The sequence below is a fragment of the Albimonas marina genome (genome assembly GCF_029223255.1).
Classification (GTDB): Bacteria; Pseudomonadota; Alphaproteobacteria; order Rhodobacterales; family Rhodobacteraceae; genus Albimonas.
The window spans coordinates 669,501-725,068 of record NZ_JARHUC010000004.1 but is presented as its reverse complement, the minus strand read 5'-3'; the positions used below and the strand labels follow the sequence as shown (position 1 = coordinate 725,068).

General features: G+C 73.5%; 49 protein-coding genes and 2 pseudogenes (1 of these 51 only partly in view). 19 read left to right on the top strand and 32 right to left on the bottom strand.

Features of this window, described 5'->3' with window-relative positions:
* Positions 1 to 304: 304 nt before the first annotated feature.
* Positions 305 to 1,306 carry a helix-turn-helix transcriptional regulator gene (locus P2H44_RS14745; RefSeq protein ID WP_275764556.1) on the bottom strand — a complete coding sequence of 334 codons (1,002 nt, stop codon included), beginning with the start codon at positions 1,304 to 1,306 and terminating at the stop codon, positions 305 to 307.
* Positions 1,307 to 1,440: 134 nt separating this feature from the next.
* Between P2H44_RS14745 and P2H44_RS14740 the strand changes: the two genes are divergently transcribed.
* From P2H44_RS14740 to P2H44_RS14720, 5 genes are all read left to right on the top strand, one after another.
* The gene (locus tag P2H44_RS14740; RefSeq protein WP_275764555.1) at positions 1,441 to 3,393 is read left to right on the top strand and encodes a DUF3604 domain-containing protein; all 1,953 of its coding nucleotides are present in this window, start codon (positions 1,441 to 1,443) and stop codon (positions 3,391 to 3,393) included.
* A gap of 129 nt (positions 3,394 to 3,522) precedes the next feature.
* A complete protein-coding gene (locus P2H44_RS14735; protein WP_275764554.1) occupies positions 3,523 to 4,101 on the top strand; it encodes a hypothetical protein in 579 nt (192 codons plus the stop codon).
* A gap of 153 nt (positions 4,102 to 4,254) precedes the next feature.
* On the top strand, positions 4,255 to 4,989 hold the full coding sequence (locus P2H44_RS14730) for a porin family protein (RefSeq protein WP_275764553.1): 735 nt from the start codon (positions 4,255 to 4,257) through the stop codon (positions 4,987 to 4,989).
* 70 nt (positions 4,990 to 5,059) lie between these two features.
* A complete protein-coding gene (locus P2H44_RS14725; RefSeq protein ID WP_275764552.1) occupies positions 5,060 to 5,860 on the top strand; it encodes a peptidylprolyl isomerase in 801 nt (266 codons plus the stop codon).
* On the top strand, positions 5,857 to 6,861 hold the full coding sequence (locus P2H44_RS14720; protein WP_275764551.1) for a HupE/UreJ family protein: 1,005 nt from the start codon (positions 5,857 to 5,859) through the stop codon (positions 6,859 to 6,861). The genes P2H44_RS14725 and P2H44_RS14720 overlap by 4 nt, the downstream gene beginning before the upstream one ends.
* A 449-nt stretch (positions 6,862 to 7,310) precedes the next feature.
* On the opposite strand, the gene P2H44_RS14715 is transcribed toward P2H44_RS14720, so the two are convergent.
* Complete coding sequence (locus P2H44_RS14715; RefSeq protein ID WP_275764550.1) at positions 7,311 to 9,332, bottom strand: DUF927 domain-containing protein; 2,022 nt, start codon at positions 9,330 to 9,332, stop codon at positions 7,311 to 7,313.
* 221 nt (positions 9,333 to 9,553) lie between these two features.
* On the opposite strand from P2H44_RS14715, the gene P2H44_RS14710 reads away from it, so the two are divergent.
* The 3 genes from P2H44_RS14710 (at position 9,554) to P2H44_RS14700 (ending at position 10,742) form a co-directional block, all read left to right on the top strand.
* Positions 9,554 to 9,682 carry a hypothetical protein gene (locus P2H44_RS14710; protein ID WP_275764549.1) on the top strand — a complete coding sequence of 43 codons (129 nt, stop codon included), beginning with the start codon at positions 9,554 to 9,556 and terminating at the stop codon, positions 9,680 to 9,682.
* Positions 9,683 to 10,158: 476 nt separating this feature from the next.
* Positions 10,159 to 10,392, top strand: coding sequence for a hypothetical protein (locus P2H44_RS14705; RefSeq protein WP_275764548.1), 234 nt, complete (start codon positions 10,159 to 10,161; stop codon positions 10,390 to 10,392).
* 149 nt (positions 10,393 to 10,541) lie between these two features.
* The gene (locus P2H44_RS14700) at positions 10,542 to 10,742 is read left to right on the top strand and encodes a hypothetical protein (RefSeq protein ID WP_275764547.1); all 201 of its coding nucleotides are present in this window, start codon (positions 10,542 to 10,544) and stop codon (positions 10,740 to 10,742) included.
* 468 nt (positions 10,743 to 11,210) lie between these two features.
* Here P2H44_RS14700 and P2H44_RS14695 read toward each other — a convergent pair whose 3' ends face one another.
* The 16 genes and pseudogenes from P2H44_RS14695 to P2H44_RS14620 all read right to left on the bottom strand — a co-directional run bounded on the left by P2H44_RS14695 (position 11,211) and on the right by P2H44_RS14620 (position 29,199).
* The gene (locus tag P2H44_RS14695) at positions 11,211 to 12,155 is read right to left on the bottom strand and encodes a HupE/UreJ family protein (protein ID WP_275764546.1); all 945 of its coding nucleotides are present in this window, start codon (positions 12,153 to 12,155) and stop codon (positions 11,211 to 11,213) included.
* 309 nt (positions 12,156 to 12,464) lie between these two features.
* Positions 12,465 to 12,947 (bottom strand): annotated as a pseudogene (locus tag P2H44_RS25560) (hypothetical protein); the annotation flags it as partial.
* 19 nt (positions 12,948 to 12,966) lie between these two features.
* Entirely contained in the window at positions 12,967 to 13,125 is a 159-nt protein-coding gene (locus tag P2H44_RS14685) for a hypothetical protein (RefSeq protein WP_275764544.1), read from the bottom strand.
* 19 nt (positions 13,126 to 13,144) lie between these two features.
* On the bottom strand, positions 13,145 to 13,675 hold the full coding sequence (locus P2H44_RS14680) for a DUF3604 domain-containing protein (RefSeq protein WP_275764543.1): 531 nt from the start codon (positions 13,673 to 13,675) through the stop codon (positions 13,145 to 13,147).
* A gap of 33 nt (positions 13,676 to 13,708) precedes the next feature.
* Positions 13,709 to 14,311, bottom strand: a pseudogene (locus P2H44_RS14675) (DUF3604 domain-containing protein).
* A 1,055-nt stretch (positions 14,312 to 15,366) separates the two neighbouring features.
* Positions 15,367 to 16,689 carry an HlyD family type I secretion periplasmic adaptor subunit gene (locus P2H44_RS14670; protein ID WP_275764541.1) on the bottom strand — a complete coding sequence of 441 codons (1,323 nt, stop codon included), beginning with the start codon at positions 16,687 to 16,689 and terminating at the stop codon, positions 15,367 to 15,369.
* A complete protein-coding gene (locus P2H44_RS14665; protein ID WP_275764540.1) occupies positions 16,686 to 18,398 on the bottom strand; it encodes an ATP-binding cassette domain-containing protein in 1,713 nt (570 codons plus the stop codon). The genes P2H44_RS14670 and P2H44_RS14665 overlap by 4 nt, the downstream gene beginning before the upstream one ends.
* 242 nt (positions 18,399 to 18,640) lie before the next feature.
* Complete coding sequence (locus P2H44_RS14660; RefSeq protein WP_275764539.1) at positions 18,641 to 20,473, bottom strand: hypothetical protein; 1,833 nt, start codon at positions 20,471 to 20,473, stop codon at positions 18,641 to 18,643.
* A gap of 189 nt (positions 20,474 to 20,662) precedes the next feature.
* A complete protein-coding gene (locus tag P2H44_RS14655; RefSeq protein ID WP_275764537.1) occupies positions 20,663 to 21,406 on the bottom strand; it encodes an anti-sigma factor in 744 nt (247 codons plus the stop codon).
* Positions 21,403 to 21,942: a sigma-70 family RNA polymerase sigma factor gene (locus P2H44_RS14650; RefSeq protein WP_275764535.1), complete on the bottom strand. Its 540-nt coding sequence runs from the start codon at positions 21,940 to 21,942 to the stop codon at positions 21,403 to 21,405. The genes P2H44_RS14655 and P2H44_RS14650 overlap by 4 nt, the downstream gene beginning before the upstream one ends.
* A 150-nt stretch (positions 21,943 to 22,092) precedes the next feature.
* On the bottom strand, positions 22,093 to 23,826 hold the full coding sequence (locus P2H44_RS14645; protein WP_275764534.1) for an SLC13 family permease: 1,734 nt from the start codon (positions 23,824 to 23,826) through the stop codon (positions 22,093 to 22,095).
* Between the two features lie 121 nt (positions 23,827 to 23,947).
* Positions 23,948 to 25,375 carry an FAD/NAD(P)-binding protein gene (locus tag P2H44_RS14640; RefSeq protein WP_275764533.1) on the bottom strand — a complete coding sequence of 476 codons (1,428 nt, stop codon included), beginning with the start codon at positions 25,373 to 25,375 and terminating at the stop codon, positions 23,948 to 23,950.
* Entirely contained in the window at positions 25,368 to 26,450 is a 1,083-nt protein-coding gene (locus P2H44_RS14635) for a sulfate/molybdate ABC transporter ATP-binding protein (protein ID WP_275764532.1), read from the bottom strand. Before P2H44_RS14635 ends, P2H44_RS14640 begins: the two co-directional genes overlap by 8 nt.
* A 12-nt stretch (positions 26,451 to 26,462) precedes the next feature.
* Entirely contained in the window at positions 26,463 to 27,347 is an 885-nt protein-coding gene (gene cysW, locus P2H44_RS14630; protein WP_275764531.1) for a sulfate ABC transporter permease subunit CysW, read from the bottom strand.
* Positions 27,340 to 28,185 (bottom strand): sulfate ABC transporter permease subunit CysT, encoded by an 846-nt coding sequence (cysT, locus tag P2H44_RS14625; RefSeq protein ID WP_275764530.1) that lies wholly within the window; start codon positions 28,183 to 28,185, stop codon positions 27,340 to 27,342. Before cysT ends, cysW begins: the two co-directional genes overlap by 8 nt.
* Before the next feature lie 3 nt (positions 28,186 to 28,188).
* Positions 28,189 to 29,199 carry a sulfate ABC transporter substrate-binding protein gene (locus P2H44_RS14620; protein ID WP_275764529.1) on the bottom strand — a complete coding sequence of 337 codons (1,011 nt, stop codon included), beginning with the start codon at positions 29,197 to 29,199 and terminating at the stop codon, positions 28,189 to 28,191.
* Between the two features lie 179 nt (positions 29,200 to 29,378).
* Here P2H44_RS14620 and P2H44_RS14615 point away from each other — a divergent pair, with 179 nt between their 5' ends.
* The 3 genes from P2H44_RS14615 (at position 29,379) to P2H44_RS14605 (ending at position 30,907) form a co-directional block, all read left to right on the top strand.
* On the top strand, positions 29,379 to 29,825 hold the full coding sequence (locus tag P2H44_RS14615; RefSeq protein WP_275764527.1) for an RrF2 family transcriptional regulator: 447 nt from the start codon (positions 29,379 to 29,381) through the stop codon (positions 29,823 to 29,825).
* A 124-nt stretch (positions 29,826 to 29,949) separates the two neighbouring features.
* A complete protein-coding gene (locus tag P2H44_RS14610) occupies positions 29,950 to 30,291 on the top strand; it encodes a hypothetical protein (protein ID WP_275764525.1) in 342 nt (113 codons plus the stop codon).
* 49 nt (positions 30,292 to 30,340) lie between these two features.
* A complete protein-coding gene (locus P2H44_RS14605) occupies positions 30,341 to 30,907 on the top strand; it encodes a c-type cytochrome (RefSeq protein ID WP_275764524.1) in 567 nt (188 codons plus the stop codon).
* A gap of 77 nt (positions 30,908 to 30,984) precedes the next feature.
* Here P2H44_RS14605 and P2H44_RS14600 read toward each other — a convergent pair whose 3' ends face one another.
* The 6 genes from P2H44_RS14600 to P2H44_RS14575 all read right to left on the bottom strand — a co-directional run bounded on the left by P2H44_RS14600 (position 30,985) and on the right by P2H44_RS14575 (position 38,621).
* Complete coding sequence (locus P2H44_RS14600; RefSeq protein ID WP_275764523.1) at positions 30,985 to 31,674, bottom strand: copper resistance protein B; 690 nt, start codon at positions 31,672 to 31,674, stop codon at positions 30,985 to 30,987.
* A 10-nt stretch (positions 31,675 to 31,684) separates the two neighbouring features.
* Positions 31,685 to 33,568, bottom strand: coding sequence for a copper resistance system multicopper oxidase (locus P2H44_RS14595; RefSeq protein ID WP_275764522.1), 1,884 nt, complete (start codon positions 33,566 to 33,568; stop codon positions 31,685 to 31,687).
* A gap of 56 nt (positions 33,569 to 33,624) precedes the next feature.
* Positions 33,625 to 34,167 (bottom strand): cupredoxin domain-containing protein, encoded by a 543-nt coding sequence (locus P2H44_RS14590; protein WP_275764520.1) that lies wholly within the window; start codon positions 34,165 to 34,167, stop codon positions 33,625 to 33,627.
* A gap of 72 nt (positions 34,168 to 34,239) precedes the next feature.
* A complete protein-coding gene (locus P2H44_RS14585; RefSeq protein WP_275764519.1) occupies positions 34,240 to 34,596 on the bottom strand; it encodes a hypothetical protein in 357 nt (118 codons plus the stop codon).
* Between the two features lie 80 nt (positions 34,597 to 34,676).
* Entirely contained in the window at positions 34,677 to 35,867 is a 1,191-nt protein-coding gene (locus P2H44_RS14580) for an NADH:flavin oxidoreductase/NADH oxidase (RefSeq protein ID WP_275764518.1), read from the bottom strand.
* A 360-nt stretch (positions 35,868 to 36,227) separates the two neighbouring features.
* Positions 36,228 to 38,621, bottom strand: a complete 2,394-nt coding sequence (locus P2H44_RS14575; protein ID WP_275764517.1) for a CaiB/BaiF CoA-transferase family protein — start codon at positions 38,619 to 38,621, stop codon at positions 36,228 to 36,230.
* Between the two features lie 89 nt (positions 38,622 to 38,710).
* On the opposite strand from P2H44_RS14575, the gene P2H44_RS14570 reads away from it, so the two are divergent.
* Positions 38,711 to 39,394, top strand: coding sequence for a TetR/AcrR family transcriptional regulator (locus tag P2H44_RS14570; protein ID WP_275764516.1), 684 nt, complete (start codon positions 38,711 to 38,713; stop codon positions 39,392 to 39,394).
* Between the two features lie 79 nt (positions 39,395 to 39,473).
* On the opposite strand, the gene P2H44_RS14565 is transcribed toward P2H44_RS14570, so the two are convergent.
* The 6 genes from P2H44_RS14565 to fabG all read right to left on the bottom strand — a co-directional run bounded on the left by P2H44_RS14565 (position 39,474) and on the right by fabG (position 46,752).
* Positions 39,474 to 40,265, bottom strand: coding sequence for an ABC transporter permease (locus tag P2H44_RS14565; protein WP_275764515.1), 792 nt, complete (start codon positions 40,263 to 40,265; stop codon positions 39,474 to 39,476).
* Positions 40,265 to 41,185: an ABC transporter permease gene (locus P2H44_RS14560; protein WP_275764513.1), complete on the bottom strand. Its 921-nt coding sequence runs from the start codon at positions 41,183 to 41,185 to the stop codon at positions 40,265 to 40,267. Before P2H44_RS14560 ends, P2H44_RS14565 begins: the two co-directional genes overlap by 1 nt.
* Positions 41,186 to 41,192: 7 nt before the next feature.
* Positions 41,193 to 42,254 carry an ABC transporter ATP-binding protein gene (locus P2H44_RS14555; RefSeq protein ID WP_275764511.1) on the bottom strand — a complete coding sequence of 354 codons (1,062 nt, stop codon included), beginning with the start codon at positions 42,252 to 42,254 and terminating at the stop codon, positions 41,193 to 41,195.
* Between the two features lie 113 nt (positions 42,255 to 42,367).
* Positions 42,368 to 43,630, bottom strand: a complete 1,263-nt coding sequence (locus P2H44_RS14550; RefSeq protein WP_275764510.1) for an ABC transporter substrate-binding protein — start codon at positions 43,628 to 43,630, stop codon at positions 42,368 to 42,370.
* Between the two features lie 149 nt (positions 43,631 to 43,779).
* Positions 43,780 to 45,717: a primary-amine oxidase gene (locus P2H44_RS14545; protein WP_275764509.1), complete on the bottom strand. Its 1,938-nt coding sequence runs from the start codon at positions 45,715 to 45,717 to the stop codon at positions 43,780 to 43,782.
* A gap of 261 nt (positions 45,718 to 45,978) precedes the next feature.
* Positions 45,979 to 46,752: a 3-oxoacyl-ACP reductase FabG gene (gene fabG, locus P2H44_RS14540; protein ID WP_275764508.1), complete on the bottom strand. Its 774-nt coding sequence runs from the start codon at positions 46,750 to 46,752 to the stop codon at positions 45,979 to 45,981.
* Between the two features lie 138 nt (positions 46,753 to 46,890).
* Between fabG and P2H44_RS14535 the strand changes: the two genes are divergently transcribed.
* The 5 genes from P2H44_RS14535 to P2H44_RS14515 all read left to right on the top strand — a co-directional run bounded on the left by P2H44_RS14535 (position 46,891) and on the right by P2H44_RS14515 (position 52,152).
* Entirely contained in the window at positions 46,891 to 47,886 is a 996-nt protein-coding gene (locus P2H44_RS14535; protein WP_275764506.1) for a phosphotransferase enzyme family protein, read from the top strand.
* Positions 47,887 to 47,897: 11 nt separating this feature from the next.
* On the top strand, positions 47,898 to 49,205 hold the full coding sequence (locus tag P2H44_RS14530) for an aspartate aminotransferase family protein (RefSeq protein ID WP_275764504.1): 1,308 nt from the start codon (positions 47,898 to 47,900) through the stop codon (positions 49,203 to 49,205).
* Between the two features lie 21 nt (positions 49,206 to 49,226).
* Positions 49,227 to 50,114: a proline iminopeptidase-family hydrolase gene (locus tag P2H44_RS14525; RefSeq protein WP_275764502.1), complete on the top strand. Its 888-nt coding sequence runs from the start codon at positions 49,227 to 49,229 to the stop codon at positions 50,112 to 50,114.
* Between the two features lie 133 nt (positions 50,115 to 50,247).
* A complete protein-coding gene (locus P2H44_RS14520) occupies positions 50,248 to 51,030 on the top strand; it encodes a helix-turn-helix domain-containing protein (protein ID WP_275764501.1) in 783 nt (260 codons plus the stop codon).
* Between the two features lie 108 nt (positions 51,031 to 51,138).
* Positions 51,139 to 52,152: an alpha/beta fold hydrolase gene (locus P2H44_RS14515; protein WP_275764500.1), complete on the top strand. Its 1,014-nt coding sequence runs from the start codon at positions 51,139 to 51,141 to the stop codon at positions 52,150 to 52,152.
* A 41-nt stretch (positions 52,153 to 52,193) separates the two neighbouring features.
* Here the strand turns inward: P2H44_RS14515 and P2H44_RS14510 are convergent, their stop codons facing one another.
* Entirely contained in the window at positions 52,194 to 52,757 is a 564-nt protein-coding gene (locus tag P2H44_RS14510; protein ID WP_275764499.1) for a hypothetical protein, read from the bottom strand.
* A gap of 307 nt (positions 52,758 to 53,064) precedes the next feature.
* Between P2H44_RS14510 and P2H44_RS14505 the strand changes: the two genes are divergently transcribed.
* Together P2H44_RS14505 and P2H44_RS14500 are read left to right on the top strand one after the other, a co-directional pair.
* Positions 53,065 to 54,135 carry a lytic transglycosylase domain-containing protein gene (locus P2H44_RS14505; RefSeq protein WP_275764497.1) on the top strand — a complete coding sequence of 357 codons (1,071 nt, stop codon included), beginning with the start codon at positions 53,065 to 53,067 and terminating at the stop codon, positions 54,133 to 54,135.
* Between the two features lie 120 nt (positions 54,136 to 54,255).
* On the top strand, positions 54,256 to 55,143 hold the full coding sequence (locus tag P2H44_RS14500; RefSeq protein ID WP_275764495.1) for an enoyl-CoA hydratase-related protein: 888 nt from the start codon (positions 54,256 to 54,258) through the stop codon (positions 55,141 to 55,143).
* 418 nt (positions 55,144 to 55,561) lie between these two features.
* On the opposite strand, the gene P2H44_RS14495 is transcribed toward P2H44_RS14500, so the two are convergent.
* Positions 55,562 to 55,568, bottom strand: the end of a protein-coding gene (locus P2H44_RS14495; protein ID WP_275764493.1) for an AMP-binding protein. 1,661 nt of this gene lie beyond the right edge of the window; 7 of the gene's 1,668 nt are visible here — the last part of the coding sequence; its start codon lies beyond the right edge, outside the window — the gene reads right to left on this strand; the stop codon is at positions 55,562 to 55,564.

The window sequence follows — 55,568 nt, the reverse complement described above, 5'->3', positions numbered from 1 at the left end:
GCATCGAAACGATGCGCTCAGCGATGAGCTCTGCGTGAAGAACTTCGGCAACCACAGCGGCAGTCGCTTCCAGACCCGAGCCCTGCAAAGCCCCCTCCCCGCTTCCTCCTGCGGAGCCATTTACCGGGTCGGTCCGCTTGGCGACTTTATCCTTCCCCCTCTTCGGTGATCCGGCGTCTGGTCGTATAGGCGGGAAGCCGTCGTTCGTCGCGATCGGCACGAACGACCGCTGCGGGCCAGGAGAGACTTGCGTTTCGGCGGCGGGAGAGATGGCTTGCGAACGGGACGCAGCAAGCGCCCGGCGCTATCCCGGGCGCGCGCGGCTCGGCGGTGCGCCGGTCCAGCGGCGGTAGGCGCGGCTGAAGCTGCCCGGGTGGCCGTAGCCGAGTTCGGCGGCGACCTGGGACAGGGCGTGGGCGCCCGTGCCCACCCGGGCGAGACCCGCGGCCTGGCGCGCCTCGTCGAGGATCTCGAAGAAGCTGGCGCCTTCCTCGGCGAGCCGGCGCTGGAAGGTTCGCCGGCTCATGCCCCCGCTGGCGGCCAGGTCGGCGAGCCGGGGCGTCGCGAAGGGAAGCATCGCGCGCACCAGCAGGCGAACGCCGTGCGCCAGCGTGCCGTCGCCGCGCAGGTCCGGCCAGAGGGGATCGGCCGCGACGTCCTGCGGCTGGGGGCCCGGGCGGGGAAGCGGCCGGTCGGCCAGACCCGCGGGCACGTGGATCTCCAGCGCGCCCTCCGGAGCGACCTCGAGGGCCGCGCCGAACCAGGGAGCGAGATGGGCCAGCCCCGCCTCCGGGTGAGGCCGCATGGAGATCCTGAGCCCCTCCAGCGCCCTTGGCGAGGCCAGACGGCACAGCGAGGCCACGATCGAGGCCACGTATTGCTGGACATAGTGGGCCGAGGCGTCGTCGCCGAAGCGGGTCGACCACAGGTCCGACAGGCGAAGCCCCTCCGGCCCGGAGGCGATCACGATCATCTCGTGGGTGCAGTGGCGGTGCATGTTGGCCGACGCACGCTCCAGCCCGTCGCGCAGGCGCGGCGCACCTAGGGCGCAATCGCCGAGCGGTCCGATGTCCTGGATGCCGTGGTCCGCGGCGGCTCGCGCCGGCAAGTCGGCGCCCTCGCGCTCCGACGCCCGCGTCAGCAGGGCGAGGCCGGCCGCCAGCGGGATGGGGGTCGCGGGCGATCCGCGCGGGAGCCAGCCGAGCCCTACGTCCGAGAGCGTCGCGTCGACGGGGCGGTCGTGCCGCTCCATCCAGTCGAGCAGCGGCGACACCGCCCCCGAGCATATCAGCGGAAACGTCGCCATCCCGTCCTCCCGCGCGCGCCTGCCGCCACCCTCGTCGATTTTGGCGCGGGATGCGAAGCGAGTTTCCGCCAAGTAGGTTAACCTCGCGTCGTTTGGCAAGCCGCAGCGTCTTGCGGCAGGGGGGAAGGGCGACGATGAACATCTTCGCGAAAGGCGCCGCGTCCGCGGCGCTGGTCATGCTCGCGGCCGCGCCGGCGGCGGCGCAGGACAATCGGCATGTCGGGATCACCGGGGCCGCATCGGAGGCCAACACCGCCGGCGGGCTCGACCGGCGCGCCTACTCTCCCTATGCCGACAGGAGCTTTCCAACGCGGCCGTTCTTCGGCGACACCCACCTGCACACCTCGTTCTCGATGGATGCGGGGGCCTTCGGAGCGCGCCTGGGCCCACGGGAGGCCTATCGCTTCGCGCGCGGCGAGCAAGTGACCTCGAGCACGGGACAGCCGGTGAAGCTGTCGCGCCCGCTCGACTTCCTGGTCGTCGCCGACCATTCGGACAACATGGGCTTCTTCCCGGCGCTGATGTCGGGCAAGCCGGACCTGCTGGCGGACCCGACCGGGCGGCGCTGGTACGACCTGATCCGCTCGGGCCAGGGCAACACCGCCGCGATGGAGGTGATCGTCGCCTTCTCGCACGACAAGTTCCCCAAGGCGCTGCTCTTCGATCCGGGGTCGCTGGGCTACAAGGACGCCTGGCAGCAGACCATCGACGCGGCCGAGGAGTTCAACGATCCCGGGACCTTCACCGCCTTCATCGGTTACGAGTGGACCTCGAACACCGACGGGAACAACCTGCACCGCAACATCATCTACCGCGACGGCGCGGCCCGCGCGCAGCTGATGCAGCCCTTCACGGTGCTGAAGCCCCAGGGCAGCGACGATCCGGTCGACCTGTGGAAGTGGATGGCCGCCTATGAGGAGAAGACCTCGGGCAGCGTGCTGGCGATCCCCCACAACGGGAACCTGTCCAACGGGATCATGTTCCCGACCGAGCAGGCCTTCGGCAAGGCGCTGGACGCCGAGTACGTGGAGAGCCGCGCCAGGTGGGAGCGGCTCTACGAGGTCAGCCAGACCAAGGGCACCGGCGAGTCCCACCCGATCCTGTCGCCCAACGACGAGTTCGCGGACTTCGAGCTCTGGGACAAGGGCAACCTCGACGGAAGCGTGGCCAAGACGAACGACATGCTGACCCGCGAATATGCGCGCGAGGCGCTCAAGACCGGCCTGGCGCTGGAGAAGCAGCTGGGGACCAACCCCTACAAGTTCGGCATGATCGCCAGCAGCGACGCGCACACCGGCCTCGCCGCGATGGAGGAGGAGAACTTCTTCGGCAAGACCGTGCCGCAGGAGCCGAAGCCGGAGCGGATCTCCGCCACCTTCGTGGCCAACCTCAAGACCGGCGTGCGGATCATGGACTGGGAGGTCGGGGCCTCGGGCTACGCCGCGGTCTGGGCGACCGACAACACCCGCGAGGCGATCTGGGACGCCATGCAGCGGCGCGAGACCTACGCCACCACCGGCCCGCGGATGATCGTGCGCTTCTTCGGCGGCTGGGAGTTCACGGAGGCGGACGCCGAGGACCGGATGCCCGCCTTCATCGGCTACGCGAAGGGCGTGCCGATGGGCGGCGACATGGCGCCCCCGCCCGAGGGCGCGGCCGCCCCCACCTTCCTGGTCGCCGCCCTGCGCGATCCGATCGGCGCCAACCTCGACCGCATCCAGATCGTCAAGGGCTGGATGGACGCCGCCGGGGAGCTGCACGAGACGATCCATGACGTGGCCTGGTCGGGCGATCGCGCGCCGGACGCGACGACGGGCAAGCTGCCCTCCGTCGGCGACACGGTCGACGTGGCCGCCGCGACCTACACCAACACCATCGGCGCCCCGGAACTGATCGCCACCTGGTCCGACCCGGAGTTCGACGCGAGCCAGTCGGCCTTCTACTACGCCCGCGTGATCGAGATCCCGACGCCGCGCTGGACCGCCTACGACGCCGCGCGCTTCGGCGTGACGGGGCCCGAGGGCACGCGCATGAAGATCGTCGAACGCGCCTACACCGCACCGATCTGGTACACCCCGGCGAAGTGAACGCCCCCGGCGCGCGCGCTCTGTGCGCGTCGGTCCCCCCTCCGTCCCCGTCTTCGCCCGAGCGCTCGACCCGCCTCGGCTTCCGCAAGACCGCGCGCCTCGGGCCCGGCCGCCAGGAGATTTTCCAGAATGATCCGCACGACCCGTTCCGCCGGATGGAGCGCCGCCCTGCTGCTGGGGGCCGTCCTGCTGGCCGGCTGCAGCGGCGCGCCCGTGGCGACCGAAGCCCGATCGACCACCGTCTCCGAGAGCGTCGCCTCGGTCGAGTCGATCGATCGCGCGACCCGCCAGGCGGTGCTGGTCGCGGACGACGGCGAGCGCATGGCCGTCACCGTCGACCCCGCCGCGGGACCGCTGGACGAGGTGTCGGCCGGCGATCTGGTGCAGGTGGTGGTGGTGGACCGCGCCGTCGCGCGCCTCGCCTCGCCCGAGGAGATGGACGCGGCCGCGCTTGTCGCCACGGTCGTGGGCCAGCGCGAAGGCCGCCCGGCCCGCGACGGCCTGCTGGCGACCCGGCAGATCGTCGAGGTCGTCGAGGTCACCGCCCCCGGCGACACGGTGCGCTACCGCGACGCCGACGGCGAGGTCCATACGATCACGGTCGAGAAGGCCGAGAACCGCGCCTTCGCCCGCAGCCTCTCGCGCGGGGACGAGGTGGTGATCGACATGGTCGCCACGGTCGCCATCTCCACCATCGGCCAGAACTGAGCCGTCTCCACGCGGGGCGGCGACGGCCGTCGCCCCGCCCCTCCGGCCGCCAGAGCCTTCGGCCGATCAGTATGGGCGATCCCGATGACTCTCTTCCGCATTCCGAATTCCCCGCCCGCATCCCGGCCGCGCCGCCGCGCCTTCGTTGCGGGCTTGGCGCTTCTGGCGACCCTGTTCGGGCCGGGAAGCGCCGCCGCGCAGTCGGACGAATGGACCTACCGCGCCACGGTTTACGGCTGGTTCTCGGCGCTGGACTCCAGCGTGGAGACCCGGCGCGGCAAGGTCGAGACCAGCCTGGACTTCGGCGACGTCTGGGATGCGCTCGACTTCGCCGGCTTCGCGGCCGTCGAGGCCCGCAGGAACCGCTGGAGCCTGCTGGCCGACATCAACTACAGCGCCCTCGGCGGAAGCGAGCCGACGCCCTTCGGCGTGCTGTTCAGCCGGGCGGAGGTCGACACCACGCTGCTGGTCGTCTCGGGCTACGTCGGCTACGCGCTGGTCGACACGCCCTCGATCCGCCTCGATGCGGCGGCCGGGCTGCGCTACATCGACCTCGATTTCGACACGCGCCTGGTCGCGGCGGCCGCCGCGCGCAACCGCGCCTTCTCGTCCTCGGACGGCTGGGTCGACCCGGTGGCGGGCCTGCGCCTTCACGTCCCGCTGACCGAGCGGCTCGGGTTCGACGCCTTCGGCGACGTCGGCGGCTTCGGCATCGGCGGCGCCTCGAGCCCCAGCTGGCAGATCTACGCCGGCCTCGGCTGGCGGGTCGGGGAGTCCTGGTCGCTGCGCGCCGGCTGGCGGTCGATGACCATCGACAAGGAGATCGACGGCCGCGACGTCTCGGTCGGCGTCCATGGCCCGGTCGCGGGGGTCTCCATTGCGTTCTGACGACGACGCGGCCGCCCGCGGGACAGGGCGGAGGGGGGGCGCGATCCTGCGCGCCGTCCTGGGCGAGCCTTTGCTGCACTTCGTCGTGCTCGGAGCCGGGATCTTCGCGCTCTTCGCCGTTCTGGACGACGCCCCGCCCCCGGCGGCGGCCGACCGGCTGGAAGTGACGACCGCCGACGCGGCGCGCCTCGCCGCGACCTTCGAGGCGACCTGGGGCCGCCCTCCTGCAGCCGACGAGCTCGCCGCGCTGGTCGATCGGCACGTCTCCGAAGAGGTGCTGGTGCGCGAGGCCCGCGCCCTGGGGCTCGACCGGGACGACGCGGCCGTGCGCCAGCGCCTGGCCCAGAAGATGCGCTTCGTGCTGGAGAGCGTGGCGGAGCACGAGCCGAGCGACGCCGACCTGCGCGCCCATCTCGCCGAGAATCCCGACCGGTTCCTCCGCCCGCCTCTCATCGCCTTCGAGCAGGTGCGGCTGGACGACGCCGGAGACGCCGACGCCGCCCTTTCCCGCCTGCGCGAGGGAGCCGCGCCCGAGACGCTCGGCGCACGGTCCCTGTTGCCGGCGGCGATGCCGCCCAGTCCGCCGGAGGTCGTCGACCGCACCTTCGGCCCCGATTTCTTCGCCCGGCTGGCGGCGCTGCCCCCGGGCGAATGGCAGGGCCCGGTGCAGAGCGCCTACGGCGTCCATGCCGTCCGCATCGTCGTCTCCACTCCCGGAGGCCTCCCTCCGCTGGACGAGATCCGCGAGGCGGTCGCGCGCGACTGGCGCGCCGCGCTGCGCGAACAGATGGCGCAGGCCCGCATCGAGGCGCTGAAGGCCCGCTACGAGGTCATCCTGCCGGACCTCGACGCGGCGGCGGCGAACCGATGAGACGCCTGCTTTCGATCCTCCTCCTGGCGCTGGGCGCGTTGGCGGCTCTGTCGCCGCTGCCCGCCCAGTCCCACGCGCTGGAGCCCGGCTTTCTGGAGCTGACCCCCCTCGCCGGGCAGGAGTGGCGCGCGACCTGGCGTCGGCCGGAGGTCCAGGGCCGCCCGATGCCCATCGAAGCCCTGCTTCCCGAGGGCTGCGTCCCGCGGCGCGGACCGCCGCCCGTCAGCGACGGGCGGGCCTTCGTTTCGGGCTGGATCGCCCGATGTCCGCACGGCATCGCCGGCGGCGAGATCCGTATCGAGGGGCTCGAGGCGACCCGCACCGATGTTCTGGTCCGCTATATCCTTGCCCCCGGCGGCGCGGTGCAGAGCGATCGGCTGACGCCCGACGCGCCCGCCTTTTCGCCGCCGCCGCCGAGGGGGCCGGCCGCGCTGCTGCTCGACTACGGCCGCCTGGGGTTCGAACACATCCTCGAGGGGTTCGACCACCTGCTGTTCGTCGCCGCGCTTCTGCTGCTGGTGCGACGGCTTCGTCCGCTGGCCGCGGCGATCACGGCCTTCACGCTCGGCCACAGCCTGTCGCTCGCGGCGGCGACGCTGGGCTGGCTGATCGTGCCCGCCCCTCCGGTCGAGGCGTCGATCGCGCTCTCCATCGCGGTGCTGGCGGCGGAGCTCGCCCGTCCGCCCGGCCGCGGCCTGCGGCTGACCGCGCGCCACCCCTGGGCGGTCGCCGCCGCCTTCGGTCTCCTGCACGGTCTGGGCTTCGCGGGCGCCCTGCGCGAGATTGGCCTGCCGCGGGGCGACGTCCCCCTGGCGCTGCTCGGTTTCAACCTCGGCGTAGAACTCGGCCAGCTGGCCTTCATCGCCGCGGTCCTGACCGCCCTGCGCCTCCTGACCCGCCTGGTCCCTCTCCCCGCCGCGACCCGGCGTCTGGCCGCCTACGCGACCGGGACCCTCGCCGCCTACTGGACCATCGAGCGGCTCGGCGCGATGCTCGCCTGAGGGACGCCCTGCGCGCCAGAGCCGGAGACCTTCGGACCGGACGCTGAAGCGCCGGACCTCTCGCTTCGTTCGATGCGGACGTCTCGAGGCCCAGGCCCAGGTTTCTGCGACGGGCCGCGGAGGGCGCCTCGCTGCCGTATATCGGCGTCGAGCGGGAAGCAGACATTTGATTGGAGCCATTTGAATGTCGGTTTTGGGCCGAAAGTGTCTTGGCCGCGTCGAGCGGATCCCCTCTTGTCACCGGGCGGCGGAGCGACGACGCGAGTCCTAGCCTTGGATGCCCTGGTTCGCGCACACCTCAGAAAGAGTGCGGTGGCGTGTCCCACGGCGGTATCCCCAAGTCTTCATTCGCAGGTGGGGCCAACGGGGCCGCCGGGGCCAACCCCTGCGACAGGAAAGGCCCCGGACGTCTCCGCCCCTACGGCTGGATCCAGAGCCCCGCCGCCCGCCTAGAGGTCCCCGCCCTCCTCGCCCTCGATGATCGCACGGAGTGCCGTCGCGTGCACAGCGTAGACCCGGGGGCGCTCGCCGTTCACTCGGGGCGCTTTCGTCGTCAGTCGACCGTCGGCATCGCGGCGGATGACGCCGAGATCGGCCAGGCGCCGCGCCGCGCGCTGGGGATCCAGTCCGCGCATTGTCTCCTCTTTCCAGATCGCCGGCTTCACGTAGCAGCTCGCGCCATCGAACCAACCGGCCATGTCCCGCACGGGCGACGGATTGAGGCGACCCGCGGCTTGACCGATGGCGACGAAGCGCGACGAACCGTACCGCTCGATGACCTTGGAAAGCTGCTCCACGATCTCCTGCATCTCGTGGCTCTCGCGACCGCCCCTGCCCTCCAGCCAGACTCGGAACACGGTGAGGACGGCTCCCTCGACGGCCTCTTCGGTCCACCCGACGATCCCTCTGGCGACGGCGAAGCTGCCGGCGGCGAAGATCAGGGCGAACCGGTCGAGCGCGCGGGAGACCTGGGCATCCATGCCGTCGAGCCCGACCCGTTCGATTGCCAGCAGGCGAAAGCGCTCCATCCGCTCGCGGCAGAACCTGCGCGCGGCGTCCGGGTCGGCGATGATCGCTTCCACGAACGCAGGGCCGGCCGCCCCGCAGCTTTCGGCGGTCAGGTCATTCAGCCTGTTGGCGACGGCCCCGCCGTCCGCATCGCCGTGCAGATCGTCGAAGACGCCATGCGCCCGATCGTCGATCGGCAGGTCAAGGAAGCGGACATGCCGACCGGCATACGTCTTGCCGCCGGCCTCCGCGACCTTGCGCTCGAGGCTCTGCTCGCCCGACGACAGGAAGTTCAGCCTCCAGGTCGCCTGCCTGCGGGCCGTGCCATTCTTGTTGGCGCGCACCTTTCCCCTGCCGTTGGCCAGCATGCAAGCGGCTGCGCCTGCCTCGCGGCCGTGCACCTCCCCGAGCTCGTCCAGAACCAGGAGCGTGCCGTTGCAGACCGACGCGACGCCCTCGAGGCCGTTCGCCGTGGCCCGCCATGTCTGGATGAAGTCCGCAGACCCCCAGACGGACGCCGCGACTTTCTGAATCGTGGTCTTGCCGCGGCTGGAGGCGCCGCGCAGGTGGAAGCCGCCGCCGGGCACGTTCAGCAACTCGAGCAACGGGCCCGAGAGCGCGACCAGGACGCCGAACATCACCGCGGGATCGCCAAGGCGGCGCTCCCCGATCGACCCGTCCCAATCGGAGAGGCCCCCTCGGCTGGTCATGGCCTGGGCGGCGTCGGCGTCGCTTTCGTGCCGTCGGATCACGTCACGCCTGCCGAGCGCCCGGTCGCCGCCGAGAACGAAGGCGTCGCACGCGTCGTCGACCCAGCCCATGCGCTCCACGACCAGAGCCCTGCGGGAAGGTTTCCACCTCTGCAGAAGGGTGTTGAGAGCCGACCGGCCCTTCGGCGAGGACTCGAGTTCGAAGCCCACCGACATCAATTCCTCTCGCAGCGCGGTCCCGTCGCCGGCGAACGGACGGGCCGGCGGATTCCACCTGTGAACACTGCCGTCAGGGTCCGTGATCTCGAGGACGCGCCCCCAATTGCCGCCATGGGCATCGCAGCTCAACGCGACGACCTTCACCGGCGAGCACAGGAACCGCGGCTGCTCTTCGCCTTTCTCGTCCTTGTCGAGCCGGAATATCCCGCTCTTGCGCAGCACGAAGCCCCTGGGCAGGCCGGCGGCCCCGGCGGCCCCGGTGGCCCCGCCGCGAGAGACGCTGCTCCCGAGCGCCGCGATGTCCAGCCAGGCAAGCGCCTGCTTAACGACCGGCTCGCCCATGAGGTCGGCGAGCGTGTTGAAGCCGAACACCGGGACGTCGCCCCGCACGAGGCGCGCAGCCGCGTCCTTCGCTTCGGCGAGCCTGGCGCCGAGCTCGGGGGCGCCGCCAGCCGCGACGCTGACCGCGTGCACCAAGGCGGCGACCGCCTCCACGTCCCAACCCTCCCGCAGCAGCATGCCATGCAACGCCATGGGGTAGTCATTCCGGCCGTGCGGCGGGCCCCAGCGCCTCGCGAGCAGCGCTACTGCCGCCGTCCGCCGGGCGGCCGACAGCAAGTCGGTCCCGTCGATTACGGCCGGGTCGCCGCCGACGTCCCACTCGACCGTCTCGCCGCCGGGATGGGTGGAGCCGGCCTGCTGACGGTTCGGTCGACATCCATGCCACTGCCTTGGAGCTAACGAAGAAGTGCCCTTTGGAGATGAAGAAGCGCCGCCATTTCCTCGAGCGCTTCAAGCGGCAGGCCGTCGAGCGTGCGCTCGAAAGCCAACCGCTCTTGCCCGAGGCCGAGGACCTGGGTCGTCACGAGACGGTGTTGCGGTGAGAGGGGATTCCGTTCTCGAACCCGGTCTGCACGGCGGCCCGCGATGCAGGTCCCGTCTTCGGCGGACCCGACCGCGGCGGACACGCCTCTGCAACGGCAGTTATCGCAGGCGCGGATGGAGGTCGCCATCCTAGAAAACGCCGCGCTCGTCGTCGGAGCGGCCAGCCGGCGAAGCACCGGTTGGGCGATGAGAATCGTGGCGTCTGGCCTGTCCGCATGCATTGCCAGGTGCTGGGCGCGTCGCCAAGCGGCTGCCAGTCCTTGCGGCACCTGCCTGAGAGCAGGCGCGCCGTTGCGAACCGAGGGTTGCTGGCGGAGACCCGGGCGCTCCATGCCGCGAGCCGAGCGATCTATGACGAACCACGCATGCCCGCGCGCTTGCGCGCGCACGAAAGATCTGTCGGCCGCCACCGGATCGCGCGACTGATACGCAGGGCGTGACCGCGCGGACCCATGGTCATGCCCCGAGGGTGCGCATGACCGACAGTCGCCAGGGCCACCCGATCGCGCCGAACCGTTTTCGCCGTAGCTTCACCGTGCCGAGGCCGAACCAGCGCTGGCTCGTCGAGCCGACCTATGCGCGCCCCGGCGTCGGCAGGCACTCGCGGGGCTTGCGCGGCCCCGCGGGAACCATGGTCAGCTTCACCTCGCGGCGCGGATCGACAGGCCTGACCGCAAGGTCGTCGGCGGAGCGGCGCGCGACACGCTGAACTCCTGCATCGCGTTCGAGGCGCTGGAGGCGGCCGTCGAAACACACCAACCTGCGCCAAGGCTCGTTCGTCATTGCGACTGGGGCGTCTGGGACGCAACGGGCGCATCCCTCTTATCACCATGCAGCCGCAGGGCCCACGCCATTCAAGTGAACGGCATCGATAACGCGCCGATGGAGAACGTCGTTCACATTCTCGACCTCGAGCGCATCCGCCATCGCATTTTCGCCGCCAGAACCGAGGCACGCTGCGACGTCTTCGTTTGCATCGAGAGCTTCAGCAATTCTCGGCGGCGGCATGCCGCGACAGGTTGCCGCTCGCCGGCCAACATGGAGCTAATGGCGGCCTGACGCCGTCCGCATTTCAAACCGCGCACAACCCAATTCCGCCGTTGGAAAACTTGCCGGCGCATTCGGGGCCCGCCCCGTCGCCCATAGCTGCGCGAGGACGCGAGGCCGAAGGGAGGCGACGCGCGAGCGGCCTCGGGAATCGGGACGACCCGCCGCATCCTGACGGTGCCGCGTACAGGCCCCCGCACCGACCGCTCCCGCTCGCCGGCAGGGGCGGAAATCGGAGATGTGGATCCGATCGCCTGCCGAAAGGCTCTCCGCGGCATCGTCCGCCGGCAGGTTCCTGATCGGCCAACCGCGGACTTCGTCGACTTGCTCGGAGGACGTCCGCTTCGGCCCCGCCCTCAAGATCGCGCATGCCCTTGACGAGCAATCCCTCGACTCGACGGGCGGGCCAGAGATCCACGACGGCGGGACCGGGCGCGACGGTCGTATAGGCGAGCCGCGTCCCTCAGGCGAACAGGGCGCCTAGCCACTCGATGACCCGGAACGCGGCCATCGCGCCGATGGCGTAGGCGGCGAAGCGAGGCGCGGCGGCGGGGACGGAGTGAGGCGGCGAAGCGCCGCGAGGGTGGCCAGGATCGCGGCGACGAAGGCGAGCTGGCCAAGCTCGACGCCGAATTTGAAGCACAGCAGCGCCAAGGGGACGTCGCCCTGAGGAAGGCCGATCTCCCGCAGGGTGCCGGCGGAGCCGAAGCCGTGGAGGAGGCCGGAGGCGAAGGCGATCGCCCAGGGGTGGCGGGAGGCGAGGCTGGGGCGGCCCTGGCGCAGGTGGATCGCCTCCACGGCCAAGACCAGGATCGAGAGGGCGATCAGGGTCTCGACCGGGGGCGGCGACAGGGAGACGTAGCCGAGGCTCGCCAGCGCCAGGGTGACGGAATACGCGGCTGTGAAGGCGGTGACCGTCTTCAGCGGCATCGACCAGCCGCGCACCGCCAGCGGCAGGGCGGCGACGAAAGCGAGGTGGTCGATGCCGGCGAGGATGCGCTCGACGCCCAGGCAGGTGCTGGTCGCGGCGGCCTGGAAGGGCGAGGGCGCGCGTTGGAACTCGACTGCGGGGGCGCTCGGCTCGAGCAGGACGCCATGGCGGGCGTCGTCGAGAAGCGAGCGGTTGACCAGCGCCTCGAGCGCGGCGCTCTCCAGTCCCTCGATGCGCAGGCTGGTCCCTCGCGGCGGGGCGTCGCCGTCGAGGGCGTGACGGAACAGGGCGAAGCCGTCGACGACGCGCTCACCCGGCATAGGGATCAGGGTGAAGGCGGGACGGATCGCGGAGACCGGGCCGTCGCGGGTCGGGGCCTTCCACAGCAGGTCGTAGCGGCCGGGGGCGCGTTCCTCGATCTGCAGGTAGGCGGGGCGGATCTCATGCGCCTGGACCGGGCTGGCGGCGGCCAGGAGCAGGAGGGGCGCGAGCACATGGCGCGTCGGGGGGGGGGACCCGCGACAGGGCCACGGCCGGGGCCGGGGCCAGGCGCTTCGGGGTCGGGGCGGGGCTGGCGCGGCTGGAAGCCTCCATGCGAGGGGCCGTGGCTGCGCGAACGCGCGGCTCGTCGGCTCGGGCACGCCCTGCGCCTTGATGCGCAGGTCGTATTTCGCCAGCAGCTCCCGGAACATGCCGTCCTGGGCCTCGAACCCGGCGTAGCAGCCGCACCGGCGGTCGACCGGCTCGCGGACCTCCTCGAACGGGGCGAGGCGGGCGGGCTGGCGTTCGCTCACCCGCACCAGGTGCAGGCCGAGGCCGGAGCGGACCGGGCCCGTCCCTTCGCCCACCGGCATCTCGGAGAGGGGTTCGGCGAAGCCCCGCCCGAAGGCGTTTTCGAGCGGCTGCGCAGGGGTGTCGCCCAGGCGTTGGGCAGCGAGAGCTTGTTGCGCCGGTCGGGCGGCGGCGCCTCGCCCGCGCGCAGGGCGGCGAGGCGGGCGTCGTCGGCCTTGGAAGGCAGGTGGAGGACCTGCTGGAAGGCGAAGACCGGCGGCAGGGTGAAGAGGTCCGCCCGCTCGGCATGGAGGGCGCGCACTGGTCCTCCGTCGAGGGCCGCAATAGGGCGCCCAGGTCGCTCGCCACCGCGTCCATCTTCTGGGCGAGGCGGGTGCGGATGATCTCGTCGTCCAGGTCGAGGCCCATCGCCAGCGCCTGGCGACGAAAGACTTCCTGGCGCAGGAACGCTCGACGGTGGCGGCGACGTCGGCGGGGCGGGGTCGCGCCGCCACCGGGCGCGCTGCAGGGTCGTCAGGTGGTCGAGGCGGCCTGGTCGAGCACGATGACCTGGCGATCCTCGACCGGGCCCGCGGGCGCGAGCCGGTACCAGGCGGCGAAGAGGATCGCCCCGCCGCCAGGAAATGCACCAACGGCTCGCGCAGGAACGCCCGCAGCGGGGTCCCGGCGCATCGGTTCGGGTCGCGCTACCTCAGTTCAAAACGTGCCGGATCGGCGAGACCCAGGCCCGTTCGACGATCTCGCGCTTCACCTCCGGGGGATAGGTCGCGCCGGCGTTGATTTCGTCGTAGAGGGTCCAGCCGGCGGTCGGCAGCGGCAGGGCGCGGACGTTGCGGAAGGCCTGCTGGTCGCGGTTCCGGTCAGGGTCGGTCAACACGCCCACCCATTCCGGATCGCCCCTCTCGGCGCCGAAGGCGCCGGTGGCGAGGTCGATGGGCGCGTCGATGGGGGTCACGGTTCCGTCGGCCTGCCGCCGGTCGCCCGAGGCGACGACGTCGAAAATCGCGTCGTGCCGCTTGCTGTTCTCGACCCGGCCCATGACGATCTGGATGCGGTCGAGGTTCGGCCCGATCGGGTCCTTCATCGCCCAGACCGGGGACTGGGGCGCCTCGGTCCCCGCGTCGTCGCCGCCCATCGGCAGGCCCTTGGCGTAGCCGTCGGCCGCTATGGCGTCGCAGCTGTCGCAGCGCTCGGCGATGCCCTGGCCCGCGAAGACGCGCACCTTCGCAGGGGCCGGAGGTGGCGAAGGTCTCCTTCACGAAGCCGCGGCCGCTGAACGGCTGGATGGCGACGGCGCTCTCGAAATCCGCGAACTCGTCGTCGGGCCGAAGTTGGGCGCCGCTTCCGAGTCGCCCTTCGTCTGCGTCATCTCGATCAGCGGCTCCGTGCTGGAGCGCCGCTCGGCGTAGGCTTTGCCGATGGGCACGCCTCTCAGGCTCGCCTCGGCGAAGTTCAGGCCCTTGGATTCGTTGAAGTTGCGGGGGATCGCGACGACCTGTTTCCCATCGTCGCGCTGCGCCTGCATCCAGGCGCGCAGCGCTCGGGGTCCACCGCCCTAGTTGGACGAGAACGGAACGTCCGGCATGTTGGCGTCGCGGAAGAACACGTTGCGATGCTGGTTCGAGCAGCCGGGGGCGGAGGTCCACTCATGGGCGTGGATCGTGGTGAAGACGCCGGGCGCGCCCTCGTTCATCAGGCTGCAGGCCTCGCCGATGAACTTGGAATGGTCGGTGACGGCGACGAAATCCAGCGGCCGCTCGATGCGGTGCAGGCTGCCGTCGACCATGATCGCCTCGTCCTTGTCGAAGGGACAGGCGTCGGCGGGGGGCGGGCTGTTGCCGGCGATGAAGGCGTCCATCAGACGCCGACGTGCACGTGCTGCCCGCCGAGTTACGCCTTTCTCAGCGGGTTGCGCGGGGCGTCTGCCTGGGACGCCTGCGCCAGGGCCGGCAGGGGGAGCGGCCAGCGGCAGGATCGCGCAGATGCGGGCGCGCAGGCGGGGGAGCACGGGCGATGGCGAACATGGGACGATGTCTGGACCAACCGAGCCGCGGCTCGCGCGACGGCTGAGCGAGGGGACGGGTCTTCGGCATGCAGGATGCCGCGGATCGTGGGAGGAAACCGCCCGCCTATGGGACATTCGAGACCCGGCGCGCTGGATCTCGCGGATCGGGAGGCGCTCGCCGGGCGCGGCCGGCTCGGCGCACAGACCCCGGCGCTGCGCGAGGCGGCGCCGGACGCCTGCGCAGCCCGCCGCTTCGCACGAGGAGAGACCGGCTTCGACGAGGGCGGCGAGCCGGGCGGCTTCCACGGCCTGGCCGAGGGCTGGCTCGACGTGATCATCGCCCCCGGCGGCGCGCCGCCGGCCCTGGTCCATGTCGCCGCCCGGGGCAGGTGGTACGGCGATTCCGCTCTGCCGACCCGCACGCTCCACCGCGGTACCCATGTGGTATGCACCGATCGCCTGATGGCCTCACTGCCCCTCCCGGGGCGGCGGAGCGCTCGCGTCGAGTGCGATCGGATGCGGCGGCGGGCGGCTAGGGCCGATGTTGGGGAGGGGGCCGTCGCCCTCCGCGGGCGCCCGAACGAGGGGCGGGTTCAGGTCGGCGCCAGGCGCGTGGTCGCCAGGAGCCGGCCCGGTCCGGAGACGCAGGGCGGCGCGGGGACGCGCCAGGCCGGGCGAAGGGGCATCAACCTTTCGGGACGGGGGCTCGCGAGGGGCCCGGCGGGCGTTGCGGGGAGGCGCGCCTCGGATCTCCGCCGGCGGCGTCGGATGCGGCCGCTTTGCGCGCGGCGCCCTCGCGCTCGGCGCGGGAGAGGGCCATCGCGCGGGACAGGCGGGTCAGGTCGTGGTGGTCGCGGAACAGGTCCTGTGCGATCTCTCGGCGGGAGGGGGGCTGGGCGGACATCGGCTCAGAGCTCCCGCAGCGACCGCGACAGGGCGTCGGAGAGGGGGGCGACGAGGTAGTCGACGGCCGTGCGCGCCTGGGTCGGGACGACGGCCGTGACGGGCATGCCGGGTTCGAGCGCCACGCCCTCGGGCGGGGCGGGGAAGGCGATGCGCATGGTGTAGGTGGGGTCCGCGCCGGCGTCGGAGCGCTCGGCGTCCTCGGTCAGCTCGGCGGAGATCAGCACGATGGCGCCGGGGAAGCCGCTCTGCTGGCGGGAGCGGACGCCCGGCAGGCGCAGCTCCACCGGCATGCCGGCGCGCAGACGCTCGCGCTCGGCCGGGGCGAGGCGCGCCTCGACCACCAGGGCGCCGCCGTCGGGCACGATCTCCATCAACGGCTCGCCGGCGCCGACCACGCCGCCCACGGTGGTGGCGCGCAGGCCCACCACCACGCCGGACGCGGGCGCCGGCACCCGGGCCCGGGCGATGCGGGCCTGCTCGGCGGCGATGGAGGGCGCCAGCTCCGCCAGCCGCGCCACCACCTCCGACAGCTCCGTCGAGACGCTCGAGAGGCGGCGCGAGCGGACGCGGGCATGGTCGAGACGGGCCTCGCCGGCGGCGGCCTCGGTCTCGGCGATGGCGGCTTCGAGCGACTCGCGCAGGCCCGAGAGGGCGGCGAGCTCCTGCTCGCGGGCGTTCAGCTGCGGCCGCGCGAGGCGGCCCCGGTCGGCGAGCTCCCGCGCGGCCTCGGCGTTCTCCTCGGCCAGGCGGCGCTGGGTCCGGATCGCGCGCAGCTCGGCCTCCTGCGCGCGAAGGCGGGCGGAGAGGCGGGTCAGCGCGCCGTCGAGCACCTGGTCCTCGGCGGCGATCTCGGCCTGGCGGGCGCGGAACAGCGCCTGCTGGCTGGCGATGGCGGCGACGAGGGCGCCACGGTCCGGCGCGCCCTGGGCGCGGGCGGCGGCGAAGTCGGGGGCGGGGGCGCCGTCGCGCTCGGCCTCCAGCCGCGCGCGGCGGGCGAGCAGCGAGTCCCGCTCGGCGGAGAGGGAGGCGAGCGCGGCCTCGGCCTGGGACGCGTCCAGGCGGATCAGCGTGTCGCCGGCCCGCACCCGGTCGCCGTCGCGCACCGGGATCTGGGCGACGATGCCGCCGTCGAGATGCTGCACGGTCTTCACGTCGCCCTCGACCTTGAAGCGGCCCTCGGCGATCACCGCGCCCGACAGGGGGGCGGTCCACAGCCATAGCCCGAAGCCGGCCGCGGCCAGGCCCAGCGCGACGCCCGCGCGCAGCAGCGGCTTGCCGACGCCGTCGGCGGCGACGGGAGAGGGGGTCGGGCGGGGGGCGGTCATCGGGCGGCCTCCTTCAGGGGCTGGGCGGCGGGCGCGGCGGCGGGGGACGCCGGCCCGATGGTCCGGCGCATCAGCTCGATCACCCGCTCGCGCGGCTCGAACTGCTCGATCATGCCGTCGCGCATCAGCGCGATGCGGTCGGCGAGCGCGGCCATCACCGGCTTGTGGGAGACGACGATCACGGTGACGCCGGCCGCCTTCAGGGCGCGGATCGCGTTCAGCGCGGCGACCTCGCCCTCGGCGTCGGCCTGGGAGGTGGGCTGGTCGAGCACCACCAGCGCCGGCGCGCCGAACAGCGCGCGGGCCAGCGCCACCCGCTGGCGCAGGCCCGGCGTCAGGTCGCGGCCGCCGGGGCCGACCTGGAAGCCGAGGCCGCCGGGAAGCCGCTCGATCGCCTGGCGCAGGCCGGCGGCGTCGACGGCGGCCTGGATCTCCGCCTCCGAGGCCTCGGAGAAGCCGGCGATGTTCTCGGCCACGGCGCCGGCGTGCAGCTCGACGTCCTGGGGCATCCAGCCGATCAGGCGGGCGCGGGCGCGCGGGTCCATGGCGGCGGGCTCGACGCCCGCCACCCGCGCCTGGCCGCCGTCGAGCGGGACGACGCCGGCCAGGGCCCGGGCGAGGGTGGACTTGCCGGCGCCGCTTTCGCCGACCACGGCCACGACCTCGCCGGCGGCGATCTCGGCCGAGACGCCGCGCAGGGCGGGGCGGCGGTCGACGGGCAGCAGAACCGTGGCGCGGCGGGCCTCGACCGCGGCGCCGGCGCCGGTCAGGCGCACCGGGGCCGCGGCGGGCGGCGCGGGGGCGCGGCGGGTCAGGCGGTCGAGCGCCTCGCGCGCGGCCGAGGCCTGGCGCAGGGCGCCCAGGAGGGATTCCATCGGCCCCAGCGCGCGGCCGGCGAGGATCGCGGCGGCCAGCATCGCCGCGGGGGCGAGCTGGCCCTCCAGCGTCAGCACCGCGCCGGCGGCCAGCGCCGCGCTGTGGGCGACCATGCGCACGGTGCGGGTGAAGGCGCCGATGGCGGCCGCGCCCTCGTCCACCGACTGGCGCAGGCCGCCCAGGGCCAGCACGCCCGCGGTCAGGCGGGCGGAGAGGCCGGCGCGCGCCCCGAAGGCCGCCAGGTCGCCGCGGTCGGCGTCGAGCACGCCGCCCAACTCGCGCAGCTCCGCCTCGCCGGCCGCGATCCGCCGCTCCCGCACGCGGGAGCGCCAGCGGCCGACCATCACCGCGGCGAGGATCATCGCGGCGCCCAGCGTCGCCACCAGCCCCAGCAGGGGGTGCAGCAGGAACAGCAGGCACAGGAACAGGAGCGTGAAGGGCGCGTCGCACAGGGTCGTCGCGCCCGAGCCCGCCAGGAAGGCGCGCAGCACGCCGAGGTCGCGCAGCCGGTCCGCCTGGCGGCCCTGGGGCGCGGCCTCGGCCAGACGCCGCTCGGCCCTTGCGGCGGCGCGCGCCAGCAGTCGTCCGCGGGCGGCGTCGGCGGCGCCCATGGCGGCCAGCGCCAGCAGCAGCACCACCGACAGCGAGGCCAACGTCTCGAGGCTGCGGGAGTTCAGCACCCGGCCGTAGAGCTGCATCATGTAGAGCGGCGAGGCCAGGAACAGCGTGTTCACCGCCAGGCTGAACCCCATCGCCAGCGCCAGGTGAGGGGCCAGCGCCGCGCGCAGTCGCTCGCGCGCCTCGGCATCGGGTTCGAGCGGTGTCCTGGGCATCTGGGTCTCCGGTGCGGCTGGGAACGGCGGGACGGGGGGCGGCGGAACGCGTCGTGGGGGAGAGGGCGAGGGGGCGGCCGCGGCGCGACGGCGCGCCGCGGCCTGGGGGCCCGGGCCGGTTTCCCCGACGGCCCGGGCCGTCCGGCCCGTCCCCCCTTGTCCCGGGCGCGCGGCGCTGGGTGCGGGACCCCGCGCGCCCGGGTGGGGAGGGATCAGGCCGCGGTCGCGTCGGCCATCGGCGCTCAGCCCATGGCCGAGGCGTCGTCGTCCAGGTCGGGCATGTCCGGCAGGCTCGTCGCGACGAAGGGCTCGACGCTCTCGGCCCCGGGCGCGTCGGCGCTGGCGACGGAGGCCGCCTCCATGTCCGCTTCCATCGCCGACAGGGCGGCGGGGGGCGCGACGGAGGTGCTCGACAGCATGCCGTCGCCGTCGACCACCAGGTATTCCATCGTCCCGTCCGCCACGTCGTCCGAGAAGCCGGCCAGCGTGTAGGTGTTGTCGGCGTTGCCGAGCACGAACTCGTTGGCCTGGGTGGCCTCGGCGCCGTAGCCGATGGCGGCCGAGTTGGCGAAGTTCGCGCTCGCCGCCTCGCCGACCGCCAGCGAGAAGTCGCCGCCCGCCTCGGCCAGGTGGCCGAACGCGTGGGCCCGCTCGCCGGTCGCCTCGGCCTGCCAGCCGAAGGCGGTGGCGGCGGTGTTGGAGGCGACGCTCTCGCCGCCGACCGCGGTCGTGGACGTGCCGTTCGCCATGGCGTTGTCGCCGATGGCGAGCGAGTCGGTCCCCGAGGCCGAGGCCTGGTTGCCGATGGCGGTCGAGAGGTCCGAGGTCGCGTTGGCGTCCTCGCCGACCGCGAGGCTGCGCACCCCGTCGGCGTTGGCGAGGTGCCCGAAGGCCTGCGCCCGCTCCGCCCCCGCCGAGGCCTGCCAGCCGATGGCGGTGGCGCCCGGGCCGGAGGTCATGCTCTCGCCGCCGACCGAGGTCGTGGACGGGCCGGCGGCCATCGCCGCGTCGCCGAAGGCGATGGCGTCGATGCCCGAGGCGACCGCCATGTTGCCGATGGCGGTGGCGTTGTCGGTCTGGGCGTTGGCCGCCTCGCCGACCGCGAGGCTGCGCACCCCGTCGGCGGAGGCGAGATGCCCGAAGGCCTGCGCCCGCTCGGCCGTGGCCGAGGCCTGCCAGCCGACGGCCGTCGTGCCGGGCCCCTCGGTGACCGTCTCGCCGCCGATGGAGGTGGTCGAAGGGCCGCTCGCCATGGCGTTGTCGCCGATGGCGACGGCGTCGACGCCGTCGGCCATCGCCATGTTGCCGATGGCGGTCGCGTTGTCCGAGGCCGCCGTCGCCGCCTCGCCGACCGCCAGGCTGCGCACCCCGTCGGCCGAGGCGAGATGCCCGAAGGCCTGCGCCCGCTCGGCGGTGGCCGAGGCCTGCCAGCCGACGGCGGTCGTGCCGGGACCCTCGGTGACCGTCTCGCCGCCGATGGAGGTGGTGGACGGGCCGGTCGCCATGGCGTTGTCGCCGATGGCCAGCGCGTCGACCCCGTCGGCCATCGCCATGTTGCCGATGGCGGTGGCGTTGGCGGAGGAGGCGGTGGCGGCCTCGCCGATCGCCAGGCTGCGCTCGCCGGCGGCGGAGGCGAGGTGGCCGATGGCGTGGGCCCGCTCGCCGACCGCCGAGGCCTGCCAGCCGAAGGCCGTCGCCGCCGTGCCGCTCGCCGTGCTCAGGGCGCCGACCGCGGTCGAGGAGGTCCCCATCGCCGTCGCCTGCGCGCCGAGCGCCAGCGCGTCCTGGCCGTCGGCGCTCGCCTTCATGCCCAGGGCCACGGACTGGTCGCCCGCGGCCATGCTCTTCTTGCCTAGCGCCAGCGCGTCGGAGCCCGAGGCCTCGGCCTTCTTGCCGATGGCCACCGCGGCCTCGCCCGAGGCGGAGGCCCGCTTGCCGATGGCGATGGCGTCGTCGCCCGACGCCTCGGTGCGCTTGCCCAGCGCCATGGCGTGCTCGCCGGTGGCGCTCGCCCAGAAGCCGATCTCGAATTCGCTGTCAGGCCCGCGGAACAGGCGATTGAGTTTTCCAAGCATGCCCAAGGCAACGCCTCCTCTGTTTTCCCTCGTCCCCGCCCGCCGGCGAACCCGGCGGGCGGGAGGGGTCATGAGGGGAACGCAGGGCGGGAGGCGTCTGGATGCAGCGATCCGAAAAAAGTTTCGGAAAAAACGAAGGGGCCCCGTAGGGCCCCCGGCGCAGGTCGGATCGGGGCGGGCGCCGCGGGCCTAGAGCGGCCGCTGCGCCAGCCCCTTGCCCACGATCGGGCCGGTGGGCAGGCCGGTGGGCGAGCCGCCCGGCGGCTCGATGGTGATCTCGTAGAGCTGGCCGGTCGCGGGCCGCGGCAGGTCCGGCCCGTCGACGATCGCGCGCATCGCCCGCCCCAGCACCCCCAGCGAGACGGGCGGCCCGTCCGCATCGGGCTTGGTCCAGATCTGCAGCACCTGGGCGCCCTCGGGAGAGAAATCCTCCAGCGGCGTGACCCGCAGGCTGTCGTCGTCGAAGGCCTCGATCAGCGCGACCGAGCCGCCGTCGTCGTCGAGCAGGATCGCCATCACCGCGGGCTGCGGCGTGAACAGATCGAGGGCGAGCACGGCGGCCAGCGCCAGGCTCGCCGCCGTCGTCGCGCCCGCCAGGATCTTCCAGCCCCGGCCCGTCCGCGCAGCCGGCCGCGGGACGGCGCGGGCGCCGGCGCGCATCGGCGGCGCGGGCCGGGCGGCGGCCGGGGCCGCGCGGCCCCGCTCCGCCGACAGCTCGGCCTGCAGGCTCTCCCACGCGCCGGGCGACATCGGCGCGGGCGGCGCCGTCAGATCCACGTCGTGCCAGTCCGCCGAGAGCGCGCGCACCTCGGCCGCGAGCGCGGCGTCCTCGGCATCGGCGGGCGCGGCGATGCGCGCCTCGACCTCGGCCCGCGCCTCGGGCTCCAGCCGGCCGAGCACATAGGCTTCGGCGAGCTCCTGCGACGCGCTCATGACAGGCACTCCCGCAGCGAGAGCAGCGCCCGGCGCATCCAGCTCTTCACCGTGCCCAGCGGACGGCCGAGCTTGCCGGCGATCTCCTCCTGGGTCAGGCCGACCACGTAGGACAGCAGCAGCGAGCGGCGCGGCGCGGCCTCGATCGCCTCGAGGCAGCCCGCCAGCCGTCCGTCGCGGTCGAGCGTCTCCCAGGCGTGGTCCACCGCGGCCTCGCGCAGGCGGTCGAGATCCTCGGGCGCCAGGGCGTCCTCCTGCGGGCGCGAGCGCAGCAGGTCGATGGCCCGGAAGCGCGCGATGGTGCACATCCACGCGCGGGCCGAGCCGAGCGCGGGGTCGAACCGGCGCGCATTGCGCCAGATCTGCAGGAACGCCTCCTGCACCGCCTCCTCGGCCATGTCGCTCCGGTGGAGCACGCGCATCGCTATGCCTTTCATCCGCGAGGCCTCGGCGTCGAACAGCGCCTTGAGGGCCCGCTCGTCGCCGTTCGCGCAGCGTTCGAGCAGGCGTTCCAGTTCGTCGTCCTCGCGGACCATCGCAGCTCCCATCTCCCCCGACCGGCCCGTCGCCCCGACCGGTTCTGCAAAAGGTCTAGCAAGCCTCGTTTCAGGGGGAAACGGGCCATCGTCCGCGTTTGGATGCAGCCGACCGCGGATTAGCCGGAGAATAGGGACGGGACCGGCGGGTCAGATCCAGAACAGCAGGATCGCGCACCAGGCGGCGGCGGCGGAGGCGAGCAGCACCGGCCAGCCGGTCCTGGGGAAATCGGCGAAGCGGTAGTCGCCGAGGCCCAGCGCCAGCGTGTTGTTGTGATGCCCGAACGGGGTGAGAAAATCGAGAGAGGCGCCGATCGCCAGCGCGACCAGGAACGGCTCGGGCGGCGCGGCGGAGGCGCGGGCGAACTCGACCGCCACCGGCGCGAGGGCCACGACCAGGGCCGCGTTGTTGACCAGGGGCGTCAGGGCCGCGGCGAGAAGCAGGATCGCGCCCACGGCCAGCGGCGTCGAGCCGCTCGGGAACAGGCCCGCCAGAGCGGCGGCGAGGCTCGCGGCGGCGCCCGTCGACGCCACCGCCTCGCCCAGCGGGACCATCGCCGCCAGCATCACGATCACGCCCCAGTCCAGCGAGGCGAGCGCCGGGCGCAGCCGCAGCGCCCCGCCCAACATCAGGGCCAGCGTCACCGCGCCGAAGGCCGCGGCCGGATCGGCCAGGCCGAAGCCCGCCGCGAGGACGCCCAGGGCGAAGGCGGCCAGCGGCCACAGCGGCGGGACCGGGCCCGCCCCGGGGTCTGCGCCGGCCAGGAGGAGCGCGTCGCGCTCGCCCAGCGCGCGGCGCAGCGCCCCGGGCGGCCCCTCCAGGTGCAGCACGTCGCCGACGCCCAGCCGCAGGTCCGCCAGCCGCCCGTCGAGGCGCCGGGACCGGGGCCCCAGCCCGACCGCGACCAGCCGGGCGCCGGCGTCCTCGAGAAAGGCGAGCGCGCCGGCGGGCGAGCCGACCAGGGGCGAGGCGGGGGCGATCACGGCCTGCGCGGCCTCGGACTCGCGCAGGGGCGCGGGCGCGGCGAGGTCCACCTCGCCCGCGGCGCGCAGCGCGTCGAGGACGGGCATCTCGGTCTCCGCCAGCAGCAGGTCGCCCGCCGCTAGCGAGGTCCGCGGCCAGAGCGGCGACACCGCGCGCCCCTGCCGCGTGATCGCCCGCACGGCGAAGCCGCGCGGCAGCCCGGCGAGGGTCCGCCCGACGAGGGCCGAGCCTGGAGGCAGCGTCAGCTCCGCCGCGACCGGGCCCGGGGAGGCCGCCTCCTCCTCCTGCGGGTCGGCGTCCAGGACCCGGGGCGCCCAGAGCAGCAGCGCCGCCAGTCCCGCCAGCGCCGCGGGCGCCCCGGCCAGCGCGAAAGCGAAGAAGCCGAAGCCCTCGCCCGTCGCGTCGGCCAGCGCCTCGCTCGCCAGCAGGTTGGGGGGCGTGCCGATCAGGGTGCAGAGGCCCCCCAGAAGGGTGGCGTAGGAGACGGGGAGCAGGATCGACCGCGGCGCCAGCCCGGCGCGCCGGGCCGCGGCCCGGACCACGGGCAGCATCAGGGCGAAGGCGCCGACGTTGTTCATCACGCTCGACAGCGCCGCCGACAGCGCCACGAGGATCGCCCGCGCGCGTCCCGCGCCTGCGGCGCGCGCCGGCAGCCGCGCGACCAGGGCCTCGAGCAGGCGCGCGCGCGACAGCAGGCGCACGATCAGCAGGATCTCGACCACGGTGATCACCGCCGGGTTGGCGAAGCCCGAGAACAACCGGTCCGCCGGCACCAGTCCGGCGACGCCCCCCAGCGCCAACCCCGACAGCGCCACCGCCTCCAGCCGGAGGCGGCCGGAGGCGAAGGCGGCCAGAAGGCCTGCCAGCAGGGCGAGAATCGCGATCTGGTCCGCGGTCATCGTCTCGGCGCGGGAAGGAGCGGCGGCGGAGCCAAGCACGGCGGCCGCGGCGATGAAAGGGTCCGCGGCCCGCCGGCAGGTTCCGGACGGGTCGCGCAGGGCGGGCGTCCGTCGAGGGCGCTCAGACGGCGGCCCGCCCCGTCATGCGCCCCGGCATCGCCAGCAGGTCGCCGAGCGTCGCCGCGGCCTGCGCGGCCTGGCGGACGATCTCCGGCACGGCCGTGATCTCGAACAGGCTTCCCTGGCCGAGGGGGCCCAGCGCGAAGAGGCCGGAGAGGTCGCCGCCCCGCGGGCTCCACAGGCGCCCGTCGGCGGCGACGCGCAGGCCCAGCCCCGATGGATCGGGCGCGGCCAGCCCCTGCGCCGCCAGCGAGGCGGGCAGCGGCGCCGCCAGTTCGGGACGGTGGCCGGAGCAGTCGATGGCGATGTCGACGCCCAGCGTCTCGGGCGTCCGCGCTCCGCGCCAGACGACGCGCAGCCGGCAGGGGGCCTCGCCGACCGCCTCGAGCACCCGGCCGGGGCGCAGGCGCGTGCGGGGGCGGGCGAGCTCGGCGGCCAGCCGCGCGTGCTGGGCGGGCGGCAGACGGTGGCGGTGGGCGTCCCAGAACGGGCGCAGGTGGCGCAGGAAGCGGGCGCGGTCGGCCTCGCTCAACGCCTGCCAGATCGCCTGGGCGTGGGGGCGCAGGCGGTTGACCTCGCCCTGCCAGGGCCGGCCCTCGGCCTCGGCCCGGCCGCAGGCGGCGCGCAGGTCGCGCACCAGCTCCGCCAGGCGCGCGCCGGCAGGGACCTGCAGGGCGGGCGGACGGACCGCGGTCTCGGCATGCGGGCGCGGGACGAGGCCGCGGCGGGAGATCACCGTGACCTCGGCCTCGCAGCCCTCGGCCCGCAGGCGCGGCAGCACGTCGACCATGGTCAGGCCGCTCCCCACCAGCGCCACGCGGCGGGCGCGGGCCAGCGCCTGCGCGGGGATCGGCGCGTGCGGGCAGCGGCCGAAGCGCGGGCGCGGCGCGTCGTAGCCGGTGGCGAGGATCACCGCCTGCGCCTGCAGCGCCGGCCCCTGGTCGAGCGCCACCGCATAGCCCCCGCCCGGCGCCGGGGCGATGTCGAGCGCCTCCCGCTCCAGCCGCTCGAGCGAGACCTCGTCGCGTGCGGCCGCGGCCTCGTCCAGGCGCCTGCGCACGTAGTTGGCGAACAGCGCGCGCGGGGCGAAGCCGTCGGCGATCGCGGCCCGCTCGGCGGGGTCGGTCTCGGCGCCGGTCAGGCAGGCCATCCAGCCGGCGAAATCGCCCGGCCGGCCGGAGAGGATCGACAGATCCCGCGCCCGCACTTTCAGCAACTCCCCCGCCGGGGCCCGCCCGAAGGCGAGGCCGCCCCCGCGGGAGCGGTCGCGGTCCACGATCGTGATCGCCAGCGGGCCGCGCGCGGCCTCGACCAGGGCGATGGCGGCGGCGGCGCCGGTGAAGCCGCAGCCCAGGATCGCCACGCGGGGCGGCGCATGGCGGGCCACCAGCCCGCGCGCCCGGGCGAGCGCGTCGCGACGGTCAGCCATGGGCGAGCCTGCGGACCGGCGCCGGCCGCGCGGGACGTCCCGCGCCCTCCAGCGGGTAGAGGCGGAAGGCCGTGGGCCGGAAGGCGATCCGGCCGCCCGGCGCGAAGGCCTGCGCCAGCGGCAGGTCCAGCTCGACCCGTCGACGCGCGCCGTCCAGCTCCAGCTCCACCCGGCGCACGCCCGCGATGCGGCGGCCGCCGACGACCGCCCCGGCCAGGCCGCCCGCGCCGTCGCCCACCACCGCCTGGTGGGGGCGGAAGAACAGCTCCGCCGGCCCCTCCCAGTCGGCGCGCAGGCCCGTGGGGCGGTCGTCGAGAAGGACCTCGCCCCCCGCCACCCGCACCGGCAGGCGCGAGCTTTCGCCGATGAAGCCATGCACGAAGGCGGTGGCGGGGCGGTCGTAGACCTCGTCCGGCGTCGCGGCCTGCTCGATGCGGCCCCGGCTCATCACCACCACGCGGTCGGCGAGCTCCAGCGCCTCCTCCTGGTCATGGGTGACGAAGACGGTGGTGTGGCCGGTGCGGTCGTGCAGCTCCCGCAGCCAGCGGCGCAGGTCGCGGCGGACCTGGGCGTCGAGCGCGCCGAAGGGCTCGTCCAGCAGCAGCACGCGGGGCTCGATCGCCAGCGCCCGGGCCAGGGCCACGCGCTGGCGCTGGCCGCCCGAAAGCTGGGGCGGATAGCGCTTTTCCAGCCCGTCGAGCTGCACCAGCTCCAGCAGCTCCCGCGCGCGCCGGTCGATCTCGGCGCGGGCGGGGCGCAGGGCGCGCGGCCGGGCCGAGAGGCCGAAGCCCACGTTCTCCAGCACCGTCATGTGGCGGAACAGGGCGTAGTGCTGGAACACGAACCCCACCCGGCGGGCCTGCACGCTCAGGCGCGAGGCGTCCTCCTCCCCGAACAGGATCCGCCCCGCGCCCGGCGTCTCCAGCCCCGCGATCAAACGCAGCAGCGTGGTCTTGCCGGAGCCAGAGGGCCCGACCAGCGCCGCCAGCTCCCCCGAGGCGATGTCGAGCGACACGTCGTGCAGGGCGGGATGGCTGTCGAATGCCTTGGCGACGGCTTCGATGCGGACGTCCATGGGATCGCCTCCTCAGCGCGCGCGGCCGGAAGCGCCGCCGAGGCGGGCTTCGAGGGCCGTCTTCAGAACCAGGGTGACCAGCGCCAGCAGCGCCAGCAGGGAGGCCACGGCGAAGGCGGCCTGGAAGCTGTATTCGTTGTAGAGGATCTCGACATGCAGCGGCATGGTGTTGGTCAGGCCGCGGATGTGGCCCGAGACGACCGAGACCGCCCCGAACTCCCCCATCGCCCGGGCGTTGCACAGGAGCACGCCGTAGAGCAGGCCCCAGCGCACGTTGGGCAGCGTCACCCGCGCGAAGGTCCGCCAGCCCGAGGCGCCGAGCGACAGCGCCGCCTCCTCCTCGGTCGTGCCCTGGGCCTGCATCAGCGGGATCAGCTCGCGCGCGACGAACGGCACGGTGACGAAGACGGTGGCCAGCACGATGCCCGGCACGGCGAACAGCACCTGCACCCCTTGCGAGGCCAGCCACGGTCCCAGCGCCGATCCCGCCCCGAGCAGCAGCACGTAGATCAGCCCCGCGATCACCGGCGAGACCGAGAACGGCAGGTCGATCAGCGAGATCAGCAGCGCCTTGCCGCGGAACTCGTGCTTGGCGACCGCCCAGGCCGCGGCCAGCCCGAACACGCAGTTCAGGGGCACGGCGACGGCGGCGACCAGCAGGGTCAGGCGGATGGCCGACAGCGCGTCCGGCTCGGTCAGCGCCGCGACCCAGGCGCCGACCCCGGCCGAGAGCGCCTGCGCGAAGACCGCGACCAGCGGGGCGAGCAGGAACAGCGCCAGGAACAGCACCGAGGCTGCGATCAGGCCCGCGCGGACGCCCGGCCTCTCGTCGGTGCAGTCGGCCGGCCCGGCGCCGGGCCAGGCGGGGAAGAACAGGCTGCGGGCGATGTCAACCATGACCGTATCTCCGACGGCTCCAGGCCTGGAGCGAGTTGATCGCCAGCAGCATCGCGAACGAGATCGCGAGCATCAGCGCGGCGACGGCGGTGGCGGCGGCGTAGTTGAATTCCTCGAGCCGGATCACGATCAGCAGGGGCGCGACCTCGGAGCGATACGGCAGGTTCCCGGCGATGAAGATCACCGAGCCGTACTCCCCCACCCCCCGCGCGAAGGCGAGCGCGAAGCCGGTCAGCAGCGCGGGCGAGAGCGAGGGCGCCAGCACCCGGAACACCGTCCGCGCGCGGGAGGCGCCGAGCGTGGCCGAGGCCTCCTCGATCTCGCGCTCGATCTCCTCCATCACCGGCTGCACGGTGCGAACCACGAAGGGCAGGCCCACGAAGACCAGCGCCACGACGATGCCCAGCGGCGTCCAGGCGATCTTCAGCCCCAGCGCCGCCAGAGGCGCGCCGATCCAGCCGTCGGGGGCGTAGAGCGCGGTCAGCGCGATGCCGGCCACCGCGGTCGGCAGGGCGAAGGGCAGGTCCACCATCGCGTCCAGCAGCGGCCGCCCGGGAAAGCGGTAGCGCACCAGCACCCAGGCGACGAGCGCGCCGAACGCCACGTTGATCGCCGCCGCCGCCAGCGCGCAGCCGAAGGAGATCTTCAGCGCCGCCAGCGTGCGCTCGTCCGTGGCGAGGCGGAGGAACGCCTCCCAGCCCAGGTCCGCCGTGCGCCAGACCACGCCCGACAGCGGGATCAGCACCACCAGCGACAGGTAGAGGATCGTGAAGCCCAGCGTCAGCCCGAAGCCCGGGATGACGCTGGGCCGCCGGATCGCGGGAAGCGCCAGCGCCATGGCTCAGTTCCCCGGCCGGTAGAGGCGGTCGAAGACGCCGCCGTCGGCGAAATGGGTCTTCTGCGCCTGCGCCCAGGAGCCGAAGACGTCCTCGACCCGCACCCGCTCCACCTCCGGGAACAGGCGCATGTGCTCGGGGTCCGCCAGTTCGGGCTTCGCCGGGCGGTAGTGGTGCCTGGCGGCCAGCTTCTGGCCGGTCTCGGAATAGAGGAAGTCGAGGTAGGCCTGCGCCGTCTGCGTCGTGCCGTTCGCCTCGGCGTTGGCGGCGACGAGCGCGACCGGCGGCTCGGCCAGGATCGAGATCGAGGGCACCACGATCTCGAACGCGTCCGCGCCCAGCTCGTCGAGCGAAAGATACGCCTCGTTCTCCCAGGCCAGCAGCACGTCGCCGATGCCGCGCTGGGTGAAGGTCAGGGTCGCGCCGCGCGCGCCCGTGTCCAGCACCGGCACGTTGCGGAAGAGCGAGGCGACGTAGGCCTCGACGTTCGCCGCGTCGCCGGCGAATTCCCGCTGCGCCCAGATCCAGGCCGCGAGATAGTTCCACCGCGCCCCGCCCGAGGTCTTGGGATTGGGGGTGATCACGGCCACGTCCTCGCGCGCGAGGTCGTCCCAGTCCGCGATCCCCTTGGGGTTCCCCTTCCGCACCAGGAACACGATGGTCGAGGTGTAGGGGCTCGAGGCGTCGGGCAGGCGCTCCCGCCAGTCGGCGGGGATCTTGCCGGTCCGCTCCGCGATGGCGTCGATGTCCACCGAGATCGCCAGCGAGACCACGTCCGCCGGCAGCCCGTCGATGACCGAGCGGGCCTGCTTGCCGGAGCCGCCGTGCGACATCCTAATCTCGACTTCCTCGCCGGTCTTTCGCTTCCAGTCGGCGGCGAAGGCGGGGTTCAGCTCGGCGTAGAACTCCCGGGTCGGATCGTAGCTGACGTTGAGCAGCGTGGTCTGCGCCATGGCGGGCGCAGCCCCGAGCGCGAGGGCGAAGGCCAGGGGGCGTAGGGATCGGATCAGGGCCATGGGGCGTCTCCTTGCGACTCGAAACACCTTAATCACTACCTGATAGGTATACTTAATCAAGAAGAGAGTTCTCCGGAGCCTGGACTCCCCGCTCCCGCCTTGTCTCGGCGACGCATCCGGGCTATCGGGAAACCTCCTTCCCCGCGTCGAGAAAGGGCGGTTCCGGCCGCCGTGGCACGATGATCTCCCAGAAGGCCCAGTATGCGCTGCGCGCGCTGATCGAACTGGCGCGGGCCGCGCCGGGCGAAGCGCGCCAGATCGGCGAGATCGCCGACGCGCAGGGGATCCCCAAGAAGTTCCTCGAGCAGATCCTGCTGGACCTCAAGCACCAGGGCATCGTGGTCAGCAAGCGCGGCAAGGCGGGCGGCTACCTGCTGCTGCGCCCGGCCGACAACATCTCCTTCGGGGAGGTGCTGCGCCTGATCGACGGGCCGCTGGCGCCCCTGCCCTGCCTGAGCCGCATCGCCTACCGGCGCTGCGACGGCTGCACCGACGACGCGGCCTGCGAGATCCGGCGCGTCTTCGCCCGCGTCGCCGACGCCAGCCGCGCGGTCCTGGACGGCGCCACCATCGCCGACGCCATCGCCGACGACGACCTGCTGCGGCGGACCGCGCATCCGGCCTGATCCCCGCGCCGGGCCCTCGGGCGGCGCCGCGATCGTCACGGGACATCCGCCGGATCCCCCGCTAGTCTCGGGCGCGACGAACCTCAGAAAGGGACCCAGGCGAAGGATGACGGCGAGCGGGACGATGCCGCGGACGGCGTGGCGCATGGTTCTGGCGGCGGCGCTGACGGCGCTGGCGCTGCTCGTCGCGACCGGCGAGGCGCACGCCCACGGCGCGGCGCCGGCGACGTCGGTCGCGGATCCCGACCGCGCCTTCGCGTCGGCGGAGCTCGGCGACCCGGCGGACGAGTGGCCCTGCTGCCACGCGGCCGCGGGCGGGATCTGCGCCGCCCTGGCCGCCGAGCGGAGCCGCCACGTCGCCGTGCGCACGCCAACCCCTCTCGCGCCGCCGCCGTCCCCGGTGCGCCTGCGGGCGCTGGCCGCCCCGGCGCCGGGCGTGCCGCCTCCGATCTCCAGGCAGGGCTGAGCGGCCGCGGACCCGCGGCCACCCTGAGATCCACCTGGAGAGACCTTGAATGATGAAACGTGGAATTCTCGCGCTCGCCTGCGGCGGCGCGATTCTGGCGGGCGCCGGCGCCCTGGCCCATGGCGGCGCCGAGGGCGTGGTGAAGGAGCGAATGGAGGCGATGAAGGCCATCGCCGACGCCACCAAGGCCATCGGCGAGATGCTGAAGGGCGCGACGCCCTACGACGCCGCCGCCGTGCGCGAGCAGGCCGGCGTGATCGCCTCGCAAGGCGGAGAGAAGCTGGTGGCGATGTTCCCCAAGGGGACCGACCATGCGCCCTCGGAGGCCGCGCCCGCGATCTGGAGCGATCCCGAGCGGTTCGCCGCCCTCGCCGACGAGCTTGCAGCGGTGGCCGAGGCGCTGGCCGAGGCCGCCGACAATGCCCGCGGGCCGGAGGCGATGAAGCAGGCCGGCATGATGGGCGGCGGCGGCATGACGAGCGGCGCCATGGGGTCGATGATGGGAGACGGCGGCCCGTCGGCCGAGCGGCTCGCCGCCATGCCCCCGGAAGGCGCCTTCATGCACCTGGCCCAGACCTGCAAGGCCTGCCACCAGGACTTCCGCATCGAGAAGTGACGCGGTCCGCTCGATAGGCTGAAACGGCGCGGGCGGCCCCGGAAGGGGCCGCCCGCTTTGTGTTCAGGCCGCCCGGCTCAGAACAGGATCTTCGTGCCGGCCACGAAGAACAGCGCGTCGCGCGCCCCGCCCGAGGCGCGGCGGCGGTCGCCGCTCTCGCCGAAGGCGCGCTCGTAGTGGACGCCGACGTAGGGCGAGACCAGGCGGTCCACGAGATCGTAGCTCAGCCGCGCGCCGACCTCGACGATCGGGGCGAAGCCGCCCCGGTCGATGCCGGCGTCGTCCACCAGCGGCAGCGTCGCCTCGATCGAGGGGGTCAGGATCACCCGGTTGGTGATCAGCGCCTCGTAGTCCACCTCCGCCCGCAGGAACGGCTTGTCGGAGAGGTAGGCGTCCGCGTCCACCTCGAACCACTGGGGCGCGAGGCCGTGGAAGCCGATCACGCCGTAGACCCGGTCCGGCCCCTCGGGCGTCGAGACCATGACGCCGGCGGTGGCGTCCCAGAAGTCGGAGATCGGGGTGGCGAGGCGCGCCTGCGTCTCCAGCTTCTCGAAGGCGCTCTCGTCCAGCCCGTACTCCGCCTCCGAACGGATCAGGACCTTGAGGTCGTCGTAGCCGGCGGTGAAGTCCGCGCTCCAGGCCAGCACGTCCTCGTCGCCGGTGCGGAACTCGAACTGCTCGGCGTTGAAGTTCCAGGCGAGCGGCTCGGCCGCCGCCGGGACGGCGAGGGCGATCAGCGCGGCCGGGAGGGCAGCGGTTAGGGTCATGCGGCGCATCTCAGCCTCCGTGCGAATGGGCGGGCGCGGGGGCCGCGGGGGCGGACGCGGCCTGCGGCCCGCCCTCGACGATCACCTTGCGGAACATGCCGCCCTCCATGTGGTAGGAGAGGTGGCAGTGGAAGGCCCATTCGCCCGGCGCGTCGACCTCGGTCTCGGTGTAGACGGTGGTCCCCGGCGCGATCGAGACGGTGTGCTTGACCGGATCATACTGGCCCGAGCCGTTGTCGAGGATCGTCCACATCCCGTGCAGGTGCATGGGGTGGGTCATCATCGTCTCGTTGACGAACTTGAAGCGCACCCGCTCGCCGTACTGCAGGCGCAGGGGGGGCGCGTCCTCGTATTTCACGCCGTTGATCGACCACATGTAGCGTTCCATGTTGCCGGTCAGGCGCAGCTCGACCTCCCGCGTGGCCTCGCGGTCGGGGTAGAGGGGCGCGGCGGCCTTCAGGTCCGCGTAGCTGAGGAACTTGCCGCCGTCCGCCGCCGAGGGCGTCAGGCCGGAGCCGGGGGCGTAGAACGGGTCGGACGCGTGCGCGTCGCCGCCCATCATCGTCCCGTCCGGCATCCTGTGGGCGCCCGCGGGCATCGCGTGGCCCGCGTGACTGTCGCCCGCCATGGTCGAGCCGTCGGGCATCACGTGGCCGGCGCCGCCGCCCGCCATGGTCCCGTCGGTCATGTCGCCCATCGCCTTCTCGGCCCCGGACTGCGCGTTCTCGTCATGCGCGGCGCCCGCCATGGTCGAGCCGTCGGGCATCGTGTGGGAGCCGTGATCCATCCCGGCCATGTCCCCGTGGCCCATGTCGCCATGGTCCATGCCGTGCATCATGCCCATGTCGGCCATCGTCAGCAGGGGCGAGGAGCGCAGCTCGGGGATCTCCGGGGCCGTTCCCACCAGCTCGGCCGGGGCCAGCGTGCCGCGGACCATGGCCGAGCGGCCCATGGACTCGAACAGGATCGGATAGGCCTCGGCGCGGGTGGGGCGCACGATGACGTCGTAGGTCTCGGCCACCGCGATGCGCAGTTCGTCCACCGTCACCGGCTGCACGTCCTGCCCGTCGGCGGCGACCACCGTCATCTTCAGCCCCGGAATGCGCACGTCGAAGAAGGTCATCGCCGAGGAGTTGATCAGCCGCAGCCGCACCCGCTCGCCCCGCTCGAACACGCCGGTCCAGTTGGCGGCCGAGTCCTTGCCGTTGATCACCGGGGTGAAGCCCTGCACGTCCTCGACGTCCGTGGGCATCATGCGCATGTCGCCCCAGGCCGCGCGGTCCGCCAGCGCGGTCCCCAACCCCTTCTCGGAGGCGTCGGAGAGCAGGTCGAACAGGGTCCGCTGCTCGCGGTTGTAGTAGTCGGGGCTGGCCTTGAGGTTGCGCCAGATCCGCTCGCCCCGGTGGGGATGGGCGTCGGCGACCTGCACCACGTAGTCGCGGTCGTAGCGGTAGGTCTCCGGCGCCCGCGGCTCGATCACGATCGCCCCGTAGGCGCCGTCCGGCTCCTGGAAATGCGAGTGGGAGTGGAACCAGTAGGTCCCCGCCTGCTCGATCGGGAAGCGGTAGGTGAAGGTCTCGCCCGGCTCGATCCCGGGGAAGGAGATGCCGGGCACGCCGTCCTGGTCCGGGGGCAGGATGATGCCGTGCCAGTGGACCGAGCTGCTCTCGGCCAGGTTGTTGGTCACGCGGATGGTGACCTCCTCCCCCTCCTTGAAGCGCAGCACGGTGGGTTCGGTGGAGCCGTTGAAGCCCACGCCGGACCGGGAGAAGTCGGCGGTCTCGACCCGCACCGGGTCGATGGTCAGCGCGTAGTCGCCGGCCAGCGCCGCGACGGCCGGAAGGCCGAGCGCAGGCGCCAGCGCGAGGACGCGCAGGGTCGCGTTGAAGCGCATCGCGAGGATCCTTGTCTGGAGAGGGCCGGCGCGGCCCCGGGGCCGCGCCGGGACGCTCAGTGGCCGGGGGCGTGGAACATGCCGACCATGCCGGCGCCGGCATGGCCGGGGACGCCGCAGGCGAATTCCACCGGCTCCATCATGTGCGCAGGGAAGGTCCAGACCAGCTCGGCGGTCTTGCCCGGCGCGACCAGCACGGTGTTGGACATGTCGTGCATGCCGTGGCCCATCGAGGCCTGCATCGCCTTCGCCGCGGCCATGTCCATGCCGGTCGGCTTCAGCACGCCGTGGTCGGCGAGCATCTGCATCTCGCTCTGGTGGGCCTCGTGCATCTCCATCGTGCCGATCCCGAACTCGTGGGCCATGGCGCCGGCGTTGCGGATGCGGAAGCGCACGGTCTCGCCCGGGGCGACGTCGATCTCCTCCGGCTCGAAGAAGGTGTCGTTCAGCACGACCTCGACGGTGCGCGAGGGCGAGCCGCCGGCCTTGCCCGCGGCGGTCGCGCCATGGCCGTCATGGCCGCCGGCGGCCAGCGCCGGCGCGGCGGATGCGAGGAGGAGCGCCGCGGCCAGGCCGCGGGCGTTGTAAAGGACGGTCATCAGGAAGAACTCCGATCGATCACGAAGGGGCGCGCGGCGCGAGGGCCGGGCGCGGGTCGGCGTCGTGAGGGATCAGGTTCGCGGAGGCGGCGGCTCGGCCCCGAGGTTGCGGGCATGGACTTCGGCCGGAACCGGGCGCGGGTGCACCATCGTTCCGGTCTGCAGGGCGCCCGGCGTCGCGAGCGCCGGAGGCTCCAGCGCCGCGCAATGGCTGGCCGCCATGGCGCAGTCGGCATGGCGATGCCGGGTCGGCGCCTCGTCGGGCGCGGCGGGCGCCGGGGCGGCGTGCGCCCCATGCCCGGCGTGGACCGGCGCCTCGACGGACGGCGCCGACATCGCAGAGGCGCCGGCGAACGACGGCGCCCCGCCCGCGCACCACAGCGCGAGCAGAGTCAGGCAGACCGAAAGCAGGCGGGCCACAGCGATCATGGCGCCACCATCCGGCCTCGCGCCGCGCGCGGCAAGTGCCATTCGCGTGAGAGGGCCGGCCGCGGCGCCGCCCACGGGCCTCAGTCCCGCCCGGAGTCGGCGCCGGTCTCCGGGGCGTCCGCCGCGCGGCCGGTCTGCCAGGTGGAGGGGTTGCCGCCGAAGCCGCGCTTGGCGCGTTGCGACAGCCACCAGCCGGACTGCACCGGGGTCGCGTCATAGCCGTCGAGGCCGAGCTTCTGGGCGGCGTCGACCGCCCAGTTGGGGTTGTGCATGAACTCGCGGCCCACGGCGATCAGGTCGGCGTCGCCGTCCTGCAGGATCCGCTCGGCCTGGTCGCCGTGGATGATCAGGCCCACGGCCATGGTGGGGATCTCCGCCTCGCGCCGCAGCTTCGCGGCCCAGGGCACCTGGAAGCCATAGGTGTTCACGGTGGGAAGCGACGGCGGCTTGTCCGTGGTCCCGCCCGAGGAGCAGTCGATCGCGTCCACCCCCAGCGGCTTCGCCGCCCGCACGAAGCGCACGTTCTCGTCCGGCCCCCAGCCGGCGTCGTCCTCCATCGACAGGCGCAGGAACAGCGGTTTGTCCTGCGGCCAGACGGCGCGCACCGCCTCGATCACCTCCAGCGGGAACCGCATGCGGTTGGCCTCGGAGCCGCCGTAGGCGTCCGCGCGCCGGTTGGCGTGGGGGGAGAGGAAGGAGTGCAGCAGGAAGCCGTGGGCGACGTGCAGCTCCAGCACCTCGAAGCCGGCCTGGTGCGCGCGGCGGGCGGCCTGGGCCCAGGCGTCGACGAGGCCGGGCAGCTCCGACAGCTCCAGCGCGCGCGGGGCGGGCCAGCCATCGGCGAAGGGGACGGCGCTGGGGGCGACCGGCTCCCATTCGTCGAAATCGGGGATCTCGGGCGAGCGCTCCAGCGGCCCGCGCTCCTGCCAGGGGAAGCGGCCGCGGGCCTTGCGTCCGGAGTGGCCGAGCTGGATGCCGGGGACCGCGCCGTTCTCGCGGATCACCCGGGCGAGGCGGGAGATCGGCTCGATGAAACGGTCCTCGGACAGCAGCAGGTCGCCCACGGTGCCGGCGCCGCGCCGCTCGACCTTGGTGGATTCGACGAACACCAGCCCCGGGCCGCCGGCGGCGAAGCGCCCGACGTTGATCGCGTGCCAGTCCACGGGCAGGCCGTTCTCGCCCTTGTATTGCAGCATCGGGGGCACGACGACGCGGTTGCGCAGCCGCACGCCGCGCAGGTCGAAGGGGGTGAACAGCAGGGGCGTCGTCATGGGTCCTCCCCGGCGCGGGGCCGGTGCGTCGATGGTCTGGCCGGTCCTCGGGCGAGGCCGGCGGCGATCAGAGGCCCGCGGGTCGACGGCTGTCAACTCGCGGGCCCCGGGCATGTCGGCCGGGCGTCGGCGCGGCCGGCGCCGGCCGCCGCGGGCGGGCCCGATCGCGCCCTCGGCGCCCGCAGGCGCGACCGCGCCGTCGGTCGGGACGGCGAGGCCGGCGTCGTCCTCGGCCCGGACCCGCGCCTGGAGCGCCCGGCGCCCTCGCGGCGCCCCCCCGGCTCGGCGCGGCGTCCGGGCGGGGGCGCGGGTCTCCGGGGTCATCCGGAGATCCTGGCGCGGGGCTCCTTGCGGGGGGCGTCAGCCGGGGGCGGGGTGCGGAGCGTCGGCGACCTCCAGCACGCCCTCGCGCACCAGGCGGGCGGTCTCCTCGGGCGGCAGGCCCAGCCAGTCGGCGACCGCCTCGACCGAGTGCTCCCCCGCCAGCGGGGCGGGGCGGGAGGGGGGCGCGGGCCAGGCGTCGACGCGGGCCGGCGCAGCTTCCTCGAGATAGGGCAGCTCCACCCGCGGGTGGCGGGCCGTGCGGTAGAGGCCGCGGCCGGGCCGTTCCGCCCACTCCGGCAGGTCGACCGGGCGCAGCATGGCGCCGGCAGGGACGCCCGCGGCCTGGAGCTCGGCCATCGCCTCCTGCGGCGAGCGCCCGGCCAGCCAGGCCCGCAGCGGCGCCTCGGCGGAGGCGGGGTCGGCGAGGCGGCCCCGGGCGGCGGCGAGGCGCGGATCCTCGGCGAGGTCCGGGCGGTCGAGCGCGCGGGCGAGCGCGGCCCAGTGGGCGTCGGTCTCGACCGCCACGGCGCACCAGGCGTCGTCGCCCGCGCAGGGGAACACGCCCCAGGGCGCGCCGGGCGCCTGCGCGGGCAGGCCGGCGGCGCGGCGGGCGATGTCGACCTCCAGGTGGGCGAACATCACCTCAGCCTGGCTGATCGAGGCGCGCCCCCCGCGCCCGGTGCGCAGGCGGCGGATCAGCAGCGACAGCGCGGCGGCGAGGCCGAAGCGCGCCGCGGCATGGTCGGGGTAGATGGTCACGGCGTCCGAGAAGCCGTCGTCGGCCTCCGGATAGCGCCATTGCTCGGTTAGGCCCGCGCTGGCCCGCACCAGCGGCCCGTAGCCCATCCGCGCCGCCCAGGGGCCGACGTCGCCGAAGGCGGAGCTCTCGACCATCACCAGCCGCGGATTGGCGGCGGAGAGCGTCTCGGGCCCCAGACCCAGCTTCTCCATCGTGCCGGGCTTGAAGTTCGACAGCACCACGTCGGCCTCGGCGGCGAGGCGCAGGAACAGGGCCCGGCCCTCGGGCGCGCGCAGGTTCAGGCCCAGGCCGCGCTTGTTGCGATGGCCGACGGCGAAGCTGGCGGTCATCTTCACGCCGATCATCGAGGCGCGGGTTCCGTCGGGAAAGGCGTTGGATTCCACCTTCAGCACGTCCGCGCCGAGATCGGCGAGGATCCGCCCCTGCTCGGCCCCCACCACGATCACGCCGAGGTCCAGCACCTTCAGCCCGGCCAGCGGCCCCGCGCCGGGGCGGCCCGGCTCGGGCGCGGGGAAGGGCGGGACGGGGGCCGCGGCGGGCGCGGCCTCGCCCGGCGCGGGCGGGCCGGCGCGGGGGCCGGCGCGGCGGCCGTCGATCACCGCCACCCCGTCGGGCAGCGTCGCGGTCCCGCCGTCGAGCGTCGGCACGCTCGTCAGCGCCCCGCGTTCGGCCACGTGGTCGGTCGCCAGCGCCTCGTCCAGGGTCAGCAGCGCGCCGACGGGCACGCCGCGGGCGCCGCCCTCGGCCTCCAGCTCGGCGCGGGTCTTGTCGGCGAAGAAGGCGGCGATGGCGGCGTTGATCGTCGGCGTCTCGAAGCGCACCCGGGTCTGGGCGAAGCGGGGGTCGGCGAAGGCCGGGGGCGAGCCCATCCACTCGAACATCGCCCGCCACTGGCGGGGGGAGAGCACGCAGATCCGCACCCGGCCGTCGGCGCAGGGCAGGATCGGGTAGAAGGCCCCGACCGGCGGCCGGGCGCGCGGGATGTCCGTCAGCGACAGGCCCTGCACCGCGGCGACGCCCGCGGCGCCGGCGATGCCGAAGACCGGGTCCAGCGCCAGCGCCGCCCCGTCCACCAGGGCCACGTCCAGCAGCGCCCCCTCGCCCCGCCGCATCCGGGCGTAGAGCGCGACCAGCGTCAGCATCAACGCCTGGGAGGCGGCCGCCCCCTCGGCGATGCGCCCGGGCGGCACCAGCGGCGGCGCCCCCTCGATCCCGGAGCGCGACAGCGACCCCGAGAGCGCGTGCATCACCGGATCCGCGGCGCGCCAGTCGGCGAAGCCCGGCGTCATCCCGAAGTCGGAGAGGCAGACCACCACCAGCCCCGGATGCCGCGCGCGCAGCGCCTGCGGGTCGAGCCGCAGCCGCGCGTCGGGGCCGAGGTCGAGCAGCACCGCGTGGGCGCGGGACAGCCGTTCGGCCAGCCGCGCGCGGTCGCCCGCGTCCTGCGGGTCGTGCAGGGCCGAGCCCTTGCCCGCGTTGCGCACGGCGAAGGCGAGGCCGCGGCGCGGATCGTCCCCCGGCGCGGGCCGGTCGGGCTGGCCGCCCGGCGGCTCGATCCGGGTCACGCACGCGCCCAGGTCGGCCAGCGCGCGGCCGATCGAGGCCATCGGCCCGGCGAGGAAGTCGAGAACCTCGAGGCCCTGCAGCGGGCCGGTCCCTTCGGCGGTCATTGCGGCGTCTCCCCGGCTGTCGCAGTCTGGCTTCTGGAGACCATGTTTGCGGACGACCTTCGTCCGAAAAAGGCACAGGAGCCGACGCCATGCAAGACCCGCGATCCGGCGACCCGGTCTCGGCGGGCGACGGCGAGGGCGCCGGGGCGGGCGCCGCCGAGGCGGCGGCGCGCGGCCGGCGGCCCGGCGCGGGTCGCCCGCGGGACGCGGCGCTGGAGGACAGGGTCTACGACGCGGCGATGCACGTCTACGCCGAAACCGGCTGGTCCGGCTTCTCGATCGAGCGGATCGCCCGGCATGCGGGCGTCGGCAAGGCCGCGATCTACGCGCGCTGGTCCGACAAGCGCGACATCCTGCGCGACACGTTCGAGCGCCGCTGGGAGGCGATCGAGGAGATCGACGAGGGCTCCCTGCGCGGCGACCTCGAGGCGCTGGTGGCGATGGCGGTCGGCCGCTACCGGGACAACCGCGGCGCGGTGGCCCTGCACGCCCAGGTGGACGGGATGCTGTCGTCCGAGTTCCGCGAGATGGCCCTGCCCTTCCTCACCCGCGCCGCGCGGCCGATGTTCCGCATGCTGGCCCGCGCGCAGGAGCGGGGCGAGATGGACCCCGGCATCCGCAAGAGCCTGGCGGTGCTGCTGATCATGGGACCCATCGCCTCCCGCTTCGCGCGGATCGAGACCACCCCGCGCGAGATGACCGGCCCGGAGGCCGAGGCCTTCTGCGCCGAGCTGGTCGACCTGCTGGAACGCGCCCTGGCCCCGCGAGGCTGACGCGCCGCGCTCGCCTTGCGCGCGGCGTCTGACCGAGACGCGGAGGGGCGGCGGCGCCTCGGCCCCGCCGCCCCGGCGATCAGCGCTCGCGCGACAGCCGGGCCTGGATCATCAGGCCGATGGACAGCACCAGCCCGCCCGCCAGCACGCTCAGGAAGCCCAGCGCCGGGACCATGGGCGTGTAGCCGCCGATCATCTTGCCGTAGAGCCACTCGGGCACCGTCACGTCGGCGCCGGAGGTGAAATACGACAGCGGGAAGTTCCCCCAGCTGAGCAGCACCGCGAACAGCATCCCCGAGAACACGCCCGGCCACAGCAGCGGGAAGGTGATGTCGCGGAACACCATCCAGCGGGTGGCCCCGAGATCCCGCGCCGCCTCCTCGACCGAGGCGTCGTAGCCGTAGGCCTGGATCGCCACCACCATCGTCACGATGGGCGCGATCCACACCAGGTGCGCGAAGACCGAGGCGTGCCAGGTCATCTCGAAGCCCAGCGTGTTGAACCACAGCTGCAGCGCGAGGCCGAGCACCGACTGGGGGAAGAAGATCGGGGCCAGCACGATCTGCTGGTACCAGGCCTTCCCCTTCCAGTCGTGGCGCGCGTAGGCGAGCGCGCCGAACACCGCCAGCAGGGTCGCGATCACCCCCACCACGGCCGCCAGCGCCACCGAGGTCCACAGCGCGTCGCGGATCTGGAGGGAGGCGAAGCTCTCCTCGTACCACTTCAGCGAATACTTGCGGATCGGGAACAGGAAGAACCGGCTCTCGGACAAGGAAGCGAGGCCCACCGCCACCAGCGGAAGGTACAGGACCACCACCACCGCCCACAGCCAGACCGAGCGGAGGCGGTCGGGGATCGAGCGCCGCTCCATCACTTCTTCCCCAGCATCGAGTCGAGATCGAGCCGGCGCAGCGCCAGGAACGCCGCCCCGCCCGCCAGCGCGATCACCAGCACCGACAGGGCCGAGCCGCGCGGCCAGTTCTGGCCGAAGGTGAAGGCGCTCTCGATGTCCTCGGAGACGGTGACGATCACGCCCTTGCCGAGGAACTTGGACTCGGAGAACGCGCCCAGCGAGATCACGAAGACCAGCAGCGCCCCGATCACCAGTCCGGGGGCCGCCAGCGGCAGCTCGATGTCGCGGAACTGCTGCCAGCGGCTCGCGCCGAGGTCCTGGGCGGCCTCGACCGCCGCGGGGGGCACGTTGGCGAGCCCCAGCATCATCGGGAACAGCATGAAGGGCAGGTAGATGTAGACCATGCCGAAGACGACCACCGGCACGTTGGCGGTGAGCGAGCCGGTGGAGATCCCCAGCCAGGCGCGCAGCCCCCCGTCGAGCAGCCCCGCCCGGTCGAGGAACAGCGACCAGCCCTGCAGGCGGATGTTCTCGGCCACGAAAAGGGGCGCCACGATCAGCACCGTCAGCAGCACCGCCTTCGAGGGCGAGAGCTTCTTGATCGACAGCGCCAGCGGATAGCAGACCGCCATCAGGATCACCGTGGTCAGCAGCGCCAGCCAGATCGACCACAGGAACGAGATGTGGAAGTTCTGCGCGACGATGTCGACGTAGTTCTCGAAGGTGGGCGTCCCGGTCAGCGAGAACGTACCGCGCGGCATGAAGCTGTAGACCGCCACGATCAGCAGCGGCGCGAGGAAGCCCAGCCCCAGCAGCAGGATCATCGGCAGCGCGCAGAGCAGCCCCGCCGAGGGGCGCCAGGACGCGCGCGGCGCCTGCGCCGCGTCGGCGGGCGCGGCGCGGGCGGAGGCGGGGAGGGCGTCGGCCATGTCGGTCATGTCCCGCTCACTCCGCGAACAGCAGGCTGTCTTCGGGGGCGAAGGCCAGCGCCACCTGGCGGTCGGGGGGCATCGTGGCGCCCATGCCCTCGACCAGCAGCGTCGTCGAGCCGGCGCGCACCTGGTACTGCACGCGGGAGCCCAGCAGGTACTCGTTGAACAGCTCCCCCCGGATCGGGTTGGGCGCGGCGGGGTCGAAGCGCAGATGCTCGGGCCGCACGATCAGCGCGCCCTTGGCGAAGCCCGCGGGCGCGTCGGGGGGCGGGTCGAAGGCCATGTTGAGCGGATCGCACCACAGCCGGCCGTCCTTCGCGACCACGGGGAAGGCGTTCACCTCGCCGAAGAACTCGGAGACGAAGCGCGTCCTGGGGCGGTCGTAGACCTCGCGGGGCGAGCCGACCTGGGCCAGCCGCCCGTCGCGCATCACCCCGATGCGGTCGGACATCACCATCGCCTCCTCGAGGGAGTGGGTGATGTAGATGAAGGTCTTGCCCGTCTCGCGCTGGATGTCCTTCAGCTCCTTCTCCAGCGTCTTGCGGAGGCGGTAGTCGAGGGCCGAGAGCGGCTCGTCGAAGAACAGGATCTCCGGGTCGTAGGCCAACGCCCGGGCCAGCGCCACGCGCTGCTTCTCGCCGCCCGAGCACTTGGTCACGGCCCGGTCGTAGTAGGAAGCGGGAAGGTGGGCGAGCGCCAGGCACTCGGTCGCGCGCTCGCGCCGCTCCTTCTTGCCGACGCCGCGGCACTTGAGGGAATAGGCCACGTTCTCGCCCACGGTCATGTGGGGGAACAGCGCCAGCGACTGGAACACCATGCAGAAGGGGCGCTTGTTGGCGGGGACCTCGTTGATCCGCCGGCCGCGCAGCAGGATCTCTCCGCGGGTGGGGGCGTCCATGCCCACCAGCATCCGGATCAGCGTGGTCTTGCCCGAGCCGGAGGGCCCGACGATGGTGAAGAACTCGCCCTCGGCGATCGAGAGGTTCACGCGCTCGACCGCGGCGAAGTCGCCGAAGATCTTGTCGACGTCCTTCAGCTCGAGAATGGGGCTGCGTTCCAGGATGGGCTGCGGCATGCGCCGGTCTCCCGTCTCGTGATGGGCGCCCGCGCGAGGATGTGCGCGCGGAAGGCGCGGAAAGGGGAGGCGGGGGCCGGGTCGACGGCTGTCGACCCGGCCCCCGCCGCAGATCAGAACCCGCGGGAGCGCTTGGCCTCGGTGTAGAGGTCGTGCATCGCGTCGTAGTCGGGGTTGATGTCGAAATCGATGCAGCGGTCGACGAGCGTGCGCAGCTCGGCCCCGTCGGAGCCCCACATCACCGCCGCGAGCTGGTCCTCGGTGAACAGGTCCAGCACCGCGGGATCGCCCATCTGCACCACCGGGTTCAGCGTGCCCGGCGCCTCGGCGGCGACGCGGTGCGCGGCCTCGGGGGTGTGGCAGTAGATCAGGAAGGCCTCGGCCAGCGGCGTCGGGTCGGGGTTGTTCACGAGGCTGGTGACCTCGATCCAGATGATGCCCGAGCGGCCCATCGGGTCGGCGTCGGTCTTGGTCTCCTCGATCCCTTCCTTGGGCAGGACGCAGGTGATCTCGGACATGCCCTCCATGCGCGCGGCGGAGACGGAGTAGAGCGAGCCGGGGAAGCAGCCCACGATCTCGCCGGTGATCATGTCGCGCGCCAGCGCAGCGGCGTCGGCGGAGATCTTCTTGGCGTTCTTCATCACCTTGAAGATCATCTCCTCATAGGCCGCCATCTCCTCTTCCGTGTGCTTGCGGAAGGGGGAGAAGCCGGCGGCCATGCAGGCGTGCATGATGACCCAGTTCTCGTAGTCGAGGATGCCGTATTCGCCCGCGTGCCCGTCGATCAGGCCGGCGTAGCCGCCGTCCTCGATCTCGGAGGCGTCGATCATCGAGGAGTTGATCGCCACGCCCGAGGGGCCGTAGCGCTGGATCATGCCCAGCAGCGCGCCGTCGTCGGCCATCGCCCACTTGTAGGGCCAGGCGAACTCGGGGACGTTCATCTCGTAGAGCGGCTTGAACTTCTCGACGTCGAGCGGCGTGATCAGCTGGTTGGGGTAGAGGATCTTGCGCTGCCAGGCGTTGTTGAGGTTGATCAGGTCCCAGGTCGAGGTGCCGCCCGAGCGCAGGTTGTTCACCGCCGAGGGGTCCGAGATCAGCATCTGCGGGTTCACGTCCGCGCCGACCGCCTTGGCGAACGGGTCCAGCACAGGCTCCTCGGTGTAGCCTTCCCAGGCGTGGATGTTCAGGGTCTTGCGGAAGTCGCCGCCCTTCAGCTCGTCCACGGTCTTGGCCCACAGGTCGTCGGCGTAGGTGGCGCCCGGGCCCGCCTTCACGCGACCGCCGGCGAGCGACGCGGCGAAGCCGGCCCCCAGGCCCGCGAGGACGGTGCGGCGCGACGGACCCCGGAACGGGGGCAGGAACTGGTTCTTGTTCATGCGGTGGAGTTTCCCTGTCTGGTCGGTCTTCGGCCGGGGCTGCATCCCCGATCCGTCCCTGGTCGCGCCCCGCCGACCGTCCCCACGGCCGCCGGAGCGCCTCGCTCATCCCGCGGCCTCGCGGCCGCCTCACCCCCGCGGGGCCGGCCTCACTCGGCCGCGACCCCGCAGCATCCGGCGTGCGTGCTCGCCTCGTTCTTCTCGGGCGGCATGTTCAGGGCCGGGTTGATGTCGAAGAAGCCGTTGGGCATCAGCTTGAAGCCGGTCTTGACCACCGGCTGCACGGGGAAGTCCTCGAGCCGGGGCATGTGGTGCAGGCCGAAGACGTGCCAGGCGACGATGTCGGCGCCTTCCACCGGGCGCTGGCGGGCGACGTATTTCGGCAGCCCGTCGGTCCCGTCGGAGTGGTTCATGAACTCGCCGGCGGGGAAGCGCTCCTCCGGGTCGTAGGCGGTCACCCACAGGTCGTTGTAGATGAAGGGCATGCGCTTGCCCGACGGGCCCTCGGGCTTGTTGAAGGGCGTGATCGAGTGCACCGGCTCCAGCTTGAAGGCGGTGGGCCGGCCCATGCGGTTGCGCCCCTCGGCGGAGACGAACTTCCAGTAGCGCTCCTTCTCCGGCGCGCGCTTGCGGCCGCCCTCGGCGGTGATCGGCGTCTCCTGGATGTAGAAGGCGTTGCCGTAGGGGTTCTCGGGGCCCATCGGCGGGGCGATGGTGTCGCATTCGGTGACGGTGCACGCGTCGCCGTCCACCGCGAGGTCGATGCGCGCGCAGAAGGTGTGCTGGTGGATCTGGCCGAGCACGCCGGGGGCGACCTCGGTCCCGTACTTGCCGGGGTTCCCCGGCTCGCAGCCCACGGTGTTGATGATGCCGGTGGCCTTCATCTCGAACTCGATGGTGCCGTCGAGCATGAAATACCAGTAGGAGGCGTACTCGTAGTTCCCCACCGTGGAGATCGAGGAGATCACCAGCTTGCGGGCGCGCCGGACCTCGGTGCGGTCGGTGCGGAAATCCCAGTGCTTCCACAGGACGCCGTCGTCCTCCTCGTGGATGCAGATGGCGTTCTTGATCTTCTCTGGGGACCCGTCGATGCCCGAGACGTAGCCGTCGAGGTACTGGATGGCGCCGAGGCAGTCGCAGCCGAGCTCCAGCGAGTTCGCCAGTTTCCCCAGCCCGTATTCGCCGATGTCGAAGACGTTCTTGCGCGCGTGCTGCTTGGCCGGCGAGCCGTAGGGGACCACCATCTCGGCGATCGACAGGCGGTAGAAGGCGGGCCGGCCGTCGAGCTTCACGTCATGCAGCGTCAGCCCCTCGCGGCCGTTGAAGCCGATGACCATGTCCCAGTCGGCCCAGGTGATGCGCCGGCCGTCCATGTCGAAGCTGACGCCCTCGGGCTGGACCACGTCGATGGGCTTGAGGTCCTTGCGGAAGCCGTCCTGGAACTGCGCCTCGTAGTTCACGTCCTCCTTCGGCACCTCGCGGACGCCGTAGTCGTCGATGCGGATGACCTCCATCTTCTTGATGTCGACGACGGGGTTCAGGCCCTCGATCGGGTGGGCGTAGAGGTTGTCGTAGGGGCCTGACTTCACCCAGCAGAAGGTGTGGGCGACGTGCTTGCCCTCCTCGTCCTCGACGCCGAAGTTGCCGGCGGACCAGGGGTCGACGCAGACGAGGGAGACGTCCTCGATCCCGCGCTTGGCGCAGGCGGCCTGGAACTCGGGGTTCTCCTTCACCGTGGCTTCGATCTGGAGGAACTCCTCGGCCATGATCATCGGCCGGGCGCCCTCGATGAAGGTCTCGGACAGGATCTTCCCGCGGGAGAGGGAGACGACGTATTTCCACACGCCGATCTTGCCCATCTCGAACACGTTGACCCTCGCCTCGCGGGGGAAGTCGTCGCCCGGCTCGAAGGCGCGGACCTTCTTCTTCGAGGGCTCCTTGAGCTCGATCATCTCGAAGCGCAGGGCGTCGGTCTTGCGGGCCTCGCGCACCAGCTGGGCGGCGTAGGCGATCTCGGTCTCGGTCAGGGGCTCCAGAGGATGGGTCGGCGCGTGGTCGGCGGCGATGGGGTGTTCGGGCTTGTTCATGTCCATCCTCGGCAGATGCGCCGTCGCTCGCGGCGCAAGGGTCTCCATGGGGCTGAACCGGGGCGCGACGGGCTCCGGCGTGTTGCGCTTGCGAAGGCTGCGCCTGCCGCCGGCCGACTGTCGACAAAAAATAGGCGCAACCCGTTTGTCTGAACAAATTTCGCGCAGCAATTTTCGGCCATGCCCGCAAAGCAGGCGCCAACCCTGCCGGAGCGCGGCGCCGCCGCGGCGGCCGCGCCCCGGCGGGGGTCGCCCGCGGCGCTACTCCAGCGCCTCGAGCGATTCGGGCAGGATCTGGCCGCCGTCGACCACCAGCGTCTGGCCGGTGACGTAGCCGGCCTCGTCCGAGGCGAAGAACAGCGCCGCGTGCCCGATGTCGGCGACCGAGCCGATCTTCCTGAGCGGGATCGAGGCGGCCATGGTGGCGAGGTAGTCCTCGCCCAGCCCGTCCAGCCCCTCGGTCATCACGTTGCCCGGCAGCACCGCGTTGATCGTGGCCCCGACCTTCGCGAGCTCGATCGCCGCGGTGCGCAGGAAGCCGAGCTGCCCGGCCTTCGAGGCGCCGTAGTGCGACCACCCCGGAAAGCCGGTGATCGGCCCGGTGATCGAGGAGGTCAGCACCACGCGGCCGGTCCCCGCCTTCTCGAACACCGGCAGGACCGCCTTGGTGCACAGGAAGGCGCTGCGCAGGTTGGTGGCCATCACGCCGTCCCAGTCCTCGGGGCTCATCTCGGCGAGGCTGGTCTGCGGAAAGACGCCGGCGTTGGCGCACATCACGTCGAGGCGGCCGAAGGCGTCGAGCGTGGCGGCCACCAGCCCCTGCACCGCCGCCCAGTCCGAGACGTCGCAGACATGGGTCGCGACCGTGGCGCCGCCGGCCCGCAGCTCCTGCGCCGTCGCCTCCAGCGCCTCGGCGCCGCGGGCGGCCAGCATCACCTTCGCGCCCCGTTCGGCGAAGACCTTCGCGATCCCCTTGCCGATGCCCTTCGACGCCCCGGTCACCACCACCGCGCGCCCTTCGATCGATGTCAGCACGACCTCGCCTCCTTCGCTGCATTGCAAGGGACCGCCCCGCAATTCTTGTGCCATGCACAATCGCTGGCTAGCGTCGCGGCGTCTGGCGCCCTGCTTGCAGGTCCGGACGCGCGAGGACGACACGAAGGACGGCGGCGAATGACGGGGCTCTACACCGAGGCGTTTCTGGAGGATCTGCGCGCCCATGCCGAGGCGCTGGCCCCGCGGTGGGGCCTGTCGCCGGCGACGCGCGCGCGGCTGCTGAACATCTCGGAGAACGCGACCTTCCGGCTCGACGACCCCGAGGCGCCGGCGCCGGTGGTGGTGCGCGTCCACCGCCCCGCCTACCACACGCCCGCCGAGATCGCCTCGGAGATCGCCTGGACCGAGGCGCTGCGCGAGGCCGAGGTGGTCGCCACCCCCGCCCTGCTGCCGGTGGCCGGCGGCGGCAAGGTCGCCACCTTCGCCCATGAGGGCGAGACCCGGCACGCCGTCGCCTTCGAGTGGATGGAGGGCGAGGAGCCCGAGGCCGGCGAGGGCCTCGTCCCCGGCTTCCGCGACCTGGGCGCGATCAGCGCGCGCCTGCACGCCCACGTGCAGGACTGGACCCCGCCCCCCGGCTTCGTGCGCAAGTCCTGGACCTGGGAGACGACGATCGGCCCGGTGATGCACTGGGGCGACTGGCGCGCGGCCGAGGGGCTCGACGCCGAGGGCCGCGCGATCCTCGAGCGCGCCTCCCAGCGGCTGCGCAAGCGGCTCGCGGACTACGGGCAGGGGGCGGACCGCTTCGGGCTGATCCACGCGGACCTGCGGCTCGCCAACCTGCTGGAGAAGGACGGCCGGCTGGGGGTGATCGACTTCGACGACTGCGGCTTCGGCTGGTTCGCCTACGACTTCGCCGCCGCGATCTCCTTCCTGGAGACGGAGCCCTACATCTCCGACCTCGCCGCCGCCTGGCTGGAGGGCTACGCCGACGTCGCCCCCCTGCCCCCCGAGGCGGCCGAGATCCTGCCCGACATGATCCTGCTGCGCCGGATGCTGCTGACCGCCTGGATCGCCTCCCACGCCGAGACGCCGACCGCGCAGGAGCTGGCCGCGCAGGGCTTCTCCGCCGGGACGGTCGAGCTCGCCGAACGCCGCCTCGTCGAGGCCTGAGGAGACCGCCGATGACCGCCGAGCCCCGCGCCATCCTGTCGATGAACGCCTTCTCGGGCGAGGCGGGGGACGACCCGCTGCTGGCCCGGCGGCTGGCGAACATGGGGGCGGCGGCGGTCCTGTTCTACGACAAGCCGGTCGAGATGGTCTCGGGCCGCGGCGCGTGGATGACCGACCGGGACGGGGCGCGGTACCTCGATTTCTACAATAACGTCCCCTCGCTGGGACATTGCCACCCGGCGGTGGTCGAGGCGGTGTCCGAGCAGATCGGGCGGCTGAACATCAACAGCCGCTACCTGGTCGAGATCGTGGACCGCTACATGGAGGCGCTGAAGGCCACGCTGCCGGCGGAGCTGTCGAACGTGGTGCTGTCGTGCTCCGGCTCCGAGGCCAACGACCTCGCCCTGCGGCTGGCCGAGACCTGGACCGGCCGGCGCGGCTTCGTGGTGACCGAGACCGCCTATCACGGCAACACCGCCGCCACGACCGAGATCTCGCCCAGCGCCTACAAGCGCGGCGCGGGCTCCCCCCGGGTGCGCGCCGTCCCTGCCCCCGACCCGGCGGTCTACGGCGAGGATCTGGCGGGCGGCTTCGCGGCCGCGGTGGCGGAGGCCGCGGCGGAGCTGGAGGCGTCGGGCCACGGCTTCGCGGGGATGATCTGGGACTCGATCTTCTCCTCCGACGGGGTGCACGCCGATCCGTCGGGCTTCCTGAAGGCGGCTCAGGACGCGGTGCACGCCGCCGGCGGCCTGCTGATCGCCGACGAGGTTCAGCCGGGCTTCGGGCGCACCGGCGTGATGTGGGGGTTCGAGCGGCACGGCCTCGCCCCCGACATCGTCACAATGGGCAAGCCGATGGGCAACGGCTTCCCCATGGCGGGCACGGTCACGCGGCCCGAGATCCTCTCCCGCTTCGTCGAGGACTTCGGCTATTTCAACACCTTCGGCGCCAACCCGGTGGCCGCGGCGGCGGGGCTCGCGGTGATCGAGACGATCCGCGCGGAGGGGCTCGTCGCCCGCTCCGCCGCCGCGGGCGCCCGGCTGAAGGCGGATCTCGAGGCGCTGGCCGCGCGCGATCCGCGCATCGCCGCGGTGCGCGGCGCGGGCCTGTTCCTGGGCGTGGCGCTGGGGCGCGACGGGGCCCCGGACGGGGCGCTGGTGCGCGAGGTCCTGGCCGGGCTCGGCCGCCGGCGCGTGCTGATCGGCGCCGCGGGGCGCTACGGCGAGACGCTGAAGCTGCGCCCGCCGCTGATCCTCTCCGACGCCGAGGCGACGCGTTTCGTCGAGGCGCTGGCCGACGCGCTCGCCGAGGCGCCCTGATCCCCCCGGAAGGACCTGCCCATGCCCGACTTCGCCGCCCCCGACGCGACCACGCGCATCACGCTCGACACCGGGCACGAGGTGGTCGCCTATTCCTGGGGCGAGGGGGAGCCGGTGGTCCTGCTCTCGGGCGGGCCGGGCCTGCCGTGCCGCTACCTCGCGGAGCCGCACCTGCGCCTGGTGGATCAGGGGTTCCGGGTGGTGAGCTACGACCAGCTCGGCACCGGCGCCTCGGACCGGCCGACGGACCCGGCGCTGTGGACGGTGGCGCGCTTCGCGACCGAGGTGGACCAGGTTTTGCGGGCGCTCGACCTCGAGCGGCCGCACCTGCTGGGCCATTCCTGGGGCGGCTGGCTGGGGATGGAGTTCGCCGTGACCTTCCCGGGCCGGCTGAAGAGCCTGACCCTCGCCGACACCGCCGGCGACATCCCGCACCTGGTCTCGGAGCTGAACCGCCTGCGCGACGGGCTGGGGATCGAGACGGTGCGCATGATGCAGCGGCGCGAGGCCCTGGGCCAGTACGACCACCCGGAGTACGAGGCCGCCATCACCCTGCTGACCTGGCGCCACATGTGCCGGCTGGACGTGTGGCCCGAGGCGATGACCGCCTCGGTCGCCGACTGGAACATGGCCCCCTACATGGAGGTGCAGGGGCCCAACGAGTTCCACTACATCGGCAACCTGTCGACCTGGAACCGGCTGGCGGAGCTGGGCGGCTTCGACGCTCCGGCGCTGGTCCTGTGCGGCGCCCATGACGAGATGACGCCCGCCTGCGCCCTGCGCCTGGCGAAGGCCATTCCGGGCGCCGAGCTGGAGGTGTTCCCCAACAGCGCCCACTGCCCGTTCTACGAGGAGCCGGAGGCCTATTTCGCCCGCGTCGCCGGCTTCCTGAAATCCGCCTCGGCCTGAGCGGGACGGCGGGCGGGGGGATCGCATGTTCGTGAAGGCGCGCACGCCCCGACGGCGGCTTGATCGATATCAATGCGAAACCCGCGAACCTCGCGACTGTGAGCCCCCTGAACCCATCGTGGAGGAGAGCCGAATGGCCGACCCGGAGCCGTCCGCGTCGACCGCCGGGCCGCGATCGGGGGGCCTTGCCGGCCATCCGCCCTGCGCCGTCTGCGGCGCGCGGGTCGGGGGCGTGTGCGGCAAGGTCCCCCCCGCGACGCTGGCGAGCCTGGCGGAATGCATGGTCACCGTCGCCGCGCCCCCCGGCGAGATCGCGGGCGGGATCTCCGGCGCGCCGGAGGCGCGTCCGGTCTGCGCCGGCGTTCTGGCCGAGGGCTGGCTGCGCCGGGTGCGGCGCGGGCGCGACGGGCGCCGGCGGGTGGTGGGCCTGGTCACGCCCGGCCAGCTGATCGAGCCCCTGCGCGCGGGCGGCGCAGAGCTGGAGGCCGCGACCGAGGTGCGCATCTGCCGGGTCGAGACCGAGGCCTACGAGCGTCTGCGCGCCGCCGATCCCGGCCTGCGCCGCGCGAGCCTGGTGCAGGCGCAGGAGGAGCTGGAGCGGGTGCGCCGCCTCGCGGGCCTGCTGGCGGTCGAGCCGCCGGCCGCGCGCCTGGCCGCCTTCCTCGCCGCGGCGACGGATTTCCAGCCCTGGACCCCGCGGCGCGAGGGCGGCGGCGTGCTGGTCCTGGCGCTGCCCCGCGCGGACGTGGCGGACCTGGTGGACCTGCCGGCCCCGACCCTCGACCCCCTGCTGGAGGAGCTCCACGACCGCGGCCTGATCCGGATCCTGGGCCCCGAGCGGTTCGAGCTGCCCGACCTCGCCGCCCTGACCGATTTCGCCGGGCTGGTGGAGCGCTACGACCGCACCACCGCCTGAGCCGTCCCGCCTGCGCCCGGGCCGCGCCGCCGCGCTTGACCCCCGCCCCGCGCCCCCCGAACATCCGCGCCGAGGGGCCCGGCGGCGCGGCCCGGGCGGGAGAGCGCGATGAGCGGATACGAGACCTTCGACCTGGGCCCCACGGTCCTGCAATCGGGCTTCGTCCTGCCCGCGGCGCACCTGGCCTACCGCACCTACGGCACGCTGGCGCCCGACCGCTCGAACGCGATCCTCTACCCCACCTCCTACGGCGCGCAGCATTCCGACGTCGACTGGCTGGTGGGGCCGGGGCGGGTGCTGGACCCCGAGCGATGGTTCATCGTCATCCCCAACCAGTTCGGCAACGGCCTGTCGACCTCGCCCTCCAACCTGCCCCTGCCCTATTCCGACGGGCGCTGGCCGGTCTTCACCCACTGGGACAACGTCCACGCCCAGCGCCGCCTGCTGGCCGAGGTCTTCGGGATCGAGCGGCTGGCGCTTGTCTACGGCTGGTCGATGGGCGGGCAGCAGGCGCTGCACTGGGGGGCGCTGTTCCCCGACCAGGTCGCGGCGATCTGCGCGGTCTGCACCTCGGCCCGCACCAGCCCGCACAACAAGGTGTTCCTCGAGGGGATCCGCGCCGCCCTGACCGCGGACGCCGCCTACCAGGACGGGCGCTTCGTCTCCCGCCCCCTGCGGGGCCTGCGCGCCTTCGCCCGGATCTACGCCGGCTGGGCGGTCAGCCAGACCTTCTATCGCCGCGAGATGTGGCGCGAGGCGGGCTTCGCCAGCTACGACGACTGGATCGTCCGCGGCTGGGAGGGCAACTTCCTGCGCCGCGAGGGCGAGGACCTGCTGTCGATGATCGAGACGTGGCTGCGCTCGGACATCTCGGACAACCCGGTGTTCGAGGGGGACCTTTCGGCCGCGCTGAACGCGATCACGGCGCGCACGATCCTGATGCCCTGCGACACCGACCTCTACTTCCAGGTCGCCGACAACGAGGCCGAGGTCGCCCTCGCCCCGCGGCTGGAGCTGCGCCCGATCCGCTCGGACTGGGGGCACCGGGCGGGCAACCCCTCGCTCTCGCCCCCGGACGAGGCCGTGCTGCGCGCGGCGGTGGCGGAGCTGCTGGGGGGCTGAGCGCCCCCCCGCCCCGCTCCGGGCCCCGGCTCGGGGCCGCCTCAGTTGCGCACGAACTTCAGCTCCGCCACCTTGCCGCGGTTCGAGGACAGGCAGCGCCAGGTCCCCTTCTCGTCGTCGTCCCTCAGGATGACCAGCGTGTTGGCCTGGGAGAACTCGACCCGCTCGATCGAGATCCCGCCGCGGCCCGAGCGTGCGCGCACCGCCTCGCGGCAGGCCTGGCGGGCGGGTCGGGTCTCCTCCCCCCAGCGGCCGCCGTCGTCGTCGCGGCCGTGGTTCTTGTCCTTGTCCTTGCCGCCGCCGTGGCCGCCGCCCGTCGCGCCGGGCACGCCCCTGCGCAGGTATTCGATGGTTCCGTCGTCGCGCGCCCGGCAGTCCCACGGCATGCCGACCGTGTCCTCGAGCTCGACGTCCCAGGCCCCGCCGCTTCGGCGAGAGCGGGCGACGGTGGCGAAATCGGTGTTCTGCTCGCCGCTGCGCTTGAGCTGGTAGAGGCAGGATTGCTGCGCCGTGGCCTCGCTGGCGCGCGCCTCGCCGGGCGCCGCCGCGAAGGCCATGGCCAGCGTCGCGCCGAGCGCCGCCGTCGCCAGTCCGAAACGGGTCATCATCGTCTCCTCCACCGTCGCCCCCGGGGTTTCACGCGCCGACGCCGCGGATCCGGCGGCGCCATCGGACGCCGCCCCCCGGCCGATCCCGAGCGTCGCCGTCCGTCAGCAAGATAGCGCGGGGCGACGTCCGCGTCGAAAGCGACCTTCACGCCGGTCGCCCGCGGCCGGTCCGGGCCCCGCGGGGCCCCGGACCGCCCTTCGGCCGCATCCGACGCGCCGCCGGGTTGCCATTCCCCCGCGTCATGCTTCATTGCGCGCGCGGGCGGGGCTTGCAGGCGCCGCATCGGGCCCCATCTGCATCCCGATGCGACGCCGCTTCGTCCCCCTCGCCGCCGCGCTGGCCCTGCTCGCGACGCCCGGACCGGGCGTGGCGGACACCGAGGTCATGCCGCGTCCGGGCGACCGAGACGCGCCCCCCGCCGTGCAGGAGACGCCCTCCCCCGCCGCGGCCCCCGCCTCGTCCGACGCGCCGCCCGAGGCGCAGGCGCCCGCCCCCGGCGACGCCCTCCTCGACGCCGCCGCCGTCGCGATCCCGCCGGCGCGCGCCGAGGACCCGCCCGCGCCCCCCGCCGACGCCCGCTGCACCCCCGACGGGCGCAGCTGCATCCGGCTGGACAGCTATTTCGACGACGTCTGCTCCGCGATCGCGCTGGCGGCGGGGGAGACGGGGCTCGACACCGGCTTCCTCGCCCGCCTGCTGTGGAAGGAGAGCCTGTTCGACGCCGCCGCGGTCAGCCCCGCCGGCGCGCAGGGCATCGCCCAGTTCATGCCCGGCACCGCGAAGCTGCGCGGGCTGGAGGATCCGTTCAACCCGGCGGAGGCGATCTTCGCCTCGGCGACCTACCTCGCCGAGCTGTCGGAGCGCTACGGCAACCCCGGCCTCGCCGCGGTCGCCTACAACGGCGGCGAGAACCGGGCGGAGCGGTTCCTCGCCGACAAGGACGCGCTGCTGCCGGGCGAGACGCTGGCCTATGTCGACGCGATCACCGGCCATTCCGCCCGCGCCTGGCGCGACGCCCCGCCCGAGGCGGTGGACTACCGGCTCGACGGCGACACCGCCTTCCACGACGCCTGCGTCGAGCAGGCCTCGACCCGCAAGGTGCGGGAGTTCGCGGACCCGATCTCGCCCTGGGGCGTGGTGATCGCCACCGCCCGCCAGCGCGGCCAGGCCGAGCGGCTGGCCGGCCACATGCGCCGGGCCCACGCCTCGCTGCTGGCCGACAAGCGCCTGCAGGTGGTGCGCACCACGGTGCCGGGGCGGGGAACGATGCGCTGGTACACGGTGCAGGCCCCCGCCGCGAGCCGGACGCAGGCGATGAACTTCTGCCTGCAGCTCCGCCGCTCGGGCGCGATCTGCCGGATCAACCGCAACTGAGCGCGCGGCGCGCGGCCGCCGCCGCAATCGCCGGGTGACCTGCGCGGATACGCAAGGCAGTATGGGTCCCTGATGGAATCCGCCCGTGCGAGGCGGAGCCGAATCCCGGGAGGAGACCCCATGCAGGATGCGCCCGCAGCCTGGTCCGACGTCGCCGTCGAACGCCGCGGCGAGGTGATGGTGATCACGCTGAACCGCCCCGACAAGCTGAACGCCTACACCGGCGTGATGGGCGAGGAGCTGGCCCGCGCCCTGGCCGAGGCCGCCGCCGACGACGCGGTGCGCGCGGTGGTGGTCACCGGCGCCGGCCGCGCCTTCTGCGCGGGGGCGGACGTCTCGGCCGGCGCCGACGCCTTTGACTCCAGCGGCGAGGGCAAGGCGCAGATGTTCGGCGAGATGGCCGGCACCGGCCGACGCAAGGTGGGCGGCGGCTTCGTCGAGGCGATCTTCGACAGCCCCAAGCCGGTGATCGCCGCGATCAACGGCCCGGCGGTCGGGGTGGGCCTGACCCTGACCCTGCCGATGGACGTGCGGATCGTGGCCGAGGGCGCGAAGCTGGGCTTCATCTTCGCCCGCCGCGGCCTGGTGCCCGAGGCCGGCTCGGCCTGGTTCCTGCCCCGCATCGTGGGTCTGCCGCAGGCCCTGCGCTGGTCGATGTCGGGCCGGGTCTTCGGCCCGGAGGAGGCGCTCGCCGGCGGCCTCGTCTCCGAGGTGGTCGCGCCCGAGGCGCTGCTGGACCGCGCGCTGGAGATCGCGGCCGAGCTCACCGCCGACAGCGCCCCGGTCTCGGTGGCGCTGACGCGCCAGCTGCTGTGGCGCTTCGCGGGCGCGCCCGATCCCTGGGGCGTGCTGGAGATCGACGCGCCGATGTCGCTGGAGCGCGGCCGCCACGGGGACGTGAAGGAGGGCGTCGCCTCGTTCCTCGAGAAGCGCAAGGCCGACTTCCCCGGCAAGGTCTCGACCGACATGCCCAGCCAGTACCCCTGGTGGCCTGCCCGCGGGGACTAGGCGCAGGCGCCGGGCGCCCCCCTTCCGCGGCCGCCCGGCCCGCCTCCCCTCGCCCCAACAGGCGCCTCGCCCACCCCAGGCGCCCCGGCGCAACGCGCGGAGGTCCTCGCAAAGCGCCTGTTCTTCGGAGCCGTCTCTCGCTGATGCCGTAAAGAGCGACTCGTCCGCCGGGGTCCAGGATCGCGAAGCGACCCCGTGCTTGCGCGGGGCTTGTCCTTGACCCCGGCGGGCGAGTCGCTCAGGCATCGTCAGCGAGAGACGGATCCGAAGAACAGGCGCGGGGCCCTGTTCTTTGGTGAGTCAGGAGCCCGCCGGAGGCTCCCGCCCTCCCCGATCCGGGCGCGCCCGAAGCCGCAGGCCCAAGCCCGCCCGCAGGGCGCCTCCTCTCCGCTTCCCTGCGACCGGCCCGACCCGAGCCTCATCCT

Excerpts from the sequence above, each read along its gene's own strand:
- P2H44_RS14745 (WP_275764556.1), bottom strand. The coding sequence starts at position 1,306 with ATGGCGACGTTTCCGCTGATATGCTCGGGGGCGGTGTCGCCGCTGCTC.
- P2H44_RS14740 (WP_275764555.1), top strand. The coding sequence starts at position 1,441 with ATGAACATCTTCGCGAAAGGCGCCGCGTCCGCGGCGCTGGTCATGCTC.
- P2H44_RS14735 (WP_275764554.1), top strand. The coding sequence starts at position 3,523 with ATGATCCGCACGACCCGTTCCGCCGGATGGAGCGCCGCCCTGCTGCTG.
- P2H44_RS14720 (WP_275764551.1), top strand. The coding sequence starts at position 5,857 with ATGAGACGCCTGCTTTCGATCCTCCTCCTGGCGCTGGGCGCGTTGGCG.
- P2H44_RS14715 (WP_275764550.1), bottom strand. The coding sequence starts at position 9,332 with ATGGCGTTGCATGGCATGCTGCTGCGGGAGGGTTGGGACGTGGAGGCG.
- P2H44_RS14705 (WP_275764548.1), top strand. The coding sequence starts at position 10,159 with ATGACCGACAGTCGCCAGGGCCACCCGATCGCGCCGAACCGTTTTCGC.
- P2H44_RS14685 (WP_275764544.1), bottom strand. The coding sequence starts at position 13,125 with ATGCGCCGGGACCCCGCTGCGGGCGTTCCTGCGCGAGCCGTTGGTGCA.
- P2H44_RS14670 (WP_275764541.1), bottom strand. The coding sequence starts at position 16,689 with ATGACCGCCCCCCGCCCGACCCCCTCTCCCGTCGCCGCCGACGGCGTC.
- P2H44_RS14665 (WP_275764540.1), bottom strand. The coding sequence starts at position 18,398 with ATGCCCAGGACACCGCTCGAACCCGATGCCGAGGCGCGCGAGCGACTG.
- P2H44_RS14660 (WP_275764539.1), bottom strand. The coding sequence starts at position 20,473 with ATGCTTGGAAAACTCAATCGCCTGTTCCGCGGGCCTGACAGCGAATTC.
- P2H44_RS14655 (WP_275764537.1), bottom strand. The coding sequence starts at position 21,406 with ATGAGCGCGTCGCAGGAGCTCGCCGAAGCCTATGTGCTCGGCCGGCTG.
- P2H44_RS14650 (WP_275764535.1), bottom strand. The coding sequence starts at position 21,942 with ATGGTCCGCGAGGACGACGAACTGGAACGCCTGCTCGAACGCTGCGCG.
- P2H44_RS14645 (WP_275764534.1), bottom strand. The coding sequence starts at position 23,826 with ATGACCGCGGACCAGATCGCGATTCTCGCCCTGCTGGCAGGCCTTCTG.
- P2H44_RS14640 (WP_275764533.1), bottom strand. The coding sequence starts at position 25,375 with ATGGCTGACCGTCGCGACGCGCTCGCCCGGGCGCGCGGGCTGGTGGCC.
- P2H44_RS14635 (WP_275764532.1), bottom strand. The coding sequence starts at position 26,450 with ATGGACGTCCGCATCGAAGCCGTCGCCAAGGCATTCGACAGCCATCCC.
- cysW (WP_275764531.1), bottom strand. The coding sequence starts at position 27,347 with ATGGTTGACATCGCCCGCAGCCTGTTCTTCCCCGCCTGGCCCGGCGCC.
- cysT (WP_275764530.1), bottom strand. The coding sequence starts at position 28,185 with ATGGCGCTGGCGCTTCCCGCGATCCGGCGGCCCAGCGTCATCCCGGGC.
- P2H44_RS14620 (WP_275764529.1), bottom strand. The coding sequence starts at position 29,199 with ATGGCCCTGATCCGATCCCTACGCCCCCTGGCCTTCGCCCTCGCGCTC.
- P2H44_RS14615 (WP_275764527.1), top strand. The coding sequence starts at position 29,379 with ATGATCTCCCAGAAGGCCCAGTATGCGCTGCGCGCGCTGATCGAACTG.
- P2H44_RS14610 (WP_275764525.1), top strand. The coding sequence starts at position 29,950 with ATGCCGCGGACGGCGTGGCGCATGGTTCTGGCGGCGGCGCTGACGGCG.
- P2H44_RS14605 (WP_275764524.1), top strand. The coding sequence starts at position 30,341 with ATGATGAAACGTGGAATTCTCGCGCTCGCCTGCGGCGGCGCGATTCTG.
- P2H44_RS14600 (WP_275764523.1), bottom strand. The coding sequence starts at position 31,674 with ATGACCCTAACCGCTGCCCTCCCGGCCGCGCTGATCGCCCTCGCCGTC.
- P2H44_RS14595 (WP_275764522.1), bottom strand. The coding sequence starts at position 33,568 with ATGCGCTTCAACGCGACCCTGCGCGTCCTCGCGCTGGCGCCTGCGCTC.
- P2H44_RS14590 (WP_275764520.1), bottom strand. The coding sequence starts at position 34,167 with ATGACCGTCCTTTACAACGCCCGCGGCCTGGCCGCGGCGCTCCTCCTC.
- P2H44_RS14585 (WP_275764519.1), bottom strand. The coding sequence starts at position 34,596 with ATGATCGCTGTGGCCCGCCTGCTTTCGGTCTGCCTGACTCTGCTCGCG.
- P2H44_RS14580 (WP_275764518.1), bottom strand. The coding sequence starts at position 35,867 with ATGACGACGCCCCTGCTGTTCACCCCCTTCGACCTGCGCGGCGTGCGG.
- P2H44_RS14575 (WP_275764517.1), bottom strand. The coding sequence starts at position 38,621 with ATGACCGCCGAAGGGACCGGCCCGCTGCAGGGCCTCGAGGTTCTCGAC.
- P2H44_RS14570 (WP_275764516.1), top strand. The coding sequence starts at position 38,711 with ATGCAAGACCCGCGATCCGGCGACCCGGTCTCGGCGGGCGACGGCGAG.
- P2H44_RS14565 (WP_275764515.1), bottom strand. The coding sequence starts at position 40,265 with ATGGAGCGGCGCTCGATCCCCGACCGCCTCCGCTCGGTCTGGCTGTGG.
- P2H44_RS14560 (WP_275764513.1), bottom strand. The coding sequence starts at position 41,185 with ATGACCGACATGGCCGACGCCCTCCCCGCCTCCGCCCGCGCCGCGCCC.
- P2H44_RS14555 (WP_275764511.1), bottom strand. The coding sequence starts at position 42,254 with ATGCCGCAGCCCATCCTGGAACGCAGCCCCATTCTCGAGCTGAAGGAC.
- P2H44_RS14550 (WP_275764510.1), bottom strand. The coding sequence starts at position 43,630 with ATGAACAAGAACCAGTTCCTGCCCCCGTTCCGGGGTCCGTCGCGCCGC.
- P2H44_RS14545 (WP_275764509.1), bottom strand. The coding sequence starts at position 45,717 with ATGAACAAGCCCGAACACCCCATCGCCGCCGACCACGCGCCGACCCAT.
- P2H44_RS14535 (WP_275764506.1), top strand. The coding sequence starts at position 46,891 with ATGACGGGGCTCTACACCGAGGCGTTTCTGGAGGATCTGCGCGCCCAT.
- P2H44_RS14530 (WP_275764504.1), top strand. The coding sequence starts at position 47,898 with ATGACCGCCGAGCCCCGCGCCATCCTGTCGATGAACGCCTTCTCGGGC.
- P2H44_RS14525 (WP_275764502.1), top strand. The coding sequence starts at position 49,227 with ATGCCCGACTTCGCCGCCCCCGACGCGACCACGCGCATCACGCTCGAC.
- P2H44_RS14520 (WP_275764501.1), top strand. The coding sequence starts at position 50,248 with ATGGCCGACCCGGAGCCGTCCGCGTCGACCGCCGGGCCGCGATCGGGG.
- P2H44_RS14515 (WP_275764500.1), top strand. The coding sequence starts at position 51,139 with ATGAGCGGATACGAGACCTTCGACCTGGGCCCCACGGTCCTGCAATCG.
- P2H44_RS14510 (WP_275764499.1), bottom strand. The coding sequence starts at position 52,757 with ATGACCCGTTTCGGACTGGCGACGGCGGCGCTCGGCGCGACGCTGGCC.
- P2H44_RS14505 (WP_275764497.1), top strand. The coding sequence starts at position 53,065 with ATGCGACGCCGCTTCGTCCCCCTCGCCGCCGCGCTGGCCCTGCTCGCG.
- P2H44_RS14500 (WP_275764495.1), top strand. The coding sequence starts at position 54,256 with ATGCAGGATGCGCCCGCAGCCTGGTCCGACGTCGCCGTCGAACGCCGC.